This is a genomic window from Caballeronia sp. LZ043 (assembly GCF_031451075.1).
GTDB lineage: Bacteria > Pseudomonadota > Gammaproteobacteria > Burkholderiales > Burkholderiaceae > Caballeronia.
Map to the genome: position 1 here is coordinate 1,189,084 of NZ_JARUXT010000003.1, position 54,992 is coordinate 1,244,075.

Here is a 54,992-nt window from a genome sequence, read left to right on the forward strand (position 1 = left end):
TGGTCGATTACTACATGTTCGCGCCCTGGACCCGCGACGGGCACGTGCGCGCCGACGTCATCCAGGTCGCACCGGACGTGTCCGGGCTCATCACCGAAGTGCATGTGACCGACAACCAGCAAGTGAAGAAGGGCGACGTGCTGTTCGTGATCGACCGCGCCCGCTATGCGCTGGCGCTGCGCAACGCCCAGGCCGCCGCGCAGCAGCGCCGCGCGACGCTCGATCAGGCGCGCCGCGAAGACGTGCGCAACCGCTCGCTCGGCAATCTGGTGGCGCGCGAAGTGACCGAGGAAACCCATTCGCGCGTCGAGACGGCCACGGCCGCGCTCGCGGACGCTGAAGTCGCCATCGATACGGCCCGGCTCAATCTCGACCGCACCGAAATCGTCAGCCCCGTGGACGGCTATCTGAACGACCGCGCGCCGCGCGTCGGCGAATACATCGCGGCCGGGCGCGCGGTGCTCTCCGTGGTCGACATGCATTCGTTCCGCGTGGATGGCTACTTCGAGGAAACCAAGCTGCACGGCATCGACATCGGCCAGCCGGTGGACATCAAGGTGATGGGCGAGCCGAACGTGCTGCGCGGACATGTGCAGAGCATTGTCGCGGCGATCGAGGACCGTGACCGGCAACAAAGCCCGAGCCTGCTGCCGAACGTGAACCCGGCCTTCAGCTGGGTGCGGCTCGCGCAGCGCATTCCGGTGCGCGTGACGCTCGATGAAATTCCGGCCGACTTTCGTTTGATCGCGGGCCGCACGGCGACGGTGTCGGTGCGCGGCATCGGGCCGGCGATCGGCAAGCGCGCGGCGTCGGAGACATCGCCCGCTTCCGCGCCCGCGCCGACGTCGAGCGTTGCTGCACCGGCTTCAGGTGCCTCGCAATGAACGGCGTGCGCACGATGAAGGGGCTGGCATTCGCGGCGGCGACGGCCTTCGCGCTGGCCGGCTGCATGACGGTCGGACCGGACTACACGCTACCCGACAAGGCCGCCGTCAACGCGCCCTACGCGAACGCGCCGCTCGACGGCGCCGATCAGGCGCCCGTCACGCAGGGCGCGGTGCCGTCGAAATGGTGGCGGCTCTACGACGATCCGGTAGTCGATCAACTCGTCGAGCAGGCGCTCGCGTCGAATGCGGACCTGCGCGTCGCGGCGGCGAACCTCGCGCGTTCGCGTGCCGAAGTGGAATTCGCGAACCAGCAAGGCGGCTTCTCCGGCAAGTCGTCGGCGGCGTTCCAGCGCGCGCAGGAATCGGCGGAACAGTATCTGTTGACGGAGAAACTTCCGGTCGTCAACGAAGGCGCGCTCGATGTGTCCGTGTCCTACGAGCTCGACCTGTTCGGCAAGATCAGGCGCGGCATCGAAGCCGCGAACGCCGATGACGAAGCGGTCGAAGCCGCGCAGGACCTCGCGCGCATCACGGTGGTCGCCGATGTCGTGCGGGCCTATGTCGAATCGTGCTCGGCGGCGGAGGAACTGGAGATCGCGCGCAAGTCGCTGGATCTGCAAAAGCAGCGCGTGAAGCTCACGCAGCGTCTGCGCGACGCGGGCCGCGGCAACCAGTCCGAAGTCACGCGCGGTCAAACCCAGGCCGATACGCTCGCCGCCGACATTCCGCGTTTCGTCGCCCGCCGCCGGGTCGCGCAATATCGCCTGGCGATGCTGCTGGCGCGCTCCCCCGCCGATCTGCCCAAGGCCGCGCTCGCCTGCCGCAAGCTGCCGCGGCTGCGCGCGCCGATTCCGGTCGGCGATGGCGCCGCGCTGCTCAAGCGCCGTCCCGACCTGCGGCAGGCCGAACGGCAACTGGCGTCGTCGACGGCGCGCATCGGCGTGGCAACGGCGGCGCTGTATCCGTCGGTGAGTCTGGGGGCGTCGGTGGGATCGGTGGGCGTCGCGGAAGACCTGTTCGGCGCGAATACAAACCGCTGGGCGTTCGGTCCGCTGATCAGCTGGAGCTTTCCGATCAACGGCCAGCGCGCCCGCGTACTGCAGGCGGAAGCATCGAGCAGCGGTGCGCTCGCGCACTTCGACGGCGTCGTGCTGAAGGCCTTGCAGGAAACGCAGAGCAATCTCGCCACGTATGCCTCGGACACGACGCGCGCTGATGCCTTGCGCGTCGCGTACCGTTCGGCCACCCAGTCCGCCGATGAAACCAATCAGCTGTATCGCGCGGGCCGAGAGTCGTTCCTCAACGACCTCGACGCCACGCGCACGCTGACCGGCGTGGCCGCGCAGGTCGCCGCAGCCGAGGGCCAAGTGGCGGTGGATCAGGTGAACCTGTTCCTCGCGCTCGGCGGCGGCTGGGAAACGGACGAAGCCGTCGCGCAGAACGGCAAGGGGAAGTAAGGACGTTGGTGCGGTGCGAGAAGCACAGCCCACGCTCATCTGAAGCGCGTCAGCCGGAAGCGGGCCAGTTGAACTGCACGTCGGCGCGCAAGCGGGTGGCGTCGATCAACCGGGCATTCACATCGTCGGTGTGGCTGACCCACTGTTCCGCCGCCTCCTCGCTGCGGCCGAAGCTCACGTGCCGCGCCAGCAGCCGCGAGCGCCGCAGGTTCTGATCGACATTCACGTACCAGACTTCGTCGAGCAGCGGCTTCACGCCCTGCCAGTGACCGTGTTCGAGCAACAGGTAATTCCCTTCGGTCACGATCAGCGGCACGTCCGGCAGCACCGGAATCGCCCCGGCGATCGGTTCCTCGATCTCGCGCCGGAACGCCGGCGCATACACGACCTCATCCCGCCGCTGTTCACGCAGCCGCCGCAGCAGCGCGACATAGCCGGCGCTGTCGAAGGTGTCTTCCGCGCCCTTGCGCCCGGCGCGTCCGAGCCGCTGAAGCTCCACGTTGGCGAGATGGTAGCCATCCATCGGCACGACCACGGCCTGGTCCGGCAAGGCATCGAGAATGGCCTGCGCCAGCGTGGACTTGCCCGCGCCCGGCGCGCCGACCAGACCGAGGATGCGGCGTCCGCCTGCATCGGCGAGACGTCGCAGGCGTTCGAGATAAATTGCGTCGATCATCAGTGATGCGCCCTGGCCTTTGCCGCGGCGTCGATGCCGCCGGCCATGAATGCGCGGGCGTGTTTCGCAAGGTCCATGCCGTCGTCCCACAGGTTGCGCCAGATCGCGAGCGCGTTCGACAACTGCTCGTTGACGACCGTCGACGAGAAACTCTCGAAGGTCACGACGCCCTGGTAGTCGATCATCGCAAGCGCGTGAAAGAACTGCGAAAAGTCGATGGTACCCGAACCGAGATAGCCGCGATTGCTCTCGCCGATATGCACATACCCGAGCCGCTTGCCGCATTGCAGGACCGGCTGCATGAAGTCCGATTCCTCGATGTTCATGTGATACGTGTCGAGATGCACGACCACATTGGGCGCATCCACTTCGTCGATGAACGCCAGCGCCTGCGAGGCCGTGTTCAGCAGATTGCTCTCGTAGCGGTTCACCACTTCGAGCCCGAGCGTCACGTTCTTTTTGAGCGCGAAATCGGCGATGCGCTTCAGTGAATCGATCGCATTGCGGCGGCCCTTCTGCGTGATCGGGGCCGAGTACTTCGCCATCGCGCCGTACAGGATGCCGCCGAAATAACCGCCGCCGAGTTCCGAAGTGATCGTGATGCCTTCCTCCAGCAACGCGACGCCGCGCGCCACGATGGCCGGGTCTTCGTTCGACACGTCCGCATCGAAGGTCAGGCCGCGCGAGCAGCCGATGCCGAGCCCATGCTCCTGCAACAGATCGCGCGTCAGCGCGAGATCCATGACCTTCGGGCCATGCAGCGACAGCTCGACCAGATCGAAACCGGCCTCCCTGGTCTGGCTGATGACCTTGCGCGTCGATTCCGGCGTCAGGTCGCCCGCCCAGACCAGTGCATGTACGCCAAGCTTGTTCATCGTGCCACTCCCTTCGATGCGGTCGCGCGTCTGCGGACCCGGGTTCTTGAAATGCCGCGGGCCCAGGCCCAGCGGACGAGCATCACTACCAGCAGGAACACGCCCCACAGCGCGGTGGCGAGGTGCTGGTTCGCGCCGAGCAAATTGAGCCCCGACGCGATCACCTGCAGGATCACCAGCGCGATGACGACCGGCGCCACGCGCCCGAAGCCGCCGAACGGATCGACGCGGCCGAGAAAGCACGCCAGCACCGAGATCAGCAGGAAGGCCTCGCCGTGACCGACGCGCACCGAATTGAACTGCGCGGCCATCACGATGCCGGCGACGCCGCACATCAGCCCCGACAGCATATAGATGCGCGTGACGGCGCGCGTCGTGGCGATGCCGGAATAGCGTGTCGCTTCGAGATTCGAGCCGATCATGCGGGTGGCGAAGCCGAGCCGCGACCGTGTCATCACGACATGCCAGACCAGCGCGCAGCCGATGAAGATCCACAGCGGAATCGGCACGCCCAGCAGCGCGCCGTTGCCCATCTCGCGCACGAACGGCGGGAAGCCCGAGATGTCGCCGCCGCGCGTGAGGAATTCGCCGAGGCCGCGCAGGAAAATCATCATCGAGAGCGAGACGAGGATCGGACTCGCGCCGGTGCGGGCGATGACCGCGCCCATCACCCAGCCGGACGCGGCGCCCGTGGCGAGCGCGGCGGCCATGCCGAGCGCCACGGCGGCGGCGCCCGCGTCCGCGCCGCCATGCGTGTGCAGCACGTAGGCCATCGCCAGGCCCGAAATGTTCGCCGTGAACGTCACCGCCAGATTGAAGCCGCCGGAGATGAGCGGCATCAGCATGGCCAGCGTGAAGAAGCCGAGTTCGGGCAACTGGAACGCCACCGAGACGAAGGTGCTCGTCGTGAAGAAGCGCTCGGAGGCGAAGCTCATCACGACGATCACGATGACCAGAAAGCTCAGCAGGCCGGCGACATCGGCGGACACGAACGCGCCGGTGGAAGCACGCGTCTTCATGGCGCCGCCTTCGCGCCCGACGACGCCAGACGCGCGCCGACCAGCTTCGTGAAGCCGCCGCTCGACAGGGTGATCGCAATCAGGATGATCGCGCCGATGATCATCTTGAACGCATACGGCGAGATGCCGAGCAGGTTCAGTCCGTTGGCGGTGATGGCGGTCAGCAGGATGCCGAGAATGGCGCCGAGGATCGTGCCGCGTCCGCCGCCCAAGCGCGCGCCGCCGAGCACCACGGCGGCCAGCACATCGAGTTCGCGGCCGTACAGCGCGTTCGGCACGACTTCCTGCACGTAGTGCGCCTGCATCAGTCCCGCGATGCCCGCCATCATGCCGAGCCAGCCGAACGCCACATAGTGCATCGCGCCGATGTTCACGCCCACGCGCCGCGCGGCCTCGGGGTTGTCGCCCATCGCGTAGAGCTGGCGGCCGGTGGTCGTGCGGCGCAGGAGCAGCCAGGTGGCCAGCACCGCCGCCGCCATCACCGCGACCGGCAGCGCGAGCGTAGCGACGCCGCTGGGCGTATCCACATGGACGATGGACACGCGCTCGACCCACCAGTCCGGCAGGTCGTAGATGGACACGCCGCCCGTCAGGAACATCAGGCCGCCGAAGAAGACGTTGAAGGTGGCGATGGTCACGACAATCGATACGATGCGAAACCGGTAGATGATGGTCGCGTTGATCGCGCCGAGCAGGAAGCCGAAGCACGCGGCAACGAGAAAGCCCAGCGCCCAGTTGCCGCCGCCGAGCCGCATGACGGTAAGCGCGGTCAGATACTGCGCCACCGATGCGCCCACCGCGAACGAAATGTCGATGCCGCCCGCGATCAGCACCACCAGCAGGCCCACGGCGAAGATGATGTTGACCGAGCTCTGGTTGAGCAGGTCAAAGAGATTGGAGAGCGTGAGGAAGGTGCTGGTCGTGAGGCTCAGGCCGATCATCATCGCGACGATGACGAGCAGCAGCAGCGCCTCGATCGATCCGATTCCGAGTCTGCGCAGGTCAGGCATGGACGTCTCGCTCGATGTGTTCCATCGTGGTCTTGCCCGGCACGTATTCCCCCGCGATGCGGCCGTCGCGCATGTGCAGGATGCGGTCGGCGTTGAAAAACACCTCGGGAATCTCGTCCGAGATCAGCAGGATCGCCATGCCCTGCGCGGCCAGGTTGTGGATGATCGCGAAAATGCCGGCGCGCGCGCCCACGTCCACGCCGACCGTCGGCGAATCGAGGATCAGCAGCTTCGGATTCGTGGCGAGCCACTTCGCCAGCACGATGCGCTGCTGGTTGCCGCCCGACAGCGTGGACACCGCGTCGTCCGGCTGGCCGATCTTCACGGCGAGTTGCCCGATCCAGTCGTCGATCAGCGCGCCGCGCCGGCGGGCCGAGATCAGGCGCGCGGCATCGAGCAGACGGTCGAGCACGGCCGCGACGGTGTTGTCGCCGATCGATTGCGGCTGCACCAGCCCGAGTTGCAGCCGGTCTTCGGAGACATAGGCGATGCCGGCGCGGATCGCATCTCGGTTCGAGCGCAGCGCGATTTCCCGGCCTTCCATGTGGATCGATCCCGCGCGCGGCCGCGTCATGCCGAACAGCGACAACGCCAGCTCGGTGCGGCCCGCGCCCAGCCGTCCGGTGATGCCGAGAATCTCGCCACGGCAGATGCTGAGCGCGATGTCGCGATACTCGCGCCCGCGCGACAGGCCCCGCACCTCCAGCACCACGGGCGCCGCCGGACGATCCGCCGCGCGCACCGCGTAATCGAAGGTGCGGCCCGTCATCAGTTCCGTGAGACACGTCTGCGTCATGCCTTGCGTGGGAAAGGTGCCGACATACTGGCCGTCGCGCAGCACGGTCACGCGCGTGCAGACTTCGAGCACTTCCGCGAGCCGGTGGCTGACGAACACCACGGCAATGCCGTCCGCCGACAGCCGCCGCACGATCTCGAGTAGCGCGCCGGTTTCGGCGTGACTCAGCGAGGCGGTCGGTTCGTCCATGAAGACGAGGCGTGCGTCGCGCACCAGCGCGCGGGCAATGGCCACGATCTGCCGCTGCGCAATCGACAGCGCGCGCACCGACCGGCCCAGATCGAGCGTCACGCCGAGCCGCTCCAGAATGCGCCGCGCAGCCTGCTTCATCCTGCCGTAATCGACGAGACGCGGCCACCCGCCGAGGTTCTGCTCGAAGGCGATGTTCTCGGCCACCGTCATCTCCGGGAACAGCGCGAGATCCTGCCAGATCACCTGGATGCCGAGGTCGCGCGCCTTCGCCGGATCGAGGCCCAGGATGGACTCGCCGTCCATCAGCATCTGCGCGCCGGCCTCGGGCTGATACACGCCGTTGATGATCTTGATGAGCGTGCTCTTGCCGCAGCCGTTCTCGCCCGCGAGGCACAGGACTTCGCCCGGCAGCACGTCGAACTGCACGGAGCGCAACGCCCGCACGCCGCCAAAATCCTTCGAGATGGCGTCGAGCTTCAGCAGGGGCGTGCGCGCGTCGGCGGCGGTCGGGTTCATGGGCGCGGCGGCTGGGCGCGTTCAGAGGCCGGTTTTGGCGAGATCGTCGACGGTCTTCTCGTTCAGGTCCACGAGTTGATCGACGATCAGGTTGTGGCCGTCAGGATGCACGACGCCCAGTCCCGGAATATTCGTGCCGTCCTTCACCGGCTGGCCCTTCGCGACCATCGTGCCGAGCGTCACGAACACTTCGCCCGCCTGTTCCGGATTCCACATGTAGCCGCCGGTCAGCACGCCGTCGTGAACCAGCCGCCGCCCCTGTCCTGGCGAGAACGGCCCGAGCACCAGCACCTTGCCCTTCATCTGCTTTTCCTGCACTGCGCGCGCCGCGCCGATCGGGCCCTGGCTGCCGAACGCGAGGATCGCCTTCAGGTTGGGATGCGCGCGCATCAGGTCGAGCGCGGTCTTGCGCGACGCATCGACGTCTTCCGCCACGCCGTAACGATCGCCCACCAGCGTCATGCCCGGATAGTTCGCCTTGATGTAGGCGTTCGCCGCATCGGCCCAGGCGTTGTGCAGCGGCACCGTGAGCGAGCCGACGAACACCGCGTATTCACCCTTGCCGCCGAGCGCCTCGCCGAGACGCTTCGCATAAGCCTCGCCGAAGCCCTTCACGGACGCCAGCTCGAAGTCCCAGTCGGCGTTCTGCTGTTTCGGCGATTCATGCGTGATGACCTTGATGCCCGCCGCGCGCGCCCGTTGCAGCACCGGTTCGAGCACTTCGGCATCGTTCGGCACGACGCCGATCACATCCACCTTCTGCGCGATCAGATCTTCGATGGCCCGCACCTGGAGCGCGGGATCGGCGCTGGTCGGCCCGATCATGAAGGCCTTGACGCCGAGTTGCGCGGCGCGCTTCTTGATGCCCGCGTCCATCGCGTTGAACCACGGAATCCCGCCGATCTTCACCACCACGCCGATCACCGGCTGATCCGGCGATGCCGAGGCCGGGACGGCCGCCAGCATCAGCGCAACCGAGGCCACGCCTGCACACCATGCGCGAAACAGTTTCATGGACTTGTCTCCTGCGGAGGACTTCCGCCGCATGTCAGGCGGACGCCCGGTCGGGTTGGTCGGAACTCCGCTTGCCGTGCTGCCGCGCCGCCTGCTGAAGTTTTTGCTAAATCCATTCAGCAGTTCGGGCTGAGGTATGCTGAATCTATTCAGCAAGGCGGTCGACTCGGACAAACCCTAAAGAATCCGAGTTCTGCCTTGCCCGTACCGTCCGGACAAGCACGCGCCTGGAGTCAGCCTGATGGCCAGTCACAAGCCCGCAAGAAAATCGACGATCTACGATATCGCCCGCGCCACGGGTTCATCCACCTCGACGGTCAGCATGGTGCTGAACGGCACGTGGACGCGTTATCGCATCAAGGAGGAAACCGCGCAGCGCGTGCTCGAAAGCGCGCGCAAGCTCGGCTACAACGTCAATCTGAAGGCGCGCGGCCTGAGGTTGTCACGCTCGGGGCTGGCGGGCATGGTGCTGCCGCACTATCGCAACCGCTTCTTCGCGGGGCTCGCGCAGACGTTTGAAGATCAGGCGCGCAATCGCGGCCTGTGTCCGATCGTGGTCGGCACGCAGCGCGACCCGGCCGTGGAAATCAGCGTCACCGAAACGCTGCTCGCGCAACGCGTGGAACTGCTGTTCATCGCGGGGGTGCGCAATCCGGCGCCGCTGAACGAGCGCTGCGCGGCGGCGGGCGTGCCGTCAATCAACCTCGACCTGCCGGGCGACGGCGCGCCGTCGGTCGTGTCGGACAATCGCGGCGGCGCGCGCGCGATCACCGACGTGCTGCTCGACAAACTGCTCGCGCAAGGCAAGTCGCCGCACGAGCTGGTGCTGCTCGGCGGCATTCCCGGCGAATACGCCACCGATTCACGCATCGCCGGCTTCCGCGACGCTTTCGCCGCGCGCGGCATCGAGCCCGCCGCGGATGCCGTCGATTCCTGCGGCTACAACGCCGCCGCCGCGCGCCGCGCGCTGGCGGCGCGCCAGGCGGCGCTGGGCCGGCTGCCAGCAGGATTGCTGATGAATTCGATCACCGCGTTCGAAGGGCTCGTGCAGTTCACCTCGACACTGCCTGCCGAGGCGTGGCGTTCGCTGGTGGTCGGCTGCTTTGACTGGGATCCGTTCGCAGCGCACCTTTCCTTCGACGTGACGATGCTGCGTCAGGACGTGGAAGCGATCATCGCGGAGGCGTTCGCGCTGACGGATATCTACGATCCCGCCGGCCGCTCCGTCGTGGTCGTGCCCACGCGCTTCGGGGCGATCTTTGAAGAAGCCGAACAGACCCGCGAGTTCGATCGCTAGCTCCGGCGCTCATGCACCGAGCGCGGCTTCCTGCCCCGGCATCGTGTCGTCCGGCACGGCCAGCGCCAGGCGGCGGATCGCGCCGCGATCCACCTTGCCCTGCTCGGTGAGCGGCACGCGCGGCGCCGTCATCAGGTGCACGGCCTCCGCGACCTGCCGGCCGCAGTTCAGCTCGATCGCCCGCCGGCACAACGCGAGATTCAGTGACAGGCCGGGCCACGGCATCACGAGGACATTCCATACCTTGCTGGAAGCGGGATAGTCATTCGACACCGCCACGGCGTAGCGCACCTGATGCAACGCGCACAGCGAGGCTTCGATCTGAGCGGGTCCGAACGGCACGCCGCCCATGTCGATGACCTCCGTCGCGCGGCCGAGCACATGCAGAAAACCCTGCGCGTCGACCATGCCGACGTCGCCGGTCATGCACCAGCCGCCGCAGAACTTGAGCGCCGAGTCGACCGGCTGGTTGCGATAGCCCTGCGCCACCGAAGCCGACTTCACCTCGATGCGGCCGCTTTCGCCCGGCGCCGCCAGCAAGCCGTCGGCACGGCGCAGGCGCAGGTCGACGCCGTTGCGCACGCGCCCCGAGCTTTCCAGCGCGGCGGGATGGGGGAGATAGTCTGACGGCGTCAGCGCGCTAACGAGACCGGCCTCGCTTGCGCCGTACATGTGCGTGAGCACCGGACCGAAGCGTGCGAGCGCGCGCCGCAGCAGGACGGCCGGCGCCGAACCGCCGATATGCACGATCGAGCGCAGCGAAGACAGGTCGCGGGTGCGCGCGTCCGGATGATCCATCGTCTCGAACAGTTGCGGTTCGACCAGCAGCAGGTCGGTGATGCGTTCGGCTTCGATGGTCGCGAGCGTGTCGGCGGCGTCGAAGCCGGGGCGCAGGATCACCGTGCCGCCGCCCGTCAGCGTCTGATCGACGAGCACTTGCGACAGATAGGCCAGCGCGCCGTTGACCAGCTGGCGGCGCTGCGGCGCAGGCGTGGCGCCGACCATCGCCGAATACGCGGCGAAGCTGCGCAGGCTGGCTTTCGGCACGCCGGTCGAGCCGCCCGACGACGCCACCATGGCGAGATCGCAGGGACGCGCGCGGCTCGGCAGCGGCGCGGCGGACTGCAAGGCCGCGCGAAAGTCGAGGCGCATGGAGGCCAGGCCCGTGCCGATATGCACGACCCGCACGCTCACATCTTCCGGCACGAGATGCGCGGTCTCCGCGAACGCGACGAGCAACGCGGGGCGGATGCGTTTCAGCAACGCGGCCCGATCATCGACAGAGGCGGCCGCGGGCAGGAACATCGAGGCCGCGCCGAGCAGGTTGGCCGCGTAGTGGATGGCGAGCGCGTCGGGGCAGTTCGGCGCGAACAGCGCGACCAGCGAACCGCGTCCGATGCCGAAGGTTTCGAGCGCGCGCGCGTGACGGAAGATCGATGCACGCAGCGTGCGGCCGTCGATATCGGTATCGCGATAGCGCAGCACCGGCCGGCCGGTGTGCTGCAGCAACTGGTCGAGCAGGATCTCGACGTAGGAGCGGAAGGCCGCTTGATTTTGATGGTCCATGACGGTGTCTCCCTCGACGATCAATGGACGCAGTCTGCGCGGGCAAAATGAGTTGGGAATGAGCAGGCTTGCGGTGTGTAAGGGCCAAATTTTGTGCCGGCGGGCTCGCGTCACGTTCCTGGTCACGCTCCAGATCCATACTGATGCTCTCGCCGTCGGCCGTTTTGCCCATCGATTCGCCGGCACGCCACGTGCCGCGAGCGCACAGTAAAGGGAGCACGCGATGTTTCGTTTCGCCGGGAAAGTATTCGCGCCACGCAGGAAATCGAACCAGCGCAGGCGAGCCGCTCATCCGCGTCGAATGGGTCCGCCGGCTTCCACCAGACCGCCGAACCGGCGTCTTACATCGAAGAGGACGATCTATGATGGAGGAAACCTCGCCAGGCGCAACGACTGGTCACGTGCACCGCCTTCAATCAAGCCGCTCCGACGCAGAGTCTGTCCGGCAGCACCAACGGGCACTACGCGCGCTGGTCCTTCAACGTGGTCCGCGACAACTTTCGTTCGGGCGGAATCAAATCGGGCAACAAGTTCCGCAGAGGCGACATGCAGAGCATTCACCGCCTGCACGCCGCCATGGCGACTGTCCCGGAGGTTCAGTCCGCCACTTACCGAAGCACGCCGACGGACTACTCTCCCGCCTTGTTCACGCTGGTCGGCCGCGTGCCGGCAAGCGCACAAGATCACGTGGGCTTGACGGACTATGAGAACTGCTGGGTCGTCGATCCCTGGCGGGACTCGTCTGCCCGGCACACGACTACTGCCACGCGTTCGATCAGAAAATGGCCAAATGGGCCGGCCGGCACAAAGCGCTGTCCTGGAATAACGAATGGATCGAGCCCACGGATCCACACTGGCTCCTGGCCGTCATGAACGGACCCAAACACCCCGTTGCGGCACAACCCGCGTCCAGCGTGGCTCCGTTCCCGGCGTAGTTATCCGTCCGTCTCCTCGTCCCCGTTCGCCCGCAGCCAGTCGACGAAGTCGCGCATGTGAACCGGCTTGTCCGCATCCAGCGGCACCAGCGCGTGATACGTCGCGCCGTTCGACGTCAGTTCCGGAAACGGCATGCACACGCGGCCGGACGCGCAATCGGCGTCGAGCGTCGGCAATGGGCCGATGCCAAAACCCAGCCCGTCCACCACTGCCTGAAGCGTCACGAAGAAGTGATCGAACCGCAGCATGCGATGCGCGCGCAACGCGGCGTGACCGGCGGCATCGAGCCACGCTTCCCAGTCGCCCGGACGCGTCTCGCTGGTCAGCCAGGTCGCGGCGGCCAGCTCTTCGACACGGCTCAGACCCGTGCGCTCCAGCAGCGCCGGGCTCGCGATCACCGTCATGCGCTCCCGGAACAGCGGCCAGCTCTGGAACTGGCCGCCCGGCGGGACGTAGCGGCGGATCGCCAGATCGAAACTGCCGCGCAACGCGGGTTCGGTGGACATCGCGGTGGACACGCGCACGTCCACGTCCGGATGACGCTCAGCGAAACGCGGCAGCCGCGGAATCAGCCAGCGCATCGCCACGGTCGCCGACGCGCTCACCCGGATCACCTTCACGCGATGATCGCGGCCGTAGCGCTCGGCGGCATCGGCGATATGGTCGAACGCCGCGCTGATTTCCCGCGCGAACGCCCGCGCATGCGGCGACGCCGCCATGCTCTGCCCTTCACGCGCGAACAACGGCTGGCCGAGCCACTCCTCAAGGATCGCAATGTGCCGGCTGACCGCGCCGTGCGTCAGGTTGAGCTCGCGCGCCGCCGCCGAATAACTGCCCGCGCGCGCGGCGACTTCGAACACACGCAGCGCATTGAGAGGAGGAAGCTTGGATCGCATATGTGATTTTTACTGACAGATATAGCGTCTTTATTTCGATTGTGTGAGCGAAACGCTCATCTTACGCTGGGAACCGACTCAACCAGACAAGGTGCGCTCATGTCCTCCCCGATCATTGTCAACTCCCGTTCCTATCAGATGCCTGCGGCGCCGACCATCGTGGTGTGCGTCGACGGCTGCGAGCAGGAATACATCAACCAGGCCATCCTCGCGGGCGCGGCGCCGTTCCTCGCGCGGCTCGCCGACACCGGCACCGTGCTGACCGGCGACTGCGTGCTGCCGTCGTTCACCAACCCGAACAACCTGTCGATCGTCACCGGCGCGCCGCCTTCGGTGCACGGCATCTGCGGCAACTTCTTCTTCGACGAGGAAACCCGCACCGAAGTGCTGATGAACGACCCGAAGTACCTGCGCGCCCCGACCCTGCTCGCGGAGATGGCGCGCGCGGGACAGCGCGTGGCCGTCGTGACGGCGAAGGACAAGCTGCGCGCGCTGCTGGGTCACGGTTTGCACGGCATCTGTTTCTCGGCGGAAAAGGCCGATCAGCTCGATATCGAGGTGCACGGCGTGACCGGCATGATCGAGCGGACCGGCATGAGCTTGCCTTCGGTGTACAGCGCGGAGCTGTCGGAATTTGTGTTCGCGGCCGGGCTGTCGCTGCTCCAGCATGAGCGCCCGGATCTCATGTATCTCTCGACCACCGATTACGTGCAACACAAGCACGCGCCCGGCACGCCGGAGGCCAATGCCTTCTACGCGATGATGGACCGCTACTTCGCGCAGTACCACGACGCCGGCGCGGTGCTCGCGATCACCGCCGATCACGGCATGAACGCGAAGACCGATGCGCTCGGCCGCCCGCGCATCGTCTTCCTGCAGGACCGGCTCGATGCCCGCTTCGGCGCCGACGCCGCCCGCGTGATCCTGCCGATCACCGATCCCTACGTCGTGCATCACGGCGCGCTGGGTTCGTACGCGACCGTGTATCTCGGCGAGCGCGCGCCGCAGCGCGACGTGACGGAATTCCTGGCCGGTCTCGCGGGCGTCAGTGCGGTGCTCACGCGCGCGCAGGCCTGCGAGCGGTTCGAATTGCCGCCGGACCGCATCGGCGATCTGGTCGTGCTCGGTGAACGCCTGACCGTGCTCGGCAGCGCCGCCGACAAGCACGATCTGTCGGGTCTTACCGTGCCGTTGCGCTCGCACGGCGGGGCATCGGAGCAACAGGTGCCGATGCTCTTCAACCGCAGGCTGAGCGGTATCGATGCAAGCCGCCGGCTGCGCAACTTCGACGCCTTCGACCTCGCCCTCAATCACCTCGCCTGATATCACCCGACGAGCGCGACACAGAATCGCGCCCACCAGGAGACACCATGCCCTCTGATACGCCCGACGTTCTGGATTACCAACTATCGCGCCACGAAACGACGCGCGCGCAATATCGCTGGCGCGCGCTGATCGGCGTGACCTTCTGCTATCTGTTCTATTACACCGGGCGGCAGACGCTCGGCTTCGCGGTCGCCGGCATCCAGCACGACTTCGGGCTGTCGAAATACGAGCTCGGCTGGATCAGCGCGACCATGCTCTGGTGCTATGCGGGCGGGCAGTTCGTCAACGGCAATCTCGGCGACAAGCTCGGCGGCAAGACCATGATGATCGCGGGCGCGGTGCTGTCGCTCGCGGCGAACTGGCTGTTCAGCTTCGGCCACGGCTTCGTGTTCTTCCTGCTCGCGTGGGGCCTGAACGGCTTCTTCCAGTCGATGGGTTTCGCCCCCGGCAGCCGCCTGCTCTCGAACTGGTGGGACGACCGCCATCGCGGCTTCGTGTACGGCGTGTACGTGGGCTTCTCGGGATTCTCGTCGGTGCTCGCGTACATCCTGCCTGTGCTGATCCTGGGCACGCTGCATCTCGGCTGGGTGTGGATCTTCCGGCTCGCGCCGCTCTCGATGCTGCTCGGCGCGCTCGTGCTGCTGTGCTTCGTCGCGGAGCGCCCCGAAGACAAGCACTTGCCTGCCGCAGAATCGTCCGCTGCACCCGCCTCTCCCGGCGACGACCTGAGCAGCGCGCAACGCTACCGGCTCGTGCTCGGCAACTGGAAGCTGTACATCACGGGACTCGCCATCGGTCTGCAGAACGCGGCGCGCTATGCACTCGTCGTGTGGGTGCCGGTGCATTTCCTCGGCATGGACTGGAAGACCTCGTCCTCGCTGATCGATCCGAAGTGGATCACCATCGCGTTGCCGGTCGGCATGGCGCTCGGCTCGCTGTCGAACAGCTGGATCTCCGACGTGCTGTTCCAGGGCAAGCGCTATGTGGCGATCGTCTGGTACATGGTGCTCGCCTGCGCCACCGCCATCTGCATGATGTTCGTGCCGCACGGCAGCCTGCTGGGCGTGGCGCTGCTGTTCCTGTGCGGCTTCTTCGTGTTCGGACCGGCCTCGTCGTTCTGGGCGCTGTGCCCGGATCTCTTCGGAAGGCGCGCGGCCGGCACCGCGACCGGCGTGCTCAATACGATGTCGTACGCGTTCGCGGGCATCGGCGAGCCGGCCATCGGTCACGTCATCGATGCGACCGGTCACACGACCATCATCTTTCCGATCGTTGCAGGCCTGTGCGCGGGCAGCGCATTGATGTCGATGCTGATCCGGCGCTGAGCCGGACGGTCGTCGTGGCAGGGGCGGCAGGACCGTGCACGTCCGCGCGGAACCGCAGCCGCAGGGTTAACGAGAACATCGCCGATTGCGATGCCCCCGCTGCCGAAGCAGCACTTTTCGCACGCCGCCGCCCCGTCTAGATTGGCCAGCAATGAGATGGAGGCGCGCGCGGAGTGATACGAGCCTGCGTCATCCAGAAAAACGACTGGAGACAATCATGGCCATTTCGGAAAGCGCCCCGCTACACGAAACCCTTCATGCCGCGCCTTCTCGGGCCGTGGCTGCGGACACCGAGCCGCCCGGCCCCGGCGGCCTGATTTCAGCGCGGCTCGACCGCCTGCCCGCGACCCGCGCCGTCTGGAAGCTGATCCTGCTGCTGAGTCTCGGCTTCTTCTTCGAACTCTACGACCTGCTGTTCACCGGCTATATCGCGCCGGGCTTGGTGAAGAGCGGCCTGCTCACCCCGACCACGCCCGGCCTGTTCGGCACCTCGGGCGTCGCGAGCTTCATTGCGGCGCTGTTCTGCGGACTGTTCATCGGTACGGCGGCGTGCGGCTTTCTCGCCGACCGCTTCGGCCGCCGCGCGATCTTCACGTATTCCATGCTCTGGTACGTCGCCGCCAATACGGTCATGGCCTTCCAGGACAGCGCCGGCGGCCTCAACTTCTGGCGCTTCGTGTCCGGACTCGGCATCGGCGTCGAGCTGGTCACGATCGGCACTTATCTCTCCGAGCTCGCGCCCAAGCATCTGCGCGGCCGCGCCTTCGCTGTGTGCCAGGCGGTAGGCTTTTCAGCGGTGCCGGTCGTGGCGTTCTGCTCCTGGCTGCTCGTGCCGCGCGCGCCGTTCGGGCTCGACGGCTGGCGCTGGGTCGCGCTGCTGGGCGGCGTGAGCGCGCTGTTCGTCTGGTATTTCCGGCGCAACTTGCCGGAAAGCCCGCGCTGGCTCGCGAGCAAGGGCCGCATCGACGAGGCCGATGCCGTGCTGAAAACCCTCGAAGCCACCGTGGCGCGGCAGCACGGCGCAGCGTTGCCGCCGCCGGGCGCACCCGAGCCGGTCGCGCGCCGTGCCGGTTTCGCGGACATGTGGAGAGCGCCGTATCGCCGGCGCACGGCCATGCTGATCCTGTTCCACATCTTCCAGACAGTGGGCTTCTATGGCTTCGCCAACTGGGTGCCGACGCTGCTCGTCAAGCAGGGCATCACGGTGACGTCGAGCCTGCTGTACACCACGATCATCGGACTCGCGGCGCCGCTCGGCCCGCTGCTCGGCTATCTGATCGCGGACCGCTTCGAGCGCAAGCATGTCATCGTCGCCATGGCGGCGCTCAACATCGTGAGCGGGCTGTTGTTCAGCCAGACGTCGTCGGCGCCGTTCATCGTCGTGCTCGGCGTGTTGCTGACGCTGGCGGGCAACATCATCTCGTTCACGTATCACGCCTATCAGCAGGAGCTTTATCCGACCGCCATCCGCGCGCGCGCCGTGGGCTTCGTGTATTCATGGAGCCGGCTGTCGGCGGTGTTCAGTTCGTTCGTGATCGCGTTCACGCTGAAGGAGTTCGGCGTCACGGGCGTCTTCGTGTTCATCGCCGGGGCGATGACGCTCGTGATTCTCGCCATCGGGCTGATGGGACCCCGCACGCTCGGGAAGTCGCTGGAGAGCATTTCGCATTGAAGGGAGGCGTTGACGCGCGGTATTCGTCTCGTCTCGTGCGATCTGATGCGCTACTATCTGCGCTGGTATCCACCGTTGCGAGATCGACTGCCCATGAGCGACTCGAATCAACAGCGCATCCAGTTCGCCTGCAATATTTGCGGGACTGCCAATGAGGTGGAAAAATCACGCCTCACGCGGGAAGAGCCGAGTTGCTCGTCGTGCGGTTCGACCGTGCGGATGCGCTCGATCGTTCAGGTACTCACGACCGAACTCTTCGGCAAAAGCCTGACCATCGACGAGATATGGCCGCCGCGCCCCGACATCGTCGGCATCGGGATGAGTTGCTGGGACGTCTATGTGAACCGGCTCATGCACAAGCTTCGGTACACGAATACCTTCTACCATCAGGAGCCGTTCCTCGACATCACGAAGATCGATCCTTCAATGGAAGGAACGCTCGATTTCATCGTATCGACGGACGTCTTCGAACACGTGGCGCCGCCTGTGTCCAGGGCCTTTGAAAATGCCCGCCGCCTGTTGAAACACAACGGCGTATTCGTCATGTCGGTGCCGTTCGGTACCGGCGACGCCTCGCAACCCGACACCATCGAATGGTTTCCCAACCTGCACGACTGGCATCTCGAGAATCCGGATGGCGACAAGTGGGTGCTCCACAACACCACCGTCGATGGCAGACGTGAGGTCTTCGAAGACCTGTGTTTTCACGGCGGGCCGGGCAGCACACTCGAGATGCGGCGTTTCGTACGGCACGACCTCATCAGGCAACTGGTCAACGCCGGCTTCAACGACATCACGTTCTACAGCAAGTCACACTTCGCGCATGGCATCCATTGGCCGCACAACTGGTCGGTGCCGCTCGCGGCGCGCGTGAAGAAGCGGCGGCGGTCCTTGCTGGACTGGCGCGCAGCCCCGCCAGTGGTTCGGGAAGCCTGATGCGCGGCGCCGTCCTGGCCGGACCGCCGCGCGCATCCTTACTTCAGCCCGTTACGCGTCTTGTAGTCGAGCGCATAGGCCAGCTTGCCCGGCTTCGAAGCACTGAGCGGCTTCAGCAAATCGCCGAACTCGCCCTTGCTGTACTTCTTGCCCGCATTGATCGCGTCGAGCCGGCCGAGGTCCTTGCCAGTCTTGCCGTCGATGACGGGATCCGTCGTCGCGACCATCTTCAGCGAAGCATTCCACACCGCGTTGAGATAGCCGCTACCGGCGGTTGCGGGATCCGGATCGGTCGCGCCGGGCGTGGTCAGCGTGTAGCCGGTCAGCGGGAAGTTCGCGCGCAGCCAGTCGGCCCAGTAGAACTCGAGGAAATCGGTGGACGGCGTGGGCTTGCCATAGCCGATGTCACGCGTGAAATACACCAGCGAGCGGTACACGTCGTTCTGCATGCCCTGCTTCAGGCCGAGACCGGTGGGCAACTGCGCCGCCGCGATGGGCGCGCCGTTGGCGTCCTTCAGGCGCGTGTAGCCGCGGTTCTGCATCTCCGACCAGAACGTCGTGCCCGAGTACGCGCTCAGGTTGTCCTTCACGATGACATGCACATGCAGCGTCGGACCGCCGTCGGGGACTTCGTAGTAGGTCGAGAGACCATGATGGCCGTCGGTCAGATACAGCGAGTCGCCGTTCGGGCCGATCACGACCGGGTTGAGGACGGTCGTGTCGCGCTGGGCGGTGTAGGTGGTCGTGCAGGTGAAGCTGGTGGAATCGGTCAGCTTCGAACTGGCCGACGAACCGTCCGTCGCCAGGCTGTCGAGACCTTCGTCGGCGCAGAAGTCATCGAACTTCTTGGTCGGATCCGCCTCGTAACGGCCGAGCTTGTAGTAGATCTGGTCGTAGCCGAGCGCGGCCTGCGTCGGATGCAGTTCGCCGAGCGTGACGTCGAGCATCTGGCCCGCGCTCGCGGCGGCCCATTGGCCGGCTTGCGGCGGCGTCGAGACTCCGGGGGACGAAGCCGAGGTGGGCGCGGAGGCTTCGGTCGGCGCGGAGGCCTCGACGGGCGACGATGCGCTCGCGGGCGTCGAAGCGCTGACGGGCGCGGAAGCCGTATCGGTAGCGGCGGCCCCGTTCGCGGTCGGGGTCGTCGAATTGCCGCCGCAAGCGGCAAGCGCAATCAGCAGTGGCAGTGTGGTGCTCAGGGCGATCTTGCTATACACAGGTTGATCCCGGACGGAGAAAGTAAGCAGGCTTGTCAGAAACCCGCGAGCTTGCCGTAGGGATGTGAAAGACGCGTGAAAGCAGCCGGATTGTCGTCCGATTTGTGTGGCCGATCCGGCAAAACGAAGCCCGATAAGCCCAAGGGGCATCCGGCGCACGCACGCGGATCATGATAAGGTACGCCTCGTTTCCCGAATCTCGATTCTTTCGGGGAACACGTTCTCGGGGCGGGGTGCGATTCCCCACCGGCGGTAATCGTTTCCTGTTGCGGGAGACGTAGCCCGCGAGCGCTCACCGGTTGTTCTGCCTGTCCAATCCCATTGGACCCGGCGCACCGGCGAGGTCAGCAGACCCGGTTGGATTCCGGGGCCGACGGTATAGTCCGGATGAAAGAGAACAGGACGGCTCGCGCCGCCCTTCGTCACGCTGCGCGCGTGCGGGGGCTAACGGCTGTCCTTCGCCCTGTTCACACCAAACAGGCTGAAGTCCATGAACATGAATCACTCCATCGAAGCACAGGCTGTCTCTTCCGCAGGTTCCAACCGTCCGCGCGTCGCCTTCGTCCAGGCTTGCTGGCATCGCGACATCGTCGATCAATGCAAGACCGCCTTCATCGAGGCCATGCTCACGAAGGGCTATACGCGTGAGGACATCGATCTTCATGAAGTGGCGGGCGCCTTCGAAATCCCGCTGCACGCCAAGCATCTCGCGCAAAGCGGACGCTATGCGGGCATCGTGGCGGCGGGACTCGTGGTCGACGGCGGCATCTACCGTCACGAGTTCGTCGCGCATGCAGTCATCGACGGCCTGATGCGCGTCCAGCTCGATACCGGCACGCCGGTGTTCTCCGCGGTCCTGACTCCGCATCACTTCCATCACGGCGAAGAGCACGTCCGCTTCTTCAGCGAGCATTTCCTTGTGAAGGGCGCCGAGGCCGCGCATGCCTGCGCCGACACCATCGCCAAGCTGAGCGCGCTGCCGGTCTGAGCATCGCGCTCCTGCCGCCGGTTGGCATGCTCAGGACATGAACATGCCGCCGTCGACGTTGACGGTCTGGCCGGTGATGTACGCCGCGTCTTCCGAAGCGAGGAAGGTCACGAGTCCGGCCACGTCCGCGCCGTTGCCCGCGCGCTTCATCGGAATGTTGGCGACCCACTCCGCCATCAGTTCGCCGGGCTTGTAGTCGCCGAGCAGCTTGCCCCAGGCTTCGTCGTTGTACGACCACATGTCGGTGGTGATGATGCCCGGGCAGAACGCGTTCACGGTGATGCCGGTGGGCGCCAGTTCCTTCGCGAGACTCTGCGTGATGCCGAGCACGCCGAACTTGCTGGCCGCATAGTGCGGCGTGTACACGAAGCCCTGCCGCGCCTGCCCCGACGCCGTATTGATGAGCCTGCCGGTCTTGCCCGCCCGCAGCATGCGCGTCGCCGCTTCCTGGCAGCACAGGAACACGCCCTTGGTATTCACGGCCATGACCTTGTCCCACTCGCCTTCGGTCAGTTCCGGCAGCTTCGCGATGGTGATGACGCCCGCATTCTGCACCGACACGTCCACCTCGCCGAAGGTGGCCGCCACTTCCTCGTAGAGCGCCACGACCTGCTGCTTGTCCGTCACGTCCATCTCGACGGCCAGCGCCTCGAAGCCTGCTTCCCGCAGGTGCGCGGCGGCATCGTGAACGCTTTTCTCGTTCGCGGTCACGCAGACTTTGGCGCCTTCCCGCGCGAACCGCTCCGCGATGGCCAGTCCGATACCCCGGCTGCCGCCGGTCACGACCACGACCTTGCCTTCGAACCGCTTGGCTTGATAAGTCACGTTCCCTACTCCCAGGTTTTCAAAGTCGATTGATCCAGCGCAGCCATTGCGCATGATTGTCCGCGGCCGCCGCGACGCCGCTTCCCGGCTCCACGCGCCGCGCCACCACGCGCTTGGCCTGATACGCATCCAGCGATTCCGCCAGTCCCGCCTGACATCCCGCCAGCGCCGCCGCGCCCGCCGCCGAGATCTCGCTGACGGCGAGCGTGCTGACGGGCCGGTCCAGCGTGTCGGACAGGTATTGCAACAGGAACGGCCGCTGCGTCAGGCCGCCGTCGAGATACAGTTCGGCGAGCGGCACATCGGCGGCCTGTTCCATGACCGTGATGACGTCCTTGATCTGATACACGATGGATTCATACGCCGCGCGCGCCACGTGCTGCCACGACGTCGAGAAATTCAGCCCGACGATCTGCGCCCCGCCCGGATACTTCCAGTGCGGACAGCCGATGCCCGAGAACGCCGGAATCAGGAACACGCCGCCGTTGTCGTAGTCGATGAAGGCCTGCTCGGCGTGGGCGAAGTCGTCGAAGAGATGCAGCTTTTCCTTGAGGAACGCGGGCGTGGAACCCGCGCTGATGACGATGCCTTCCAGCGCGTAATCCACGCGCTCCCCGATGGCGAAGCACAGCGTGGACACGAGTCCGTGCTCCGGTTCGTGCGCCTTCGCGCCGACGTTCATCATGATCGACGAGCCCGTGCCCATCGTCGCCTTGGCGACGCCCGGACGCAGGCATCCTTCGCCGACAGCGGCCGCGTGCGAATCGCCGATCATCGCGAGAATCGGCAGCGGGCGGGCGAGCAGGCCGTCGAAATCGGTCGAGCCGAAGTCGGAGGCCGAGGGCCGCAGTTCCGGCAGCCGCAGTCCTTCCAGCCCGAACAGCGCGACGAGTTCGCGATCCCATTCGAGCGCGCCGAGATTGAGCAGCATCGTGCGCGACGCGTTGGTGTAATCGGTGCGATAGGCCGCGCCCTTCGTCAGCCGGTACAGCAGCCAGCTGTCCACCGTGCCGAAGAACGCCTCGCCCGCTGCGATGCGCGCGCGGACGCGTTCATCGTTCTCGTTGAGCCAGACGAGCTTGGTGCCGGAAAAATACGGATCGATCAGCAGGCCGGTCTTCCGCGCGATCAAAGGCGCGAGCCCGTCGCCCTTCATGCGTTCGCAGATGCCGAGCGAGCGCTGGCACTGCCACGACACCGCCGGCACGATGGGCTCGCCCTGCCGGTCCCAGAGCACGACCGTCTCGCGCTGGTTCGAGATGCCGATCCCGGCGATCTCACCTTGATATCCGCTCAGGCATTGGCGCACCGCCACGAGCACCGACTCATACAACGCATTCGCATCCTGCTCGACGAAACCCGTGCGCGGCGTGTCGCAAGTCACCGGCGCGAAACCGCGCGCATGCACGTGGCCTTCGTTGTCGAAGATGAGCGCCTTGGTGCCGCTCGTGCCTTGATCGATTGCGAGAATGGTCTTCATCGTCCGGGCCTCATGCGGTGAGCGACACCATGCGCGACTGGAGACGCTGCTGCAACTGGTCGACGACCACCGCGAAGATGATGACGAGGCCCTTGATGACCATCTGCCAGAAATCGCTGATGCCGCACATCACCATGCCGTCGCCGAGAATGCTGATCACGCACGCGCCCACCACCGAGCCGAACACCGTGCCGCGCCCGCCCATCAGCGCGGTGCCGCCCAGCACCACTGCCGCGATGGCGTTCAGTTCATAGGTCTGGCCGGTCAGCGGATGCGCGGTCTGCAATTGCGCCGTGATGACCAGCCCGACAATCGCCGCGCAAAAGCCCGAGAACATGTACACGAACAGCTTCACGCGATTCGTGCGGATGCCCGAGAAGCGCGCGGCCTGCTCATTGCCGCCGATCGCGTAGATGCGCCGTCCGAGCGGCGTCTTGCGGGCGATGAAGATGGTGATGGCGGCGAGCACGATCATGATCCAGACGGGCATCGAGAGGCCGAGGATCGTGCCGTTGCCGATGAACTCGAAACCCGTGTTGCCGAGCGCCGGATTGCCTTCGAGGTCGGCGAAGGTGCTGCCGTTGTTGACCAGCAGCGCCGCGCCGCGCACCACGTAGAGCATGCCGAGCGTCGCGATGAAAGGCGCGACGTTGAGCATGGTGATGAGATAGCCGTTCACGGCGCCGATCAGCGCGCCAAGCAGACAGGCGATGAGCGCGACGCCCCACGGATTGAAGAAGACCACGTGATGCCCGATCTTCACGCCTTCGAGCAGCAGATAGCCCGCCGCCATGCCGCTGATGCCGACGATCGACCCGACCGACAGATCGATCCCGCCGGTGAGGATCACGAGCGTCATGCCGATGGAAAGAATCGCGACCACGGTGACGTGCTTCGCCATGATGAGCAGGTTGCCGGTGGAGAGAAAGCTTTCCGTGGCCAGCGAGAACACGATGATGATCGCGAACAGCGCGATGAAGATGCGCAGCTTGAGCAGGTTGACCGCGATGCGCGCCGCGGCGTAGGCGCCCTGGCGATTGTGCTTCGCGTGGACCGGCGTCACCGGCGGATTGCTGCTGTTGGGTGTATTCATGGTTCGGATCTCGTTCCTTTCACACTACGGCGGTCGCGGGCGTCGAGGCGCGCACGATGCGCTCGCTGTCGAACTGCCCGCGCTCCAGCACGGCGGTCAGCCGGCCGCTCGCCATGACGAACACGCGGTTCGACACCGCCATGGCCTCGTCCAGCTCGGAGGTCGCATAGATCACGGCAATGCCGGATTGCGCGAGCAGACTGATGGTCTTGTAGACGTCTTCCTTCGCGCCCACGTCGATGCCGCGCGTCGGTTCGTCCATCAGCAGCACCTTCGGCTTCGTCAGCAGCGCCTTGCCGATCACGACCTTCTGCATGTTGCCGCCCGAGAGCGACGTGATCGGCGCATCGACGGAAGCGGCCTTGATGGCGAGCTTCTTCACGATGTCGCCCGCCGCCTCCACTTGCCGGTCGCGCGTCAGCGCACCGACGAAGCGCCGCGTGAACTTGCCGAGGCTCGACAGCGTCATGTTTTCGAGGATCGTCATCAGCTGCACCATGCCTTGCTTCTGCCGGTCTTCCGGCACCAGCGCGATGCCCGCTTCAATGCGCTTCGGAATCGGCATGTCCTCGATGGCCTTGCCCGCCAGTTCGATCTCGCCGAGCGCGAGCGGATTGGCGCCCAGCAGCGACTCCAGCAGTTCGGTGCGGCCCGCGCCCATCAATCCATAAATGCCGACCACCTCGCCCGCCTTCACCGAGAACGACACGTGATCCACCGCGTAGATGCCGTTCGAACGCTTGAGCGCGAGGTCCTTCACCTTGAGCACTTCCGCACCGATGCTGTGCTGCTCGAAGGCGAAGCGCTTCTTCGAGGAGCCGACCATCGCTTCGATGATCCACGGAATGTCGATGTTGGCGATCTCGTCCTCGGCCACGAGCCGGCCGTTGCGCAACACCGTGATGCAGTCGCCGATGGCCATGATCTCTTCCAGCCGGTGCGAGATGTAGATGACCGTGACGCCTTCTTCCTTCAGCTGACCGATGATCTTGAAGAGAATCTCCACTTCCGTCTTCGACAGCGCGGAAGTCGGCTCGTCCATGATGAGCACCTTGATGTGCTTGGACAGCGCCTTGGCGATCTCGATCAGCTGTTGCTGGCCCACGTAGAGATCGCCCAGCCGCGTGCGCGGATCGATGGCGATATGCAGGCGGTCGAGCAGCACCTTCGCCTGATGATTCTCCCGCTTCGACACGATCACGCCCGAGCTCGTGATCTCGTTACCCGCGAAGACGTTCTCGGCCACCGTCATGTCGGGAAAGAGATTCAGCTCCTGGAAAATGATGCCAATGCCGTGTTTCTCGGCGCTGCGCACGTCGCTGATCTGCGCGAGCTGTTCGTCGATCCAGATCTCGCCCGAAGTGGGCGTCTCCGCGCCGGCCAGCAGCTTCATCAGCGTGGACTTGCCCGCGCCGTTCTCGCCGATCAGCACGTTGACCTTGCCGCGCCGCACCTTGTAATCGACGTCGATCAGCGCGGCCGTGCCGGGATACTGCTTCGAGAGACCGCGCGTCTCGATCACGTTCACCGGGTTCAGGGTTCGGGGTTCGCTCATTTCCAGACCACCGGAATCGCGCGGATCTCGCCCGCAGGCTCGCTCCAGCTGCTGTAGACGGCGGCGGCGTCCACGCTGTCGCCGGCCTTGAGCTTCAACGACTGCTGCACGCGCGCCACGACCAGCTTGTTCAGCTCCTGGCCGAACGCGGCGAAGCGGGTCTGGTCGTCGAAGTCGCTGTACTTGACGCCGGGAAAGCCGTCGCGCACGCCGGTGCCGACCACCACCGGTCCCATCTCCAGCACCACGTTCACCGGCTCGCCGCCGCCCGCCGGCGCCACTTCGACATAGGCCTTGCCGACCCGCGACGTCGAATCGATGCGCGTCACCTTGCCCTGCACGCGCAGCCAGAAATTGCACGGAAACGCATTGCTCTGACGGAAGCCGAACTGCTTGCAGGCATCGTCGAAATTCTGGTTCAGCGCGCCGATCACCTGCGCCGCCGGCTTCGCGTTCTTGTCGGCGTAGGGAATGAGCTGGTCGCTCAGCATCTTCGCGGCGTCCGGGCCCTTGTGCTGGCCCTGGCTGCGGATTTGCGCCAGCTCGGTATCGGTCACGACGTGACACGCGGCGAGGCTCAGCACGCACAGCGTCAGCAGCGCGCGCCAGCCGGTGGAAACGGGATGAACCATGACGACCTCACTTGACAAACCCTGGCAGCGGGCCGCGCCCGCTGCCGTTCACGCACCTTACTTCGTGTAGTAGAAGTCCTTGACCTTCGATGCGTTGTCTTTCGTGATCAGGATGCCGCGCGTCAGCTGGCGCTCCGGCTCGCCGGTCTTGCCGGTGGTGATGTACTTGTCGAGCAGGTCCACGCCATGGATCGCGATGCCCTGCGCCTGCAGCATCACCGTGGCCTTCAGCTTGCCGGCGAGGACCGAATCGCGCTCGTCATTGCTGCCGTCGATACCCATCACGACGACATCCTTGTGCCCCGCCGATTCCAGCGACGCAATGGCGCCCAGCGCCACCGGCCCGTTGCCGCAGATCACGCCCTTGATGTTCGGATGCTCCTGCAGGATCGAATCCATCGCCTGCTTGCCGGGCAGCAGCGCGCCCTTGGCGTCCTGGCGCGCGACCATCTTGAGATCGGGATATTGATCCAGCACCTGATGGAAGGCTTGCGAACGCGTGACGCAGTTCTTGTCGGCGAGATTGCAGGTCAGCTCGACATACTCGCCCTTCTCGCCGATTGCCTCGACGAAACGCTGCGCCACTTCGGTACCCGCCTGCAGGTTATTGTGACTGAGCTGCGCGATGGCGATGCCGTCCTTCGGAATCTCGCGGTTGATCAGCACGACCGGCACTTTCTTGTCCGCCGCCGCGCGCACCGTGGCGACGCTTGCATTCGAATCCGCGTTGTCGAGCACAATGCCCTTCACGCCCTTGCCGATCACCAGGTTCACGAGTTCGTTCTGCTTGTTCACGTCCTCGCCGTGCGAGAGCACGATGGTGTCATAGCCGAGCTTCTTTGCCTCGGCCTCCGCGCCCTTGGCTTCGGCGGCGTAGTAGGGGTTGTCGAGCGCGTTGACGAGAATCGCGATGGTGCCCTTGCCCGCTGCATACGCACTGCCGGGCATCACGGCGGCGCACGATACGGCCACCGCGGCTGCGACTGCAAGCTTCTTCCACATGTTGTTGTCTCCGGTTTGGTTTGTCTTTCTGGAACAGCGTGGTCTTGCTCGGGTAACGACTCAGGCGATCGTGTAGCCTCCGTCGATCATGATGTCGGCGCCCGTGATCATGTCCGCGCCGTTGGACAGCAGGAAGAGAATCGCGGCCGCGATTTCGTCGGTGTACGCGAAGCGTCCGACTGGAATCAGCTTCTTCATGTTCTCGCCCTTCTCGCCTTCCCAGGCAGCGGCGCCCATCGGCGTCAGCACGACAGTGGGCGATACCGTGTTCACCGTGATGCCGCGCGGCGCCCATTCCTTCGCCAGCACCTTCGTCATGCCGATCAGTCCGGCTTTCGCCGAGGTATAGGCGCAATGCTGGTCGATGGCGACCGTCGCCGCCTGCGACGCGATGTTGACGATCTTGCCGCCATGTCCGCTCGCGAGCACGATGCGCGCGAAGTGTTTCGAACACAGGAACGGCCCGGTGAGATTCACGCCGATCTGCCGCTGCCATTCGTCGAAGGTGATGTCTTGGGCGCGCGTCAGCGTGATGCAGCCAGCGGCGTTCACCAGCAGATGCAGGTCGCCGAAATGGTCGCGCGCGGCGGCCATCGCCTGCTCGACCTCGGCTTCGTTGGCGACATCGCAGGCAAAGGCGCATGCGTTCTCAGCGCCCAGTTCCGCCAGCGCGGCCTGCACGCGCGGTTCCTCGAAGCTCGGATAAAGAATCGCCACGCGCGCGCCCTTGGCGATCAGCGCGGCGTTGGTCGCCATTGCGATGCCGCCCAGGCCGCCCGTGACCACGGCCACCTTGCCGTCGAGGCGAAAGTCGAAATCGACGCCGTGGCGCAGCGACATGTCGTATTGAATGCTCATGTACGTGTCCCCCTGTTCTTATTGCGCGCACAACGCGTGCACGGCGTCGGCGATGCCCGCCGCGTCGATGCCATAGTGCTTGCGAATGCCTTGCCGCGTGCCGTACTGCGCGAACTCGCCTTCGGTGATGCCGAGCGTGGTCAGCGGGCGGTTGAGGCGACGGCGCGCCATCAGCATCGCCACGGTGGCGCCAATGCCGCCGTGCAGCGAATGCTCTTCCACCGTGACGATGGCTTCGTGACGCTCAACGATCGCCGCGAGCGCGTCCTGATCGAGCGGCCGCAGCGAGGACAGGTTGACGAGCGTCGGATCGAGCACGCCGTCGCGGCGCAACGCCTCGCACGCATCGAGCGCTTCTCCGACCACCGAGCCGAGCGCAATGACCGCGACCTTCGAACCCTCGATCAGCACATCGGGACGGCCCGGCTCGAAGCGGTACGACGCGTCGTGCACCACGGGGAATTTGGCGTTGTCGAGGCGGATATAGACCGGCCCGTCCACCGACACCGCATGATCGATCACCTGCGCCGTTTCCATCTCGTCGCACGGCGCGAAGATCTGCACGGTGCCGAAGCCGCTCATGATGGAGATATCGTCGATCGCGTGATGGGTCGAGGCCAGCGGACCGTAGGCGACGCCCGCGTTGAGTCCGAGCATCTTGACGTTGGTCGCGCTGTAGCAGACGTCGTTCTTGACCTGCTCGTTGGCTCGGCCGACGAGAAACGGCGCGGCGTTTGCCGTGAACACGATGTGCCCGCCGAGCGCGAGGCCCGCGGCCATGCCGACCATGTTCTGCTCCGCGATGCCCACGTTGATCACGCGCTCCGGAAAGCGCTCGAGATAGGGACCGATCTTCGAGGTCGAAGTGGAATCCGCCACCACGACGATGATGTCGCGTCCCGCCGAAGTCAGCCGGTCGATTGCGCTCACCGCGCCGTCACGCAAGTCCGCGTAGTCACGCATGGTCGAGCTCCTGCAACGCCTGCTTGAGTTGATCTTCAGTGGGGAACTTGTGATGCCACGCCGGCACGTTCTCCATGAAGGAGACGCCGCGTCCCTTGATGGTGTGCGCAATCACCACCTTCGGCTTGCGATTGTCGTAGTCGAGACTTTCCAATAGTTTCCAAATGGAGTCCACCTGGTTTCCATTGACGTCGTGAACCTCGAAGCCGAACGCGCGGAATTTCTCGTCGAGCGGATCGAGATCCATGATGTTGTGGGTGAAGTCCGCCAGTTGCAGGCGATTGCGGTCCACGATCACCACCAGGTTCGAGAGCTCGAAGTGCGCCGCCGCCATCGCGGCTTCCCAGTTGGAGCCTTCCTCGAGTTCGCCGTCGCCGGTCAGCACGAACACCCGTCCCGTGCCGCCGCTGCGCGCGGCGTGGCGCTGCTTCGCCATCGCCAGGCCGGCGGCGATCGGGAAGCCATGGCCGAGGCCGCCGGTATTCACCGTGACCCACGAAGGCAGCTTCTGCCGCACCGGATGGCCCGGCAGGCGGCCATCGTCCTTCAGATAGGTCAGCAACTCGCGCTCCGGCAGCCAGCCCAGTTCCCCGAAACACGCATACAGGCCGCCCACGCCGTGCCCCTTGCTGAGAATGAACTCGTCATGCCAGCGCACGCGCTGTCCTGCCTCGACCTCATAGCGCAGCACATGAAAATACAGCGCCGCCAGGATGTCCGCCTCCGACATGTCGCCGCCCGTGTGACCGCTCTTCGCGGTGGCGTTCATCACGCAGATCTTCTTGCGGATGTCCTGTGCCCGGCGGTGTAGCGCGTCGCCGGACTGCTTGAAAGGGTTTTCCATTCCTGCTCCCAGACTTCCCGTTAGCCTGAAAACAAGTTTCTTTTACTTTCTTTAGAAAGTCAAAGGGAAGCAAAGCAAAGAAGGGAAAACACCTAAGCGGGGCGCGGCGGCGGGCTTGATGAGGCAGAATAGGGCCTGTAGACGCGCGTGCTGGGCGACGTGTCGGCGGGAATACAAAAATGGATCAACGGACCCGAACAGAAAAAATTTTCGAACGCGTGCAGGCCGCGAAACTGGTGAAGCTGTCGGAGCTTTCCAGCGAATTCGGCGTGTCCATGCCGACGATCCGAAAGGACATCGACGAGTTGCAGCGACTCGGCCGCGTGGAACGCGTGCATGGCAGCGTGCGGCTGACGTCGACGCAACCCGAACCCGCGCGCCGCGCCGACCACGCGCCCGTGCTGCCCACCAGCCCGGAAAAGGCGTTGATCGGCAGGAAGGCGGCGAGCCTGATCTCGAATGGCGACTCGCTGATTCTCGACTGCGGCGCCACCACCACCGAACTCGCGAAGAACCTGCTCGACCGGAAGAACCTGCGGATCGTGACGAATGCGCTGAACATCGCCATCCTGCTCGGCGCGGAGCCGACCAATCGCGTGATGCTCACCGGCGGCATCTTCAAGGCGGAAACGGTGGCGGTGTCGGGCGAGAAAGCGTCGGCGTTCTTCGAAGGCATGTTCGTCGACAAGCTCTTTCTCGCGGCAGGCGGCGTGTCGATGGAGTCGGGCATCTCGTATCCGGACTTCATCGACCTGCATGTGAAGCGCGCGATGATCGACGCCGCGAAGACCGTCTATCTGCTCGCGGATTCGAAGAAGTTCGGCAAGCGGGAGTTCGCCGCGTTCGGCGCGATGGAGAGCATCGATTGCCTGGTGACGGACGAAGGCCTCGGCGACGAGTTCGTCACCTGGCTGAACAGCAGCGGCACGCGCATTCTCTACGCGTGAGCGGTCACGATTGCGCAGCGAATTCCACGCGATTGCGTCCCCCGCGTTTGGCGCGATACAGCGCCTCGTCGGCAAGACCATAGGCGGTATCGAAGCCGGTTCCGGCGCGGTTATGACTGACGCCGAAGCTGACCGTGATGCGCCGGTCCAGTGACGGCACCACGCGCGCCTCGCTGATTGCCGCCCGCATGCGTTCGGCGAGCGAGGCAGCGGCGGCGTGATCGTCGCCGGGCACCAGCACCGTGAACTCCTCCCCGCCCACGCGGCCGATGAAACCGCGCTCGCCCACGATCCGGCGCAGGCAATCGACGACACCCAGAATCACGGCATCGCCGGTCGGATGACCGAAGTCGTCGTTGACGCGCTTGAACTCGTCGATGTCGAGCACGATCATCGTCGCGCTGCGCTCCTTCAGCGTGCGCGTGGCCTGCTCGATCACGGCGCTGCGATTGAGCACGCCGGTCAGCGCATCGTGCGAAGCGCGGTGCGCGAGTTGCTGGGCCAGCACCTGCATCTCGCGTTCGGCGCGGTCGCTGCGGCCGATCAGGCGGCGCGTTTCACGCATCAGGCGCTCGAAGTGATCGATCAGCGCGCCCAGCGACTGATGCAAGGCTTCGGCATCGGCACCGTCCGCTGCATGCACGCCGCGCGCTTTCTCCAGCGCGGCGGTCTCGTTCTCGAACAGGTCGGGGGCGTGGGCGGGCGTCGTGTCGCCGGAGGAGTTCGAAGTCATCCTCAGCGTCCCGGGTAAGCCACCGGACGATCGGTGAACTCGATGGCGTCGAAATCCGCCTTCAGTTCCTCGCCGAACTCGGCGATCGTCTCGTCTTCTTCGTCGTGATACCAGTTCATCAGCACGCGGCAGCCCGACTGCGCGGCCTCGTTCAGCGCATCGAACATGCTGAACAGCATCTTGGTGCTCGAACTGTTGAAGTACGTGAGCGCGACGTCGATGGTGACGGCCGCGTCCGTATTCACCGCGAGATACTTGCGCATCCGCTCGATGACGGGCGCATAGAAGGCCGCCGCGTTCTCCGGATACGACTCACCCTTCAGCAGCAACGCATGCTGATCGAAACGAAAATCGACCTCGGGCGACGTGGTCGTGGCGGCAATATAGAAGTTATCCATGATTTCTTGCGCCTTGTGCTCAGATGATGGCCATGAGGCAAAACAGCGTGGTTCCGGGTTCGTCGGCACGCGGATGAAAAGCGAATTCGAGCGGCGCGCTGGCATCGCGCGCCATCGTGAGGAAGCCCATGCCGGCGCCCTTGCTGTCCTCCGGCGTCTCGGCGCGCAGCGATTCCTTGTAGGCTTGCTTGATCTGCTCGAGCGACATGTGACGCAAGGGCTCGAGCCTGTTGCGCAGGCTTTCCACTTCGGCGCTCGATATCGGGTTGACGCACAGCATGACGTGACGATCGCCGTCGCGCGAGATGCAGACCGCGCCCTCGCGAATGGAGCCGTCTTTCTCGCCGTCGCGCGCCAGCGCATTCGACGAGTAATGCACGATGTTCTGCGACAGCTCGACGAACGAAGAGAACAGCTTGCGCCGCGTCGGGCCGTTCACGCCGGCCACTTCCAGCTGCAGTTTGACGACCTCGCCCATCGCCGCGACGATGTTATGCGAGAAGTAGCCCTTGTGATAGAAGAGCACGTTGCGTCGCTGCGCCAGGTCGAAAAAGGCGCTGTCTTGATCGAGTAGTTGGGACATGCCTGGGAAGAGCTAGAGTCGCACACAAAAGAACGTTACGTCGTCGCGCCGGGGCTGCAAAGTCTGCCAGTCCGCAAGCGTCAGACGCAGCCGTTCGCAGAGGGCCGCCGCCGGTTCGGCCCGATGTTCGCGAATCACATCGAGCGCGCGGCGCCGGCCGAAGGAAATGCTGCGCGGTCCGCCGATCTGGTCGGTCAGACCGTCCGTGCAGATGAACAGCAGGCTGCCGGGCGGCACCGCCACCGAGTGCAGGTTCCACGCATAGTCCGCGTGGCTGTCCACGTAGCCGACGCCCATGCGGTCGGCGGCGAGCGTCTCGAATTCGGCCGCGTCCGGCCGCAGGATATGCAGTGCGATCCGCGCGCCCGCGAAATGCAGCACGTTCTCGCGCGTGTCGAACCAGAGGAACGCGGTATCGAGGCCGTCGTTCGAACGGGCTTCGCCGGGCGCGCTGTTCACCTGACCGAGCAAACCCTTGACGTTGCGGTTCACCGCCGAGAGCAACGCGGCGGGATCGCGCGGACCCATCTGTTCGAGCGCCTGCGACAGCGAAGCCGAAGCCAGCAGCGTCATGAATGCGCCGGGCACGCCGTGGCCGGTGCAATCGGCGATGGCGCCGAACCAGCCATGCGGAAACGCGGCGAAGTGGTAGAAGTCGCCGCCGACGACATCGCGCGGCTCCCACTGCAGCGCGGCGCCCGGCAAATGCATGGCCAGCGCTTCGTCGGAGGCGCGCAGCATCGCGCGCTGGATCACGCTGGCGTACTCGATGCTCTGCATGATCTGGCGGTTTTTCTCCGCCTGCATTTCCGCCACGGCGCTGACCAGTTCCAGACCGCTGCCCACGCCCGCAAAGCGCCCGCCGCGCGTCACGATGAAACCGTCCACCAAGGCTTTCTCGCCGGCTTCGACCGTCCTGAACGCAAGCGTTTCGATGCTTTCATCCGCATCGACGATCAACGGCTCCTTGTCCATGAAAGCGATGCAGCTTTTCTTGTCGTAAAGCTCGCGATGAAAAGGCTTGCTCATCTGCGACATGAAAATATCGCGGTTGATCAGTCCGATCGGGCGCAGATTTTCAATCACGGCCAGACTTCCCATATCGCGGCGCGCCGAGAAGATTTCCATCACGAGGGAATTCGAATCCTCGGCGTCCACGAATGGAACTTCCTGGGATAAATCTCCCGCGACGCGTAAATTGCGCTGGCCGGAGAAGCGGTGAAACCTTGAAAACGCAGGGTGCATCGGACGTCGAAGTAGAGAAAACAGAGCACGCTAAGGCTTCTGTGTGAACTTTCGGTGACAAGAACACAGGTGATGCTTTCACCACACCGTGCAAACGTTTGCAGGATACGTCCCTTTGTCTGCGCCTTGCTTTCTTTCCGCAGCCCGCGAAATTTGCCGCCAATTTCTCCAACAGGCAGAAATAAATCCCGATGCGCTTCTTTGCATCAAGCGGCTTCTATTGATTAATACTATTCGTCTGAGTATTGAAACGGTTTCAGCGAGTGTCTAAACTGAAATTAATGATTCTTCACGGAGAAGCGTGAATGAATCGACTGGCAACAGCCCTCTTATAAATCTCAAAGGCTGAATACCATGGACAATCAGGACACACAGGAAATCATTCGCGAAATCAATCTTTCCTATCTCATTCTTGCGCAGAGGCTGTTGCGCGAAGACCGGGCCATCGGCATGTTCCGGCTCGGCCTGTCCGGAGACGTCGCGGATCTGCTGAGCGGCCTCTCGCTGCCGCAGGTCGTGAAGCTCGCATCAGCGGACCAGTTGCTGTGCGCATTCCGCTTCAACGACCGCATGCTGCTCTCGGCGCTCACGCAGGCGCCACGCCATGCCGATGTCGCCTCCACGCATGCCGCCATTCTCATGGCCGGGCAATCCGCCCGCCAGTTCGCCTGACGCGGGGACTGCATGAATACGCCAGCCAAGAAGACCGTCACCGAGGACGCCCAGGAAGTGTTTCGCGCCATCGCGCTGATTCAACTGGGCGCGCGCATGCAGGTGCTCGAAAGCGAACTCAAGCTGTCGCGCGATCGCCTGATCCGGCTGTATCGCGAAGTGCGGGGCGCATCGCCGCCCAAGGGCATGCTGCCTTTCTCCGCGGACTGGTACATGCCCTGGCTGCCCAATATTCACGCGTCGCTGTTCTTCAATACCTACCAGTTCCTCAAGAACGATGCGAAATGCTCGCACCTCGATGCGCTCACCAAGGGGTATCGGCTGTATCTCGAACATTGCGCGCGCACCGGCACCGAACCCGTGCTCGATCTCACGCGCGCGTGGACCCTGGTGCGCTTCTTCGAAGCCGAATTGCTGCAACTGACGCCCTGCTGCCGCTGCACGGGAAAGTACATCGCGCACAAGCACGACTTGCAGCATGGCGTCGTATGCGGCGCATGCCAGCCGCCGTCACGGGCGGGCAAGACGCGCAAGGCAGCGGCGCGCGCCGCGGAGCAGACCTTCGCCGCGGTGGCCGAAGACGAGCTTGCGGCATCGCCGGATTTCATTCCGCCGCAGGCCGCGTGAGGCTTTCCGGCGCCTTTCACGGGGCGGCGTAGATTTTCTTCTCCGCCCGCACAGATCATCTCGTTTGTCGGGGACGGACCGTTCGTCGATAGTGAAGTCACGGGCAACGCAACACAGCGAAGCCCTTCACCTCACCCACTATCGAAGGAGTCGGTCATGAAGCTCAACGACAAGGTTGCACTGATCACGGGCGGAACCTCGGGCATCGGTCTGGAAGCCGCCAAGCTGTTTCAACAGGAAGGTGCGAAGGTCATCGTGACGGGCACGCATCTGGGCCGTCTCGAAGAAGCCGCGCAGCTTCTCGGCGACTCCGCGATGACACTCAACGTCGATCTGCGCGACCCGGCTCAGCTCGACCGGGCGATCGTCGAGATCGTGGAAACGCATGGACGCATCGACGTCGTGTACGCCAACGCGGGCGCCGCCACCGCCGCGCCGCTCGAAGCCGTGACGCCCGAGCAGATCAGCGAGCAGTTCGCCCTGAACTTCAACGGCGCGTTCTTCACCATTCAAAAAGCCGTGCCGCATATGCCGAAGAGCGGTGCGATCGTCGTCACCACGTCGTTCCTGAATGAAACCGGCACGCCGGGTCTGTCAGTGCTCGCGGCGACGAAAGCGGCCTTGCGCTCGCTGGTCCGCTCGGCCGGCGCCGAACTCGCACCGCGCGGCATTCGCGTCAATGCCGTGAGCCCCGGCCCGATCGCCACGCCCTTTCATGGCAAGCTCGGTCTGTCGGAGAAAGAACTGGCCGCCGCCGGCGAAGGCATTCAGGCCGCCGTGCCGCTGAAGCGTTTCGGCGAAGCGCGGGAAGTGGCGCAAGCCGCGCTGTTCCTCGCCAGCGACGACGCCGCCTTCATCACCGGCACGGAGATGGTGGTTGACGGCGGCCTGACGCAGTTCTGACGGCGCGCGTCGCGCTCTGGCCGGGCGCAGCGCATTTCGGTAGATTGAGCGCACTTCCCCAACGCAGGAGTCATGATGCGCGCGCCCGGCAACCTGAACGCGCTGCGAGCCTTCGAAGCGGTCGCACGGCATCTGAGCTACACCGCCGCAGCCAATGAACTCAACGTGACGCCCGCGGCGGTCGGTCAGCTGATTCGCGGGCTTGAGGGCACTCTCGATGTCGAACTGTTTCATCGCTCGACATCGGGTGCGTCGCGGCTCACGCTGACCGACGCCGCCCGTGCCGCCCTGCCCGACCTGCAAGGCGGCTTCGATCTGCTTTCCAACGCGATGGAAGCGCTCAAGGCCAGCAAGTCGCGCATCGTCTTCACGGTGACCGTGCCACCCGCCTTCGCGGACAAGTGGCTGCTGTGGCGGGTCGAACGCTTTCAGCGCCGGCATCCTTATTACGATCTGCGCATCGACACGAGCGGACGTCTGACGGACTTCACCGCCGAACGTATCGATGCCGGCATCCGCTACGGCGCGGGCGTGTGGCCCGGTCTCGACGCCACTTTCCTGCTGCGCGACGAGTTCTTCCCGGTGTGCAGTCCGGCCCTGCTGCACGGCCCCCACGCGCTCAAGTCTCCGCTCGATCTGCAACATCACGCGCTGATACACGATACGTCGATGAGCGGCTTCGGCGTCTTCCCGACCTGGCGTTCGTGGCTGCTGCATGCGGGTTGCCGCGACGGCGTGGACACGCGGCGCGGCCTGCAACTCAACGACTCCGCGATGGCGCTACAAACGGCGATGTCCGGCAATGGCGTCGCGCTCGGCAGGACCACGCTGGTCGAGCGCGATCTCGCCGAGGGCCGCCTCGTCAAGCCCTTCGATACGGTGCAGAGCTGCGAGCTGGCTTACTTCCTGGTGCATCGCAAGGGCGGCGGGGAACAGGCGCCAGTGCTCGCGTTCAAGGCCTGGCTGCTCGAAGAGGCCGGCTTGCGCTGAACCGCTTTGTCCGCGACACACTGTCATCGCGCAAGGACACTGTGCTCCCTCGTGCCGCGCCCGAGCGGCTTTGCACTGTGGGCATGTCTTATGCATCCCCTGACGCCGGCTCGATCAAGACACCCTTCATTCGAAGCAAGGCGCGGCGCGACTTCATGGCATCCGAAACCGAACTCGAAGACTGGCGCGGCGAAGCCCGCAACATGGAGGCAGCGGTCGCGAACGCCGTCGTCGGGCAGGAAGCGATCTCGCATCTGATCAACATCGCGCTGTATGCGCGGGGCCACGTGCTGCTGGAAGGCGGCGTGGGCGTCGGCAAGACCACGCTGCTGCGCGCCTTCGCCCGCGCCACCGGAGGCGACTTCGAGCGCGTGGAAGGCACCATCGACCTGATGCCGGGCGATCTCATCTATCACACCTTCGTCGATGCCGACGGCAAGCCGCGCATCGAACCCGGTCCCTTGCTGCGTCACGGCGAAGGACTCAGCACCTTCTTCTTCAACGAGATCAACCGCTCGCGTCCGCAAGTGCAGTCACTGCTGCTGCGCGCGATGGCCGAGCGCACGGTGTCCGCATTCGGCCGTGACTACCGCTTCCCGCATCTGACGGTGTTCGCGGATCGCAACAAGGTGGAGAAGGACGAGACCTTCGAGCTGGCGTCGGCGGCGCGGGACCGCTTTCTCTTCGAACTCAACATGCCGACGCCGCAGGACGACGACGTGCGCCGCGCGCTGGTCTTCGAGCCGAAGTTCCATGACGTCGATGCCCTCATGGAAAGCGTGCCGCGCGCGGTGATCGACGCCACGCGGCTGAACGCCATCGGCGCGGCGATCCAGCACAGCGTCACGCTGAGCCCGCGCATCGAACGCTATGTGCTCGACATCTGGCAGGCGACCGAAACGCCGCAGCGCTTCGGCATCGGGTTGCCGGACGTCGACATGGAGCGCCTGATTCTCGCGGGCGCCAGTCCGCGCGGCATGAGCGCGCTGGTGCGCGCGGTGCGCGTGCGTGCATGGCTCGAAGGACGCCTGCATGTGCTGCCCGAGGACGTTCACGCGGTGCTGCTGCCCGCGCTCGGTCACCGGGTCTTCTTCACGCCCGTCTATGAAATGCGCCGGCAGGAACTCGCCGATGCGCTGACCGCGATGATCGTGCGCACGATCGCGGTTCCCTGATCTGCACGCCTGGTCATGAAGGATCCCGTCGAATTCCACTACCGGCTGCCCGGGCGGGCGCGCGGCTTCCGGCCCGGCTCGCATCCGGGCACGAGCTTCGGCGCGGGACAGGAGTTCGCGATGCACGCGCGGCTGTTCGATCACCCCGATCCACGCCGGCTCGACCTGCGCGCCAGCCAGCGCGCCGTGCCGCAGCAATGGCTGGTGCGCCTGCATTTGCAGCGCGTCGCGGTGCCGGTGCAGGTGCTGGTCGATGTCTCCGCGTCGATGCGCTTCGGCGCGCGGCGGCCGAAGCTCGATCTCGCCGCCGAGTTCGTCGAGGCGCTGTGCTACAGCGCGTTCCGGGCCGGCGATCAGGTCGGCCTGCTCGGCTTCGACGAAAACGTGCGCGAAGACCTGTTCATGCCGGCGCGCCATGGCCGGGGTGTCGGCGATGAAATGGCGCAGCGGCTGCGCACGTGTTCCGTATCCGCGATCTCCGCGAAGCCGGCGGCGGGACTGGTGCGCGCGCTCGAACGTCTGGCGGGACGGCGCGGTCTCGTGTTCCTGGTGTCCGACTTCCACTGGCCGCTGACGGCGCTCGACGCCGCGCTCGATCGGCTGGTCCATGCCCGGCTCGTGCCGATGGTCATCTGGGACAAGGCCGAAACCGAGCCGCCGGCCAGCGGCCGGTTCCTCCAGGTGCGTGACATCGAAGACGGCAGACGCCGTGCGCTGTGGCTGCGGCGTTCGATGGCGCAGCAGTGGCGCGACAACGTCGCGAAGCGCCGCGCCGAGTTGAGCGGCGTGTTGCGCAAGCGCGGCGCGACGCCGTTTTTCATCGAGGGTGCATTCGATGCCGAAGCGCTCTCGCGTTACTTCCTGGAAACGACGGCATGAGCCGCGGCACAGGCTCGATCGGCGCGGCCGCGTTGCTGCTGTGCGCGATGCTCGCCCGCGCCGAACCGGCCGTGACCGCCGCCGTCGCGCAGCCGCGCGCGTTCGGCTATGCGCTCGGCGACGTGCTGACGCAGCGCGTGCTGCTGTCCTCCGACGGACACGCGCTCCACGGTGTGCCGCTGCCTTCGGCGGGCCGCGTGGGCGTGTGGCTCGAACGGCGTCCGGCGCGCATCGAGGAAGACGCGCAAGGGCAGCCGTGGATGGTGATCGAGTATCAGGTCATCAACGCCGCGCAGACGCTCACGCAAACCGGTCTGCCGGCGCTCGAACTGACGCCCGCCGAGGGCGCGTCGTTGAATGTGGCTGCATGGCCGATCAGCGTCGGGCCCTTGACGCCGCGCAATGCGTTCCGCAGCGGCGCGCTCGAAGCGCTGCAACCCGACCGCATCATCACGCCGACGGATGGACCGGCCGCGCGACGCCGCATGATCGCGATGCTCACGCTGTTGGCGCTGACCGTGCTGGCGTGGGCGGCTTGGTGGACATGGCGGACGCGCAAGGACGCGAGGACGCTGCCGTTCGCGCGTGCGTGGCGGGCGATACGCCGCATCGAAAACGACGGTGACGCCCCCTGGGTCCACCTTCACCGCGCCTTCGATGCCGCCGCCGCACAGGTCGTCCATACCGCGTCGCTGCCCGCGCTGTTCGCGCGCGCGCCCTATCTCGAAGCGCTTCGACCGCGCATCGAGCTTTTCTACGCGCACTCGCAGCAGCGCTTCTTCACGCCCGACGCCGCGCCGCCCGAAGACCTGCGCGACCTCGCCCGGGCGCTGCAGCGTGCGGAACAGAGGCGCTGACGCGATGCCCGTCGATTTCCTCCGGCCCTGGCTGCTCCTTCTGCTGCCGCTCGCGCTGCTGCCGTTGCTGCCGAAACCCGCCGATTCGTTCGCTTATTCGTTCGTCGACTGGCTGCCGCGCGATCCGCTCGGCTCGGCCATCGATCACGCCCGGCGCCTCTGCGCGCTGCTGGCGATGGCGGGCATCGTCATCGGGCTGGCGGGTCCGGGGCGCTCGCACGTGCAGGCGATGCGCACCAGCAGCGCCGCCGAAATCCTCATCCTGATGGACCGGAGCGCGAGCATGGACGCGGTCATGTCGAAGACGCCGGTGAGCGAGCCGAGCGGGCAGTCGAAGAATGCGGTCGCGCGCCATGCGCTCGAACACTTCGTCGCCGTGCGGCCCGACGATCGCCTCGCCTTCATGATGTTCGGCATCAGTCCGATTCTCGCGGTGCCGTTCACTGCCGATCACCGCATCATCGACGCGGCGCTCGACGGCACCGGCATCGGGCGCGGCATGCCGGATACGCGGCTGGATCGCGGCCTGATCGCGGCGATCCGGCAGTTCGACGGACGCGCGTACGCGGCCCGCCGCACCATCGTGCTGGTCTCCGACGGCGGCGCCAATCTCGACGCCGCCGCGCGCGAGGCGATCCGCAGCGGGTTGGCGCGCAACCGCATCGCGCTGTACTTCGTGTACTTGCGCAGCGGCGTGTACAGCCCCGATCTGACCAAGCCCGCATCCGCCGACGATCACTCCGAGGAAGCGGAGCTGCATCGTTTCTTTCAGGGACTCGCGACGCCCTACCGGCTCTATCAGGCCGAGGACGCCGCCGCCATGGCCGCCGCGATGGCCGAGATCGACAAGCAGCACAGCACGCCGCTGTCGTTCTCCGAGCGGCTGCCACGGCAGGACGACAGCGCGTTCTGCTTCGCCGCCGCGTTGCTGGCGAGCGCGCTGCTGCTGGCCCTGCGCGGGGTTCAGGTGCGGAGCTGGACATGAGGCGCGGCGCGATCCATCTCGCCTTCGGGACCGTCGCCATCGTCTTTGCGGCGCTGGCCTTGTACGACTGGAGCGTGTTCCGGCACGCGCAGACCGTGACGCGCGAAGTGCATGACATGACGATCAACAAGTCAGACACGCAAGACACGCCGGACGCAGCGGGCGAAGTGCGGCTGGCGCGTGCCGCAGCGCTTGCGAAAGCCGGACGCGTCGATGACGCCCAGCACCTGCTCGACCCGCTCGCGGCGCAATCCGCCGATCGCACGCTGCAGACGGCCGCCCTCTTCAATCTCGGCAACCTGTATCTGCGCGAAGCGGCGGGCAGCGAGGCCACCGGCCCGATCCGCTCGCTGCCGCTGCTGGAACAGGCCAAGGACCGCTACCGCACGGCGCTGCGCATTACGCCCGGCGACTGGGACGCGCGCTACAACCTCGAACGCGCGCTGTGGCTCGCACCCGAGATACCCGGCGATCAGGATGAACTCGACATCAAGCATCAATCCACCGTAAGGCTGCGCGGCGCTCAAAGCGAGGATCTGCCATGAGCGCCGCCCTTGCCCTGACCCGAGCGCCGGGCGGACGACGCAACTGGGCGCTCGCCGCCGCCGCGCTGCTGCTCGCCGCCGCGGTCTGGATGCCACCGCTGATGCTGCCGAGGAATGTCGTCAGCACTATCGTCACCTTCGACATCACGCAGAGCATGGACGTGGAGGATGTCGGCATCGGCAATGCGCCCGTGAGCCGGCTCGAGTTCGCGCGCGCGGCCATGCGCGATACGCTGGAACGCCTGCCGTGCGGCTCGCGCATCGGCTGGAGCATCTTCACCGGACAAGGCACGCTGCTGCTCATGCCGCCCGTCGAGGTGTGCGGCAACTTCGACGCCTTGCAGGCTTCGCTCGACGGCATCGGCGGCGACATGCGCTGGACCAACTGGAGCCGCATCGCGGAAGGCGGCGTGTTCGCCGCCGTGCGCACGGCGAAGACCATCGGGCACGAGACGGGCGTGCTGCTCATCACCGACGGTCAGGAAGCGCCGCCGGTCCTCGCCGACGAACCCGTCCGCGACGTGCCGCGCGGGCAGGTGAAGGGCTGGCTGATCGGCGTCGGCGGGGATCAGCCCGCGCCCATTCCGCGCACGAACGCCGATGGCCGGCGCGTCGGCTACTGGCAGGCGGATCAGGTGATCCAGGTGCCCGCTCATTCGAACCCGGGCGTCAGCGCGCAGAGTCACGAGGAGCTTTCGGCCTTGCGCGGGGAGTATCTGGCGTCGGTGGCGCAACAGATCGGCTTCGATTACCGGCGCCTGCGCACGCCGCAGGATCTGTTCGCGGCCATGACCGACCGTCGCTACACCCATCGCGACAGCGTGCCGACCGACATCAACTGGCTTCCCGCCGCGCTCGCATTGATGTTGCTGACCTGGCGCTTCCTGCCGCAACGCAATGCATGAGCGGCCGACGTCACGCCGGTCACGCCCGTCACGCCGCCTTGCCGCCCACGGCCTGTTCCTGTTCGATCCAGATCTGGCTGTCGGGGAACCAGAATGCGTCGGGGCGCGGCGGCACGGCAAGAGTGATGGGCAGATCGGGATTGAAGATCTTCGACCACGCCGACAGATAGGACGGCGTCTTCACGAGGTGCCCGCAACGGGCCAGCAGCAGGCTCGACACCAGCGCTTCGCGGCCGATCGCAAGGCCCGGATAGCCGCTGAAATGTATCGCGGCATCGCCTTTCGAAAGCAGCTGCGCCGGCGCCACGCTGATCGGGCGTTTGAAGGGCCAGGCAAGAAAGAAGTCGATGAAGGCCTGCTCGTCGCTCGACACATAGAGATTCGTGAGATGCGGATTGAGCGCGAGCGTCTGTTCGACGAGCCGGCAGAAGTCGCTCCACGCCACCAGGAACGCTTCGAACTTCTTGTCCGTGCCGCGGAAGTGGACGCCGAGCGTGCTGGCGGAGATATCGAGCGTCGCGCACGCCGCCGCGACTTCTTCGCGAATCGATCCAGCGGGCCGGTAATATGAATTGAACAATTCGCTCGCACTGCGCAGGCGCAGCGCGCTTTCGTAGCGCCGCCTGAAACCCAGTTGCTCCAGATCCCGCACGACGGATGTGCGGACCCGGCGCGGCGGCATCGCGCCCGCGGACGCGCGCACGTTCTCGAACAGCGCCGCGAACCAGTCGATCCTGCCTTCCGCGTCGCCATACAGCCCGCCGCGCGCGGACACTTGCGGCGTCAGCCGCTTTTCCTCGCAATGCACGAGGATGAACAGCACCATCTGCATCACGGAGAAGAAGCCCGATGTCTCCCTGATCTCGATCGCAAACACACTGCGATTCAGCCGCTGCCGCGCATGCAGCGAAAAGCGAACCGGCGTGGCCAGCGAATGCTTGAAGCCTTCGCTGCGCCGGAACTGTCTCACGCGCTCCACCACCCTTCGCAACATGTGCGGCCCCGATTGATTTTTGTTCGCTTCGTGTTCGCTTCGACTGTGCTGACGATCAGGCGGCTGCGGTAACTTTGAGCGCCAAGCGTAGCATCGGAGGCCGCCGGCAAGAATAAATTACGCGATCGTTCTGTTGGCCAACAAACGCGGTCATGGTCATGTAAAGCACGCTTTACATGACCACAACGGCTCGCTATGCTGTAAAGCATCCTTTACACGCAGAGAGAAGCCGTCATGAACCGATATCGCAAGGAAATGACCGCAGCCATGCTGGCCTATGTGGTCTTGCTGATGGCTTCGGTGTGGTGGCTGCGCTCCGGCACGCTCGACAACCCGACGGCCCGCATCGCGGTCGCGTTGTGTCCGATGATCGCCGGCCCGTTCATCTGCTGGGTCGTCTTGCGGCAGTTGCGGCGCGTGGACGAACTGTTCCGGCGCGTCCAGCTCGAAGCGCTCGCCATCGCGTTCGCGGGCACGGCGCTTATCACCTTCAGCTATGGCTTTCTCGAAGGCGTCGGCTTTCCGAAGCTGTCCCTGTTCGTCGTGTGGCCGGTGATGGCGGTGCTGTGGATCCTGGGCAGCGTGTTCAGTGCGCGCCGCTATCGTTGAGCGGATGCGGCGCTCATGAAGAACCGCATCCGTGCGCTACGCGCCGAACGCGAGTGGTCGCAGACGGATCTCGCCGGCGCGCTCGGGGTGTCGCGCCAGACGGTCAATGCGATCGAGAACGGCAGGTACGATCCGAGCCTGCCGCTCGCGTTCGCCATCGCCCGGGTCTTCGGGCTCAGGATCGAGGAGATCTTCGAGGACGCGTGAAAAACCCTCAGCCGCGTTCAGAACTTCATCACGGCCCGGCCTACTACGTCGCCCACGCGCAGGCGGTTGATGTAGTCGTTCAGTTCCTCGAAGCCGAAGGTCTTGACCGTGTGACGGATCTTGTCCTGCGCGGCCAGCGCCATCACTTCGCCGAGATCGGTGTTGTTGCCCCAGAACGACCCATGCAAGGTCTGCTCGCGCGAGACACGCGGAAACAGCGGAATGTCGACGCGATCGCCCACCAGACCCACATCGGCATAGTGGCCGCCGATCGACAGAAGACTCATGGCCAGTTGCACCATCTCGGGGGCGCCGGCGCAGTCCATGGCGGCGTCGATGTCGTTGCGGCCCACCAGCTGATGCAATTCACGGCCGATATCGGCGGCTGGTTTGCCCTTGATATCGACGATGTCATCCGCGCCATATTCACGCGCGATGGCGAGCTTCTCCGGATTGCGCGCGAACGCAATCACCCGCGCGCCCGCGCCGAGGATCTTTGCGTACTGCACCGCATGGCATATGACGGCACGCATGCCATCGGAAGCCTGCTCGTCGCCATTCGACGAGTGTGACAGCGCGACGCCTGCGAATCAGGCGTCGCCCGGAAAGACATCCAACGCATTGACGACCACCGCCGTGCGCTCCGCTAGTTCGCCGATACGCGACAGATAGTGCTGGAAATGCGCCGTGCTCCGGTGCGAGGCGATGGCATCATGGCTCAGATAGAGTTCGTCGAGCACGAACTGGCCGGCGTTGTCGACGTCCCGCCAGAGGTCATAGCGCAGATTGCCGGCTTCCGCGCGCGATGGGCCGGTCATGCCGTGCAACAGCGCAGCGAGTTCCTCCTCTCGTCCCGGTTTCGCTTTCAGGATGGCGACGACTTTCACATTCGAGGTCACTGGAGTGGTCTCCTTCCGGTTGAGCGCGCCTGCGCGCACGAGGTTTCCGCTTCAATGTACCTGATGCGCGGCCAGAAATTCATGAACCTGCGCGACGACGGACACGCCCTCCCCAGGCCGCCGACACCCGCTTGATCGAGCCGAAGCGCGCATCGCCGATGGCGAACACGCCGTTTCACGCTGGCTTCGACCAGACACGGCTGCTGTTCGAGACCGCTGCGCGCCGCATTGCCCGTCAGCACGAAGCCCTTGTCGTCGGTGTCGACGCTGCAATCCCTGAGCCAGCGCGTATTGGGTTCGGCGCCGGTGAACAGGAACAGATGCCGGACCTTGAAGCTGTGCCCGCCCTGCGGGCCGCGCGTGTTGACGCCCGTGAGTCCGGCGCTGTCGCTGGACAGCGAGAGCACCGCGGTGTCCGAGAGGCTCGCGATGCGATCGATCAGGTACTGCGACATGTGCTCCTGGAGATTATGCCCGCGAATCAGCAGATGCACCCGCTGGGCCCGCCACGCAAGGGGCGCAACTGCTGATCGCCGGGATGAACCCGGCACGCCTCGAACACGCCGCGAAAGAACTCGCGGGGTCACGCCTCGCGCGTCGAGATCTTCGAATGCGACGTGACGGACCGCAATCAGGTCGAAGCGCTCGCGGACTTCGCATGGAGCAAGTTCAGGCAGGTGGATGTGATCGTCAACAATGCGGGTGTCGGTCCCGTGCCGTCGAGCGTGATCGACGCGCGCCCGGAAGACGTGCAGAGCGTGCTGGCGGTGAATCTTTTCGGCGTGCTGCACGGGGTCTCGGTGTTCGGGAAGCGCTTCATCGCGCAAAAGACGCCGTGCGCGATCTATAACGTCGGCTCGGAGAACGCATTCTTCAATGCGATTCCGGAAGGCGCCGGATAGGTGGCGAGCAAGCACGCCGTGCTCGCCGTGACGGTGGCGCTGCGCGAAGAAGCGCCCGACTTCATGGATGTCGCGCTCATCTGCCCGGGACTGGTCCGCTCCGAACTCGCCAAGGGAACCCAGGAAGGCATGGACACGGACAAGTACGCGGCCATCGTCATGAAACAGATCAAGGCCGGCGAGTTCCACATCATGTCCCACGCGTACAACTTCGTGCGCATCAGCGCGCGCTGGCGCGAGGTCGAGGCGGCCTTCAGGAAATATGCGCCGCGCTATGAAGGCGACATCGAGTTCGACGTGCGGACGCTCGGCGTGAAGAACGGCTGGTATCCGCGCTATCCGGATGCATCGGAGAACCTTCCTGTGTAGCAAGCAGGCGCGGCGAGGCACTCATGTCCTCGCCGCGCCGCTTCCGCTCAACCGTTGCCGCCGTGGAACAGGCCGAGCTTGTTGTTCACGGAGGTCACGCCCTTCACCGAGCGCGCGACATCGCCCGCCACGGGGATCTGGTCGCCGCTCCTTACCGAACCCGACAGCGTCACCACGCCGCTGCGCGCGCGGACGAACACGCCGGAACTGTCGAAGCCCGGCGTCTTCCCCAGCGCGCGCCGGACCGCCTTCGCCAGCGCGCGGTCGGCGCCCTTCTGATTCGTCACATTGGTGCCCGCGGCGCCCTGATTCATGGGTGCATCCGTGGTCTGCGCCATGAGTGCCGGCGGCGCCAACAGGCAGGCGCAGGCGAGCATCATCGATACGGTTCTGACTCTCATGCCAATCTCCTTCAGGTTGAGCGCCACGCCGGTCCAGGTGTGGATCAGCGCTTCCCACTGATGCGCGCGGCTTCCTGACGCCGCCTCTCCGCGACACGCGCCTGCGCGTCCTCGATGTCGAAGGGAAACCGGTGACTCCATGCCTGCGCCGGGTGGTAGCCCACCGCAGCCAGTTCCTCGAGCTCCTTGCGGGCCTGCGCGCGCGTCATCGGCTGGTCCGGCGACTGCGCGTACGCACCGGATGTCATCAGCATAGTCATCAGAAAGCCAAACGTCAGTTGCGGGAACCCCATGGTCGCCTCCGTGCTGCTTTGGAGACGACGATACGGGCAAGCCGTGCGGGTCGCGATGCCGTGGGTTTGTATAACGAGCGTCGGGTTATCGGGGAAGGGTGAACTTCTGATGAATGCATTTGGCAGGCGTTCGTTAGCTCCGGCGAGACATCGGAGACGAGCACGTCCGCCGTTGATCAAGCCGCACCGAGCGCCGTCAGATACGCAGGAAAGTCCGGCTGCTTCATGCGCCGGATGATCTCGAAACGCAGCACCCAGCGGGTATTCGCTTCGCGGATATGTTCCGTCAATGCCTGCGCTGCGCGCTCAGGCTGGCCGGCCAGTATGTCGTCCACGATCTGCAGATGCTCGGTGAACGCATCGCTGATGAGCTGATACGGAATCTCGAGGTAGGGGTCGCTCAGATAGCGTGTCGGCACGAACAGGACGTGCGTGCGTGAGAGGGCAAGCACGATCTCCTTGTTCGGGCAGTGGGACAGGAGATCGATATGCAAATCGGTTTCGGCGGTGTCCATTTCGGCACCCCCGCGATGCCCCGCCTCGATGACACCGACGAGACGTGCGCGCACCGCTTCGAGGAACTCGCGCGGCACATGCTGCGCGGCGTGCAGCAGCGCGGTCGGTTCAAGCAGGCGGCGTATCTCGAACAGGTGCTCGATGCGCTCACGCGTCACCTGCTCCGCAATCCAGTGCCCGTTGCGGTCCTGCGACAGCTGCCCGACGCTGTGCATGCGCGCCATCGCGCCGCGGGCGACGGTGCGGCTCACGGCGAAATGTTCAGCGAGCGCTTCTTCCGTGATGCGCACCGAACCGAACAGCACGCGAGTGCATAGCTCGCGCTCCAGTTCGGCGTACATGCGCTGCCATTGCGGCGCGCTCGTGATTTCCAGCTTGTCGAGCACGGCCGGCTTGCCGGCACGATCGCCCGAAGCCGCACCGGCCACGCGATAACCGCGCCCCTCGCTTTCAACGATGATCCCGTCCGCGCACAGCGCGGCCAACGCAATGCGCGCAGGCGAGCGGCTGATACAGAACGATTTCGCGACCTGCGCTTCGAGCAGCCGTTCACCCGGCGTAATGCGCCCGTCTTCGATCATCTCGCGCAACAGCCGATACGTGCGATGCTGAATGGAACCGCCCGCCCCGGACGTGGAATGCGAATTCGTCGGTGCGATGTCCTCGACCTGAGGATTCATGACACGGGCCTCTGCTAATACGCCATGAACGAAGCGATCTCCGCATTCAGCCGTGCGGCGGAAGTGGGATCGGCCTCCGAGGCCATCATATGGCCGCTCGTCGAAGGCACCCGCAGCAGTCTGGCGTTTCCGATCTGCCCGGCCGCGCGTATGCCCTCTTCCACGGGATTGTAGAGGTCCAGCGCCGGCACGCCAATCAGCGTGTGCGCCTCGATCCTCGCGAGCGCGCGTGCCGTATCCCCTTCGAAACCCGGCGTCGTGCCGACGTCGTGAGCATCGTAAGCATGCGACTGCCAGATCCAGTCGAGCGGATCGAGCCGCTGCGTGCGAAACCACGCGGCGCGCTTCTCGAACCACGCCTGCGTGCCGCCCGCCTGTGTCGCGTCTTCCTCGAAACGCTCCGGCGTGCGCATCGCCAATACATGCATGATCCCGAGCCACGCACTCCAGTCGCCGCCCGAGGTTTCGAGCGCGCGCCGGCCCGCCTGATTGACCGCCTGCGACCAGGCCGTGGTCTTCGCCATCGGCACGAGCGCGACCAGCTTCTTCATGAAGCGCGGATACGACACGCCCCATTGCAGCGCCTGCATGCCGCCCATCGATGCACCCACCACTGCGTCGAGCGTCGCGATGTTGAGGTGATCGAGCAGCGCCTTCTGGCTGCGTACCATGTCGCGAATCGTGAAACGCGGGAAGGCCGTACCGCCCTGCGTCGGTGAATTCGACGGGGAACTGGACAGGCCGTTGCCCAGCGCATCGGCGACGATCACGGTGACGCGCGCGGGATCGAACGCGCGTCCCGTACCGATCAGGAAGTCGAGCCGGTGATGCGTGCTGCCGATGGCACACACGCCCAGCACGACAGGGCGCGTACGATCATCGAGATCGCCGTGGACGACGTAGGACATCAGCAGATCGTCGATATGTTCGCCCGATTCCAGCCTGAAGCGCCCGAGCGATGCGCAGCGATGCGGCGTGTCGATCCAGCCGGGTTGCAGGTCGGGATGACTCATGATCAGAACTCGATCACCGAGCGGAGCTCGACACCTGCCGCAAGACGTCGCATCCCTTCATTGATTCCATCGAGCGTGATGCGCGAGGTCACGTATTCGTCGAGCCGCAACGTGCCGTCGAGATAGGCATTGGCGAGCATCGGGAAATCCCGTGCCGGGTTCGCGCCGCCATAGCTCGAACGCACGATGCGCTTCTCGCCCATCAGCGCGCCCCAGCGGAACGACGCTTCGTCGTCGGCGGGGAGTTTGCCGAGCCACACCACCTGACCGCCCGGACGCACGATTTCAACGCTCGCCCTGAGCGCCTGACGATTGCCCGCGGATTCGATCACGCAATCCGCGCCGCGTCCGCTCGTCAGGTCCGCGACGGCCGCCACCAGCGATTCATCGGCGCACAGTGCGTGGCTCGCCCCCAGCGCACGCGCCGTCTCGAGCCTGTCCGGCGCGCGATCGATCGCGACGATCCGCGCGGCGCCCGCGTGCCGCGCGCCCTGTATCGCGGACAGACCCACCGCCCCGCAGCCGATCACCGCAACCGTGCTGCCGGGCTCGACCTTCGCGATGTTGGTCGCTGCGCCAAAACCGGTCATGACGCCGCAGCCGATCAGACAGGCGCGGTCGAACGGCATGGCTGCGGGAACGGGCACCGCGCACTCCTGCGACACGACGCAGTATTCCGCGAAGCTGCCCATGTAGGCCAGTTGATGCACGCGCGCGCCATCGTCGAGAAAGAGACGCGGCGCGCCGTCGAAATGAAACGACTGCGCCATGTGACTGCGATACGGCTGGCACAGGATCGACTGTTGCCGCCTGCAATAGAAACACTGGCCGCAGTGCGGATTCCACGACATCACGACGTGATCGCCCTTCGCGACTCGCGTGACCGATGCGCCAGTCCACTCGACGATACCGGCCGCCTCGTGTCCGGGCACGAACGGCAGCGGCGTGCCCAGGTCGCCGCGCATCGCTTCGAGATCCGTATGACACAGGCTCGCCGCCTTCACCCGAACGACGACGTCGGTCCCGGCGAGATTGCGCAGCGACACGCGCGTGATGCGCAGCGGCTCGCCGGTGCGCTCCATGAGTGCGGCATCGAAGGTCAACGCATTCATGCGCGGTTCAGCGCTGGGCCGACGCATTCTGCGCCGCGCCCTTGTAAAGAATATTCAGGTTGCGTTCGCCGATCTGCTGATGCAGCGCGACGAATGCAGGATCGAGATCCTGTGTCGGACGCGGCTCGTGCTCGAACGTGTTGAACGTATCGACACCGCGTACGAGCGTGGCGCTGTCGGCGCCTTCGAGCTGCCGCACATAGGTCGGGATGTAACGGATCGCATACCCGATGCGCCGGTTCGGCGATGCGTTCGGCGGCGAGCCGTGCACGATCCGCACGTGATGCAGGGACATCTCGCCCGGCTCGAGTTCGATCGCCACCGCCTGGGATTCGTCGACGTCCACCGCGACTTCCTGCCCGCGCGTCAGCAGATTGCTTTCGTTGAAGGTGTCGCGATGCGGAATCTGGTCGAGCAGATGCGTGCCGGGGACCACCTGCATGGCGCCGTTCGCGCGGTTGCTCTCCGACAAGGCGACCCAGGCCGTCACCACATCGGGCTTCGAGAGTCCCCAATAGGTCGAGTCCTGATGCCACGACACATACGCCGGATCATTGCCGTTCTTGATGAAAAAGCTGCTCGCCCAGACCAGCAGATCCGGTCCGTACAGATCCTCGATCGCATCGACCACTTTGTCGTTGCGCACGAGTTCGTTCAGCCACGAGAACAGCAAGTGGCTCTTCACATTCAGCGCCTTCTTCCTGAGCGGATTGCTCGATTGCTCGAAATCTTCGAGACGTTTGCGCAACTCGAGGGCGGTCCGCTCCGACATGACGCGGATCGGCGCGACATAGCCGTACTGTCTGAAATGTTCGAGCTGATGGGGCGTCAACGACTTCAACATGATGCAAATCTCCCTGTATGAGGCCGCTAGGCGACCTGGATGCGAACCGGCGCCGTACCGTGATTTGCTGGCTTTCGCTCCCGGACGAAACCGCCCGAGCGGAGCACGGCGCCGTCCACGTGACGAACGTCCGTGACGCCCGCCAGCGCCATCGTCGTGTCCAGTTCGTCGCGGATGATTTCAAGGCAGCGCGTCACGCCGGCCTCGCCTTCCGCACCGAGCCCGTAGAGAAAGGCGCGCCCCGCGTAGACCGCCTGCGCGCCGCATGCCAGCGCCTTCAGCACGTCCTGTCCCGAGCGGATGCCGCCGTCCATGTGCAGCTCGATCTCGCCGTCCAGCACGTCGGCGATGCGCGGCATCATCGAAATGGTGGACGGCGCGCCGTCGAGCTGACGCCCGCCATGATTCGACACGATCACCGCATCGGCGCCGACATCGCGCGCGATGTGCGCATCTTCCTCGTCGAGGATGCCTTTCAGCACCAGCTTGCCGCCCCAGCGCTCCCGCACCCAGTCGATGTCCTTCCAGGTGAGTGTCGGATCGAACTGCTTCGCGGCCCAGTCCGCCATCGATGCGATTCCGGTCACGCCCGGCGCATGTCCGACGATGTTGCCGAAGCTCCTTCGCGACGTCCCGAGCATCCCCGCGCACCAGCGCGGATGGCGCGACAGATGGGCGAGATTGCGCAACGTCAGCTTCGGCGGCGCCGAGAGGCCGTTGCGTTTGTCCTTGTGACGTTGTCCCTGAATCTGGAGATCGAGGGTCAGCACGAGCGCGGAGCACTGCGCGCTTTTCGCACGCGCGATCAGATCGGCGATAAAGCCGCGGTCCTTCATCATGTAGAGCTGGAACCAGAACGGCTTCTGCGTGAACGCGGCCACGTCTTCGATCGAACACACGCTCACGGTGGACAGCGTGAACGGCACGCCGAAACGCTCTGCCGCACGCGCCGCGAGCATCTCGCCGTCGGCGTGCTGCATGCCCGCGATGCCCGTGGGCGCGAGCGCGACCGGCATCGATACGGGTTCGCCGAGCATGGTCGTCGCGAGATTGCGCCGGCTGAAATCCACGGCGACGCGCTGACGGAACTGCAGGCGGGCGAGGTCGTCGCTGTTGGCGCGATAGGTCGACTCGGTCCATGAGCCTGCATCGACATATTCGTAGAACATGCGCGGCACGCGTCGTCTGGCGGCAACGCGCAGTTCCTCGATGGTGGCGTAGTGACGCATGTCGATCAGGCCAGCTCGGGTTGAAGTTGCAGCTCGGCGGTCGGGGCCCGCACGAAGATCGCGACGAACAGCGCGCCCAACGCCGCGATGATGCCCGTCAGCACGAACGCGCTCTTGAAGCTGCCCGACGATTGCACGAGAAAGCCCGTCAGCGCCGGCGCCACGATGCCGGCCAGGTTGGCGATGAAATGCACGAAGCCGCCGACCGCGCCCACGCGGCGCTTTTCCACCGTGTCGAGCACGATCGCGAAGTAGGTGTTGAAGGACGCGTACATGAAGAACACGGCCACGGCCATCAGCGCGACGGCGCTCGTCAGCTCGCTCACCGCGCCCGTCAAGGCGATGCATACCGCGCCCGCGCCCAGACTCGTGATCAGCACGATCTTGCGCGAGAAGATCGCGCGTCCCGTCCTGCGCACGAGCCAGTCGCACGCATAGCCGCCCGCAACCAGCCCCGTCACGCCCACCGCCCACGGAATCACGCTGACGATCGACATCTTCTGGATGCTCAGGTGATGCGCCATCGTGAGATAGGACGGAAACCACGACAGGAAGAAATAGAGAATGTACGCATAGCCGAAGAACGCGAAAGCGGTGGCGAGGATGGCGGGCCGACGCAGATAGGTCGAGAGCGGCGCGGGCGCGGCGCCGTCATCGGCTGCTTCAGGAAGCTGTGCGTTCAACTGCTCCTGCCCGGCAATCGGCGTGGAGGGCTTGTCCTTCGCGAGCCATAGCCACGCAACAACCCATAGCACGCCCACTGCGCCGATGATGACGAAGGATGCACGCCAGCTCGTCGCCAGGGCGAGAAAGCCGACCACCGGACCTGCGATTGCCGCGCCGATGGATTGCCCCGAGTTCGCGAGGCCGAGCGCGCTGGCCTGTTGATCGCGCGGATACCAGTTCGACACCAGCTTGTTGATGTTGGCGCAGAAAGGTCCCTCGCCCATGCCGAAGATCACGCGCACCAGCAACAGACTCGCGATGCCGACCGTCGCCGCCGTCAGTCCGCAAAACAGCGACCACACGAGCATCGACACGCTGAGTACGACCTTGGGGCCCCAGCGGTCCGCCGAGTAGCCGCCGACGAAACAGAACAGCGCATAGCCCACGAAGAAGCTCGAGAACACGATGCCGAGCTGCGCGGGGTCGAGGTTGAGCTCCTTCGAGATCAGCGGCGCGGTGATCGACAACGCCGCCCGGTCCAGGTAACTGATCATGCCTCCAGCGAACAGCAAACTGACGAGCGTCCAGCGAGCGCGTGTCTCCATCACTTTCTCCGGTGGTCTGCTTCAGGCCTCAATCGCGGCACATCCTTCAGCGGCAACCAGAATGTTCAATGGATCCACTGTACATAAAGCGTAGTGGATGCTTACGACCGATGTCAACGCGCGTCTTGCCGGTGTTAACCCTCGACCGGGGCGCGTGGGTTCGCGTGCGCGCTCAGTGGGCATATCGTGGAGTTGACCGCTATTGTCGGAGGCGCAAGCAAGGCGCCCGGGGTCTATCGGAGTTGCGTCCGGAAGAACTGCAATACAGCCTCGTTGAGTCTGGCGTGAAATGCGACGCGGTCGAATCCACCCTCGTCGACGCATAGGCGAGGAAGCCTCGCAGCCTGCTTTGGCGCACACGGTGCGAGAAACGCGAAATGGCCGGCGCCTGCGACCAGGTGGTACTCGGTCGTCCTGGGCAGCAGTTTCGAAAGCGCGGGGGTCGTCTCCGGCAACACACCATCGCCACCGTATTCCGAGGCCCATAGTTGAATGGGGGCGTTGATGTCCTGAACGGTCGTGGCCGTTGGAAAAGCGTCGAGCGGGTCCGCCAGGACGAATGTCTTGATGCGCGGATCGCGAATCCAGTGTTGCGGTGGCAGTTTCCCCTCGCGGATGGTTTTGCAAACGGGAAGCTCGTCAGGGCACGGTATGTCAGCATGCTGAAAGTCAGGCACGCCTCCAGCCAGAACAAGGCCGGTATAGCCGCCCCGGGAAAAGCCGAAGAACCCGATGTCGCGAGCGTTGATCTTCGACGCTTCCGGCGATGCATCCAGCATGTAGTCGATGAGCCGCTTGATGTCCATCGGGCGTTCGACAAACTCCGACGGCTCCGACGCGCGCGACATGTCCGATGATGTGTCGCCGGGATGACTGATCGCCGCAACGATGAATCCTGAATCCGCGAGCTTTTCGGCAAGGTCGTGGTGACCGAGGCGCGAACCGCCGTGCCCGTGCGATATCACGACCAGAGGAAGATGGTCGCCGGCAACCGGGCAGTTCTTCGTCCCTTGCAAAAGGGTGGTTCCTACTTCGATGGGTTCGGGTTGCTCAGCACACGGCGTCCACACGGCTGCGTGGAGCGCGGGCCCGTTGGCGTCTGCCGGGATGTCGAAGAGTCTCACTCCCGCACCATGACAAGTCGAAGCCAGGAGACAAAGAGAGACCGCCGCAATCAGCGCCTTCATGAGCTTCTCCCTTCATGCCAACGTGGCCGCACCCGATGTTAGCAAGCATGGAAAACGCGGGAAACACTTCTGCTTGAAGTTCACAAAGGGCTTTCGCTCAAGCAAGCATCTGTTCAGGTTTGGATGCCACCTGCCCCGCTCACCGTCGAAGCAGGCGGCGCTCCCCTCACGT

Annotated in this window: 58 protein-coding genes, 1 pseudogene and 1 riboswitch (2 of these 60 only partly in view); of the genes and pseudogenes, 23 read left to right on the forward strand and 36 right to left on the reverse strand. The window is 65.3% G+C overall.

Going from position 1 to position 54,992, the window contains the following annotated elements; all coding sequences use genetic code 11:
• Both QCE64_RS25470 and QCE64_RS25475 read left to right on the forward strand, forming a co-directional pair.
• Window positions 1-884 carry the 3' portion of an HlyD family secretion protein gene (locus QCE64_RS25470; protein ID WP_309924354.1) on the forward strand. The gene continues 82 nt to the left of window position 1, outside the view, so 884 of the gene's 966 nt are visible here — the last part of the coding sequence; its start codon lies beyond the left edge, outside the window; its stop codon occupies window positions 882-884.
• On the forward strand, window positions 881-2,344 hold the full coding sequence (locus QCE64_RS25475; protein ID WP_404987438.1) for an efflux transporter outer membrane subunit: 1,464 nt from the start codon (window positions 881-883) through the stop codon (window positions 2,342-2,344). Before QCE64_RS25470 ends, QCE64_RS25475 begins: the two co-directional genes overlap by 4 nt.
• Before the next feature lie 49 nt (window positions 2,345-2,393).
• Here the strand turns inward: QCE64_RS25475 and QCE64_RS25480 are convergent, their stop codons facing one another.
• The 6 genes from QCE64_RS25480 to QCE64_RS25505 are packed head-to-tail and all read right to left on the reverse strand — an operon-like array spanning window position 2,394 to window position 8,442.
• Window positions 2,394-3,020, reverse strand: a complete 627-nt coding sequence (locus QCE64_RS25480; protein WP_310006894.1) for a nucleoside/nucleotide kinase family protein — start codon at window positions 3,018-3,020, stop codon at window positions 2,394-2,396.
• Window positions 3,020-3,895 (reverse strand): sugar phosphate isomerase/epimerase family protein, encoded by an 876-nt coding sequence (locus QCE64_RS25485; RefSeq protein ID WP_309924360.1) that lies wholly within the window; start codon window positions 3,893-3,895, stop codon window positions 3,020-3,022. The genes QCE64_RS25480 and QCE64_RS25485 overlap by 1 nt, the downstream gene beginning before the upstream one ends.
• A complete protein-coding gene (locus QCE64_RS25490; protein WP_310006896.1) occupies window positions 3,892-4,914 on the reverse strand; it encodes an ABC transporter permease in 1,023 nt (340 codons plus the stop codon). Before QCE64_RS25490 ends, QCE64_RS25485 begins: the two co-directional genes overlap by 4 nt.
• Window positions 4,911-5,924, reverse strand: a complete 1,014-nt coding sequence (locus QCE64_RS25495) for an ABC transporter permease (protein WP_309924364.1) — start codon at window positions 5,922-5,924, stop codon at window positions 4,911-4,913. Before QCE64_RS25495 ends, QCE64_RS25490 begins: the two co-directional genes overlap by 4 nt.
• On the reverse strand, window positions 5,917-7,428 hold the full coding sequence (locus QCE64_RS25500; RefSeq protein ID WP_310006899.1) for a sugar ABC transporter ATP-binding protein: 1,512 nt from the start codon (window positions 7,426-7,428) through the stop codon (window positions 5,917-5,919). Before QCE64_RS25500 ends, QCE64_RS25495 begins: the two co-directional genes overlap by 8 nt.
• A 21-nt stretch (window positions 7,429-7,449) precedes the next feature.
• The gene (locus QCE64_RS25505) at window positions 7,450-8,442 is read right to left on the reverse strand and encodes a substrate-binding domain-containing protein (RefSeq protein WP_309817119.1); all 993 of its coding nucleotides are present in this window, start codon (window positions 8,440-8,442) and stop codon (window positions 7,450-7,452) included.
• A 241-nt stretch (window positions 8,443-8,683) separates the two neighbouring features.
• Between QCE64_RS25505 and QCE64_RS25510 the strand changes: the two genes are divergently transcribed.
• On the forward strand, window positions 8,684-9,739 hold the full coding sequence (locus QCE64_RS25510) for a substrate-binding domain-containing protein (RefSeq protein ID WP_309924371.1): 1,056 nt from the start codon (window positions 8,684-8,686) through the stop codon (window positions 9,737-9,739).
• A 9-nt stretch (window positions 9,740-9,748) separates the two neighbouring features.
• Here QCE64_RS25510 and QCE64_RS25515 read toward each other — a convergent pair whose 3' ends face one another.
• Complete coding sequence (locus QCE64_RS25515) at window positions 9,749-11,305, reverse strand: AMP-binding protein (protein ID WP_310006902.1); 1,557 nt, start codon at window positions 11,303-11,305, stop codon at window positions 9,749-9,751.
• A 935-nt stretch (window positions 11,306-12,240) separates the two neighbouring features.
• A complete protein-coding gene (locus QCE64_RS25520; RefSeq protein ID WP_309924377.1) occupies window positions 12,241-13,137 on the reverse strand; it encodes a LysR substrate-binding domain-containing protein in 897 nt (298 codons plus the stop codon).
• 99 nt (window positions 13,138-13,236) lie between these two features.
• Here QCE64_RS25520 and phnA point away from each other — a divergent pair, with 99 nt between their 5' ends.
• The 4 genes from phnA (at window position 13,237) to QCE64_RS25540 (ending at window position 18,396) form a co-directional block, all read left to right on the forward strand.
• Complete coding sequence (phnA, locus tag QCE64_RS25525) at window positions 13,237-14,460, forward strand: phosphonoacetate hydrolase (RefSeq protein WP_309924379.1); 1,224 nt, start codon at window positions 13,237-13,239, stop codon at window positions 14,458-14,460.
• Window positions 14,461-14,507: 47 nt separating this feature from the next.
• Window positions 14,508-15,788, forward strand: a complete 1,281-nt coding sequence (locus QCE64_RS25530; RefSeq protein ID WP_309933737.1) for an MFS transporter — start codon at window positions 14,508-14,510, stop codon at window positions 15,786-15,788.
• A 217-nt stretch (window positions 15,789-16,005) separates the two neighbouring features.
• Window positions 16,006-17,460 (forward strand): MFS transporter, encoded by a 1,455-nt coding sequence (locus QCE64_RS25535; protein ID WP_309924382.1) that lies wholly within the window; start codon window positions 16,006-16,008, stop codon window positions 17,458-17,460.
• A gap of 93 nt (window positions 17,461-17,553) precedes the next feature.
• Complete coding sequence (locus tag QCE64_RS25540; RefSeq protein ID WP_309924384.1) at window positions 17,554-18,396, forward strand: methyltransferase domain-containing protein; 843 nt, start codon at window positions 17,554-17,556, stop codon at window positions 18,394-18,396.
• 38 nt (window positions 18,397-18,434) lie between these two features.
• Here QCE64_RS25540 and QCE64_RS25545 read toward each other — a convergent pair whose 3' ends face one another.
• Complete coding sequence (locus tag QCE64_RS25545) at window positions 18,435-19,610, reverse strand: ParB/Srx family N-terminal domain-containing protein (protein ID WP_310006904.1); 1,176 nt, start codon at window positions 19,608-19,610, stop codon at window positions 18,435-18,437.
• 215 nt (window positions 19,611-19,825) lie between these two features.
• Window positions 19,826-20,013: riboswitch (FMN riboswitch) on the forward strand.
• Window positions 20,014-20,100: 87 nt separating this feature from the next.
• Between QCE64_RS25545 and QCE64_RS25550 the strand changes: the two genes are divergently transcribed.
• Window positions 20,101-20,598, forward strand: a complete 498-nt coding sequence (locus QCE64_RS25550) for a 6,7-dimethyl-8-ribityllumazine synthase (RefSeq protein ID WP_309924388.1) — start codon at window positions 20,101-20,103, stop codon at window positions 20,596-20,598.
• A gap of 30 nt (window positions 20,599-20,628) precedes the next feature.
• On the opposite strand, the gene QCE64_RS25555 is transcribed toward QCE64_RS25550, so the two are convergent.
• The 9 genes from QCE64_RS25555 to QCE64_RS25595 are packed head-to-tail and all read right to left on the reverse strand — an operon-like array spanning window position 20,629 to window position 29,850.
• Entirely contained in the window at window positions 20,629-21,423 is a 795-nt protein-coding gene (locus tag QCE64_RS25555; protein WP_309924391.1) for a glucose 1-dehydrogenase, read from the reverse strand.
• 19 nt (window positions 21,424-21,442) lie between these two features.
• A complete protein-coding gene (locus tag QCE64_RS25560; RefSeq protein ID WP_310006906.1) occupies window positions 21,443-22,903 on the reverse strand; it encodes an FGGY family carbohydrate kinase in 1,461 nt (486 codons plus the stop codon).
• A gap of 10 nt (window positions 22,904-22,913) precedes the next feature.
• Window positions 22,914-23,996, reverse strand: a complete 1,083-nt coding sequence (locus QCE64_RS25565) for an ABC transporter permease (RefSeq protein ID WP_309817168.1) — start codon at window positions 23,994-23,996, stop codon at window positions 22,914-22,916.
• Window positions 23,997-24,015: 19 nt separating this feature from the next.
• Window positions 24,016-25,551 (reverse strand): sugar ABC transporter ATP-binding protein, encoded by a 1,536-nt coding sequence (locus QCE64_RS25570; protein WP_309817171.1) that lies wholly within the window; start codon window positions 25,549-25,551, stop codon window positions 24,016-24,018.
• The gene (locus tag QCE64_RS25575; RefSeq protein ID WP_309817174.1) at window positions 25,548-26,183 is read right to left on the reverse strand and encodes a DUF2291 family protein; all 636 of its coding nucleotides are present in this window, start codon (window positions 26,181-26,183) and stop codon (window positions 25,548-25,550) included. Before QCE64_RS25575 ends, QCE64_RS25570 begins: the two co-directional genes overlap by 4 nt.
• A gap of 57 nt (window positions 26,184-26,240) precedes the next feature.
• Window positions 26,241-27,185 (reverse strand): D-ribose ABC transporter substrate-binding protein, encoded by a 945-nt coding sequence (locus tag QCE64_RS25580; RefSeq protein WP_309817177.1) that lies wholly within the window; start codon window positions 27,183-27,185, stop codon window positions 26,241-26,243.
• A 60-nt stretch (window positions 27,186-27,245) separates the two neighbouring features.
• Window positions 27,246-28,043 (reverse strand): GolD/DthD family dehydrogenase, encoded by a 798-nt coding sequence (locus QCE64_RS25585; RefSeq protein ID WP_309924395.1) that lies wholly within the window; start codon window positions 28,041-28,043, stop codon window positions 27,246-27,248.
• An 18-nt stretch (window positions 28,044-28,061) separates the two neighbouring features.
• Window positions 28,062-29,006, reverse strand: coding sequence for a transketolase C-terminal domain-containing protein (locus QCE64_RS25590; protein WP_310006908.1), 945 nt, complete (start codon window positions 29,004-29,006; stop codon window positions 28,062-28,064).
• The gene (locus QCE64_RS25595; protein WP_310006910.1) at window positions 28,999-29,850 is read right to left on the reverse strand and encodes a transketolase; all 852 of its coding nucleotides are present in this window, start codon (window positions 29,848-29,850) and stop codon (window positions 28,999-29,001) included. The genes QCE64_RS25590 and QCE64_RS25595 overlap by 8 nt, the downstream gene beginning before the upstream one ends.
• 179 nt (window positions 29,851-30,029) lie before the next feature.
• On the opposite strand from QCE64_RS25595, the gene QCE64_RS25600 reads away from it, so the two are divergent.
• The gene (locus QCE64_RS25600; RefSeq protein WP_309924401.1) at window positions 30,030-30,797 is read left to right on the forward strand and encodes a DeoR/GlpR family DNA-binding transcription regulator; all 768 of its coding nucleotides are present in this window, start codon (window positions 30,030-30,032) and stop codon (window positions 30,795-30,797) included.
• 4 nt (window positions 30,798-30,801) lie between these two features.
• Here the strand turns inward: QCE64_RS25600 and QCE64_RS25605 are convergent, their stop codons facing one another.
• The 4 genes from QCE64_RS25605 to QCE64_RS25620 are packed head-to-tail and all read right to left on the reverse strand — an operon-like array spanning window position 30,802 to window position 33,639.
• The gene (locus QCE64_RS25605; protein WP_309924403.1) at window positions 30,802-31,530 is read right to left on the reverse strand and encodes a GGDEF domain-containing protein; all 729 of its coding nucleotides are present in this window, start codon (window positions 31,528-31,530) and stop codon (window positions 30,802-30,804) included.
• A gap of 2 nt (window positions 31,531-31,532) precedes the next feature.
• A complete protein-coding gene (locus QCE64_RS25610; RefSeq protein WP_309836603.1) occupies window positions 31,533-31,928 on the reverse strand; it encodes a DUF1987 domain-containing protein in 396 nt (131 codons plus the stop codon).
• Between the two features lie 19 nt (window positions 31,929-31,947).
• Window positions 31,948-32,511, reverse strand: a complete 564-nt coding sequence (locus QCE64_RS25615; protein ID WP_309924407.1) for a SiaB family protein kinase — start codon at window positions 32,509-32,511, stop codon at window positions 31,948-31,950.
• 12 nt (window positions 32,512-32,523) lie between these two features.
• Entirely contained in the window at window positions 32,524-33,639 is a 1,116-nt protein-coding gene (locus QCE64_RS25620; RefSeq protein ID WP_310007379.1) for a SpoIIE family protein phosphatase, read from the reverse strand.
• 471 nt (window positions 33,640-34,110) lie between these two features.
• On the opposite strand from QCE64_RS25620, the gene flhD reads away from it, so the two are divergent.
• The 10 genes from flhD to QCE64_RS25670 all read left to right on the forward strand — a co-directional run bounded on the left by flhD (window position 34,111) and on the right by QCE64_RS25670 (window position 42,294).
• The gene (gene flhD / locus QCE64_RS25625) at window positions 34,111-34,428 is read left to right on the forward strand and encodes a flagellar transcriptional regulator FlhD (RefSeq protein WP_309924409.1); all 318 of its coding nucleotides are present in this window, start codon (window positions 34,111-34,113) and stop codon (window positions 34,426-34,428) included.
• Window positions 34,429-34,440: 12 nt separating this feature from the next.
• A complete protein-coding gene (gene flhC, locus QCE64_RS25630) occupies window positions 34,441-35,055 on the forward strand; it encodes a flagellar transcriptional regulator FlhC (RefSeq protein WP_309924411.1) in 615 nt (204 codons plus the stop codon).
• A gap of 156 nt (window positions 35,056-35,211) precedes the next feature.
• Window positions 35,212-35,958, forward strand: a complete 747-nt coding sequence (locus QCE64_RS25635; RefSeq protein WP_310006912.1) for an SDR family oxidoreductase — start codon at window positions 35,212-35,214, stop codon at window positions 35,956-35,958.
• Window positions 35,959-36,033: 75 nt separating this feature from the next.
• Complete coding sequence (locus QCE64_RS25640; protein ID WP_309934193.1) at window positions 36,034-36,948, forward strand: LysR substrate-binding domain-containing protein; 915 nt, start codon at window positions 36,034-36,036, stop codon at window positions 36,946-36,948.
• A gap of 155 nt (window positions 36,949-37,103) precedes the next feature.
• Window positions 37,104-38,123 carry a MoxR family ATPase gene (locus QCE64_RS25645; RefSeq protein WP_310007381.1) on the forward strand — a complete coding sequence of 340 codons (1,020 nt, stop codon included), beginning with the start codon at window positions 37,104-37,106 and terminating at the stop codon, window positions 38,121-38,123.
• 15 nt (window positions 38,124-38,138) lie between these two features.
• Window positions 38,139-39,002 (forward strand): VWA domain-containing protein, encoded by an 864-nt coding sequence (locus QCE64_RS25650; protein WP_309924419.1) that lies wholly within the window; start codon window positions 38,139-38,141, stop codon window positions 39,000-39,002.
• Entirely contained in the window at window positions 38,999-39,859 is an 861-nt protein-coding gene (locus QCE64_RS25655; RefSeq protein WP_310006914.1) for a hypothetical protein, read from the forward strand. The genes QCE64_RS25650 and QCE64_RS25655 overlap by 4 nt, the downstream gene beginning before the upstream one ends.
• A gap of 4 nt (window positions 39,860-39,863) precedes the next feature.
• Window positions 39,864-40,844 (forward strand): vWA domain-containing protein, encoded by a 981-nt coding sequence (locus QCE64_RS25660; protein WP_310006916.1) that lies wholly within the window; start codon window positions 39,864-39,866, stop codon window positions 40,842-40,844.
• Window positions 40,841-41,389 carry an MxaL protein gene (locus tag QCE64_RS25665; protein WP_309924424.1) on the forward strand — a complete coding sequence of 183 codons (549 nt, stop codon included), beginning with the start codon at window positions 40,841-40,843 and terminating at the stop codon, window positions 41,387-41,389. The genes QCE64_RS25660 and QCE64_RS25665 overlap by 4 nt, the downstream gene beginning before the upstream one ends.
• The gene (locus QCE64_RS25670) at window positions 41,386-42,294 is read left to right on the forward strand and encodes a vWA domain-containing protein (RefSeq protein WP_309924425.1); all 909 of its coding nucleotides are present in this window, start codon (window positions 41,386-41,388) and stop codon (window positions 42,292-42,294) included. Before QCE64_RS25665 ends, QCE64_RS25670 begins: the two co-directional genes overlap by 4 nt.
• 28 nt (window positions 42,295-42,322) lie before the next feature.
• Here QCE64_RS25670 and QCE64_RS25675 read toward each other — a convergent pair whose 3' ends face one another.
• Window positions 42,323-43,288 carry a hypothetical protein gene (locus QCE64_RS25675; RefSeq protein ID WP_310006918.1) on the reverse strand — a complete coding sequence of 322 codons (966 nt, stop codon included), beginning with the start codon at window positions 43,286-43,288 and terminating at the stop codon, window positions 42,323-42,325.
• A 234-nt stretch (window positions 43,289-43,522) separates the two neighbouring features.
• On the opposite strand from QCE64_RS25675, the gene QCE64_RS25680 reads away from it, so the two are divergent.
• Together QCE64_RS25680 and QCE64_RS25685 are read left to right on the forward strand one after the other, a co-directional pair.
• The gene (locus QCE64_RS25680) at window positions 43,523-43,897 is read left to right on the forward strand and encodes a hypothetical protein (RefSeq protein WP_309924429.1); all 375 of its coding nucleotides are present in this window, start codon (window positions 43,523-43,525) and stop codon (window positions 43,895-43,897) included.
• Between the two features lie 15 nt (window positions 43,898-43,912).
• A complete protein-coding gene (locus QCE64_RS25685; RefSeq protein ID WP_309924431.1) occupies window positions 43,913-44,104 on the forward strand; it encodes a helix-turn-helix transcriptional regulator in 192 nt (63 codons plus the stop codon).
• 17 nt (window positions 44,105-44,121) lie between these two features.
• Here QCE64_RS25685 and QCE64_RS25690 read toward each other — a convergent pair whose 3' ends face one another.
• Genes QCE64_RS25690 through QCE64_RS25700 form a run of 3 tightly spaced genes read right to left on the reverse strand, consistent with a single transcriptional unit; the run spans window position 44,122 to window position 45,458 of the window.
• Window positions 44,122-44,637, reverse strand: coding sequence for a zinc-binding dehydrogenase (locus QCE64_RS25690; protein WP_310006920.1), 516 nt, complete (start codon window positions 44,635-44,637; stop codon window positions 44,122-44,124).
• A gap of 57 nt (window positions 44,638-44,694) precedes the next feature.
• Entirely contained in the window at window positions 44,695-45,003 is a 309-nt protein-coding gene (locus QCE64_RS25695) for a putative quinol monooxygenase (protein WP_309924436.1), read from the reverse strand.
• The gene (locus tag QCE64_RS25700; RefSeq protein WP_310006922.1) at window positions 45,000-45,458 is read right to left on the reverse strand and encodes a hypothetical protein; all 459 of its coding nucleotides are present in this window, start codon (window positions 45,456-45,458) and stop codon (window positions 45,000-45,002) included. The genes QCE64_RS25695 and QCE64_RS25700 overlap by 4 nt, the downstream gene beginning before the upstream one ends.
• A gap of 138 nt (window positions 45,459-45,596) precedes the next feature.
• On the opposite strand from QCE64_RS25700, the pseudogene QCE64_RS25705 reads away from it, so the two are divergent.
• Window positions 45,597-45,905 (forward strand): annotated as a pseudogene (locus QCE64_RS25705) (SDR family NAD(P)-dependent oxidoreductase); the annotation flags it as partial.
• On the forward strand, window positions 45,906-46,274 hold the full coding sequence (locus QCE64_RS25710; RefSeq protein ID WP_309924440.1) for a hypothetical protein: 369 nt from the start codon (window positions 45,906-45,908) through the stop codon (window positions 46,272-46,274).
• 47 nt (window positions 46,275-46,321) lie between these two features.
• Here the strand turns inward: QCE64_RS25710 and QCE64_RS25715 are convergent, their stop codons facing one another.
• From QCE64_RS25715 to QCE64_RS25760, 10 genes are all read right to left on the reverse strand, one after another.
• The gene (locus QCE64_RS25715; protein ID WP_310006925.1) at window positions 46,322-46,675 is read right to left on the reverse strand and encodes a BON domain-containing protein; all 354 of its coding nucleotides are present in this window, start codon (window positions 46,673-46,675) and stop codon (window positions 46,322-46,324) included.
• Between the two features lie 44 nt (window positions 46,676-46,719).
• Complete coding sequence (locus QCE64_RS25720) at window positions 46,720-46,968, reverse strand: DUF4148 domain-containing protein (RefSeq protein WP_310006927.1); 249 nt, start codon at window positions 46,966-46,968, stop codon at window positions 46,720-46,722.
• Between the two features lie 176 nt (window positions 46,969-47,144).
• A complete protein-coding gene (locus QCE64_RS25725) occupies window positions 47,145-48,164 on the reverse strand; it encodes a GntR family transcriptional regulator (RefSeq protein ID WP_310006929.1) in 1,020 nt (339 codons plus the stop codon).
• 14 nt (window positions 48,165-48,178) lie between these two features.
• On the reverse strand, window positions 48,179-49,177 hold the full coding sequence (locus QCE64_RS25730; protein WP_310006931.1) for an alpha/beta fold hydrolase: 999 nt from the start codon (window positions 49,175-49,177) through the stop codon (window positions 48,179-48,181).
• 2 nt (window positions 49,178-49,179) lie between these two features.
• Window positions 49,180-50,289 (reverse strand): Zn-dependent alcohol dehydrogenase, encoded by a 1,110-nt coding sequence (locus QCE64_RS25735; RefSeq protein ID WP_309933766.1) that lies wholly within the window; start codon window positions 50,287-50,289, stop codon window positions 49,180-49,182.
• A gap of 7 nt (window positions 50,290-50,296) precedes the next feature.
• Complete coding sequence (locus tag QCE64_RS25740; protein WP_309924453.1) at window positions 50,297-51,133, reverse strand: phytanoyl-CoA dioxygenase family protein; 837 nt, start codon at window positions 51,131-51,133, stop codon at window positions 50,297-50,299.
• A 26-nt stretch (window positions 51,134-51,159) separates the two neighbouring features.
• On the reverse strand, window positions 51,160-52,362 hold the full coding sequence (locus tag QCE64_RS25745; RefSeq protein WP_310006933.1) for an alpha-hydroxy acid oxidase: 1,203 nt from the start codon (window positions 52,360-52,362) through the stop codon (window positions 51,160-51,162).
• A 5-nt stretch (window positions 52,363-52,367) separates the two neighbouring features.
• Complete coding sequence (locus QCE64_RS25750) at window positions 52,368-53,633, reverse strand: MFS transporter (RefSeq protein ID WP_310006935.1); 1,266 nt, start codon at window positions 53,631-53,633, stop codon at window positions 52,368-52,370.
• Window positions 53,634-53,866: 233 nt separating this feature from the next.
• Complete coding sequence (locus QCE64_RS25755) at window positions 53,867-54,820, reverse strand: dienelactone hydrolase (protein ID WP_310006937.1); 954 nt, start codon at window positions 54,818-54,820, stop codon at window positions 53,867-53,869.
• A gap of 166 nt (window positions 54,821-54,986) precedes the next feature.
• Window positions 54,987-54,992, reverse strand: the end of a protein-coding gene (locus tag QCE64_RS25760) for an SRPBCC family protein (RefSeq protein ID WP_310006940.1). Its footprint extends 414 nt past the window's final position; the window shows 6 of its 420 coding nt (coding positions 415-420); the start codon falls outside the window, past its right edge; it ends in the stop codon at window positions 54,987-54,989.

Coding starts and splice junctions, on each gene's coding strand:
- phnA (WP_309924379.1), top strand. CDS start 13,237: ATGTCCTCCCCGATCATTGTCAACTCCCGTTCCTATCAGATGCCTGCG.
- QCE64_RS25735 (WP_309933766.1), bottom strand. CDS start 50,289: ATGAATGCGTTGACCTTCGATGCCGCACTCATGGAGCGCACCGGCGAG.
- QCE64_RS25685 (WP_309924431.1), top strand. CDS start 43,913: ATGAAGAACCGCATCCGTGCGCTACGCGCCGAACGCGAGTGGTCGCAG.
- QCE64_RS25490 (WP_310006896.1), bottom strand. CDS start 4,914: ATGAAGACGCGTGCTTCCACCGGCGCGTTCGTGTCCGCCGATGTCGCC.
- QCE64_RS25670 (WP_309924425.1), top strand. CDS start 41,386: ATGAGCGCCGCCCTTGCCCTGACCCGAGCGCCGGGCGGACGACGCAAC.
- QCE64_RS25475 (WP_404987438.1), top strand. CDS start 881: ATGAACGGCGTGCGCACGATGAAGGGGCTGGCATTCGCGGCGGCGACG.
- QCE64_RS25750 (WP_310006935.1), bottom strand. CDS start 53,633: ATGGAGACACGCGCTCGCTGGACGCTCGTCAGTTTGCTGTTCGCTGGA.
- flhC (WP_309924411.1), top strand. CDS start 34,441: ATGAATACGCCAGCCAAGAAGACCGTCACCGAGGACGCCCAGGAAGTG.
- QCE64_RS25715 (WP_310006925.1), bottom strand. CDS start 46,675: ATGAGAGTCAGAACCGTATCGATGATGCTCGCCTGCGCCTGCCTGTTG.
- QCE64_RS25690 (WP_310006920.1), bottom strand. CDS start 44,637: ATGCGTGCCGTCATATGCCATGCGGTGCAGTACGCAAAGATCCTCGGC.
- QCE64_RS25730 (WP_310006931.1), bottom strand. CDS start 49,177: ATGAGTCATCCCGACCTGCAACCCGGCTGGATCGACACGCCGCATCGC.
- QCE64_RS25615 (WP_309924407.1), bottom strand. CDS start 32,511: ATGTCCCAACTACTCGATCAAGACAGCGCCTTTTTCGACCTGGCGCAG.
- QCE64_RS25610 (WP_309836603.1), bottom strand. CDS start 31,928: ATGGATAACTTCTATATTGCCGCCACGACCACGTCGCCCGAGGTCGAT.
- QCE64_RS25680 (WP_309924429.1), top strand. CDS start 43,523: ATGAACCGATATCGCAAGGAAATGACCGCAGCCATGCTGGCCTATGTG.
- QCE64_RS25655 (WP_310006914.1), top strand. CDS start 38,999: ATGAGCCGCGGCACAGGCTCGATCGGCGCGGCCGCGTTGCTGCTGTGC.
- QCE64_RS25650 (WP_309924419.1), top strand. CDS start 38,139: ATGAAGGATCCCGTCGAATTCCACTACCGGCTGCCCGGGCGGGCGCGC.
- QCE64_RS25720 (WP_310006927.1), bottom strand. CDS start 46,968: ATGGGGTTCCCGCAACTGACGTTTGGCTTTCTGATGACTATGCTGATG.
- QCE64_RS25675 (WP_310006918.1), bottom strand. CDS start 43,288: ATGTTGCGAAGGGTGGTGGAGCGCGTGAGACAGTTCCGGCGCAGCGAA.
- QCE64_RS25745 (WP_310006933.1), bottom strand. CDS start 52,362: ATGCGTCACTACGCCACCATCGAGGAACTGCGCGTTGCCGCCAGACGA.
- QCE64_RS25740 (WP_309924453.1), bottom strand. CDS start 51,133: ATGTTGAAGTCGTTGACGCCCCATCAGCTCGAACATTTCAGACAGTAC.
- QCE64_RS25520 (WP_309924377.1), bottom strand. CDS start 13,137: ATGCGATCCAAGCTTCCTCCTCTCAATGCGCTGCGTGTGTTCGAAGTC.
- QCE64_RS25530 (WP_309933737.1), top strand. CDS start 14,508: ATGCCCTCTGATACGCCCGACGTTCTGGATTACCAACTATCGCGCCAC.
- QCE64_RS25575 (WP_309817174.1), bottom strand. CDS start 26,183: ATGGTTCATCCCGTTTCCACCGGCTGGCGCGCGCTGCTGACGCTGTGC.
- QCE64_RS25605 (WP_309924403.1), bottom strand. CDS start 31,530: ATGACTTCGAACTCCTCCGGCGACACGACGCCCGCCCACGCCCCCGAC.
- QCE64_RS25560 (WP_310006906.1), bottom strand. CDS start 22,903: ATGAAGACCATTCTCGCAATCGATCAAGGCACGAGCGGCACCAAGGCG.
- QCE64_RS25535 (WP_309924382.1), top strand. CDS start 16,006: ATGGCCATTTCGGAAAGCGCCCCGCTACACGAAACCCTTCATGCCGCG.
- QCE64_RS25580 (WP_309817177.1), bottom strand. CDS start 27,185: ATGTGGAAGAAGCTTGCAGTCGCAGCCGCGGTGGCCGTATCGTGCGCC.
- QCE64_RS25620 (WP_310007379.1), bottom strand. CDS start 33,639: ATGGAAATCTTCTCGGCGCGCCGCGATATGGGAAGTCTGGCCGTGATT.
- flhD (WP_309924409.1), top strand. CDS start 34,111: ATGGACAATCAGGACACACAGGAAATCATTCGCGAAATCAATCTTTCC.
- QCE64_RS25510 (WP_309924371.1), top strand. CDS start 8,684: ATGGCCAGTCACAAGCCCGCAAGAAAATCGACGATCTACGATATCGCC.
- QCE64_RS25635 (WP_310006912.1), top strand. CDS start 35,212: ATGAAGCTCAACGACAAGGTTGCACTGATCACGGGCGGAACCTCGGGC.
- QCE64_RS25755 (WP_310006937.1), bottom strand. CDS start 54,820: ATGAAGGCGCTGATTGCGGCGGTCTCTCTTTGTCTCCTGGCTTCGACT.
- QCE64_RS25550 (WP_309924388.1), top strand. CDS start 20,101: ATGAACATGAATCACTCCATCGAAGCACAGGCTGTCTCTTCCGCAGGT.
- QCE64_RS25660 (WP_310006916.1), top strand. CDS start 39,864: ATGCCCGTCGATTTCCTCCGGCCCTGGCTGCTCCTTCTGCTGCCGCTC.
- QCE64_RS25565 (WP_309817168.1), bottom strand. CDS start 23,996: ATGAATACACCCAACAGCAGCAATCCGCCGGTGACGCCGGTCCACGCG.
- QCE64_RS25585 (WP_309924395.1), bottom strand. CDS start 28,043: ATGAGCATTCAATACGACATGTCGCTGCGCCACGGCGTCGATTTCGAC.
- QCE64_RS25485 (WP_309924360.1), bottom strand. CDS start 3,895: ATGAACAAGCTTGGCGTACATGCACTGGTCTGGGCGGGCGACCTGACG.
- QCE64_RS25540 (WP_309924384.1), top strand. CDS start 17,554: ATGAGCGACTCGAATCAACAGCGCATCCAGTTCGCCTGCAATATTTGC.
- QCE64_RS25700 (WP_310006922.1), bottom strand. CDS start 45,458: ATGTCGCAGTACCTGATCGATCGCATCGCGAGCCTCTCGGACACCGCG.
- QCE64_RS25515 (WP_310006902.1), bottom strand. CDS start 11,305: ATGGACCATCAAAATCAAGCGGCCTTCCGCTCCTACGTCGAGATCCTG.
- QCE64_RS25505 (WP_309817119.1), bottom strand. CDS start 8,442: ATGAAACTGTTTCGCGCATGGTGTGCAGGCGTGGCCTCGGTTGCGCTG.
- QCE64_RS25495 (WP_309924364.1), bottom strand. CDS start 5,924: ATGCCTGACCTGCGCAGACTCGGAATCGGATCGATCGAGGCGCTGCTG.
- QCE64_RS25590 (WP_310006908.1), bottom strand. CDS start 29,006: ATGCGTGACTACGCGGACTTGCGTGACGGCGCGGTGAGCGCAATCGAC.
- QCE64_RS25645 (WP_310007381.1), top strand. CDS start 37,104: ATGGCATCCGAAACCGAACTCGAAGACTGGCGCGGCGAAGCCCGCAAC.
- QCE64_RS25480 (WP_310006894.1), bottom strand. CDS start 3,020: ATGATCGACGCAATTTATCTCGAACGCCTGCGACGTCTCGCCGATGCA.
- QCE64_RS25570 (WP_309817171.1), bottom strand. CDS start 25,551: ATGAGCGAACCCCGAACCCTGAACCCGGTGAACGTGATCGAGACGCGC.
- QCE64_RS25500 (WP_310006899.1), bottom strand. CDS start 7,428: ATGAACCCGACCGCCGCCGACGCGCGCACGCCCCTGCTGAAGCTCGAC.
- QCE64_RS25665 (WP_309924424.1), top strand. CDS start 40,841: ATGAGGCGCGGCGCGATCCATCTCGCCTTCGGGACCGTCGCCATCGTC.
- QCE64_RS25640 (WP_309934193.1), top strand. CDS start 36,034: ATGCGCGCGCCCGGCAACCTGAACGCGCTGCGAGCCTTCGAAGCGGTC.
- QCE64_RS25725 (WP_310006929.1), bottom strand. CDS start 48,164: ATGAATCCTCAGGTCGAGGACATCGCACCGACGAATTCGCATTCCACG.
- QCE64_RS25595 (WP_310006910.1), bottom strand. CDS start 29,850: ATGGAAAACCCTTTCAAGCAGTCCGGCGACGCGCTACACCGCCGGGCA.
- QCE64_RS25600 (WP_309924401.1), top strand. CDS start 30,030: ATGGATCAACGGACCCGAACAGAAAAAATTTTCGAACGCGTGCAGGCC.